Source organism: Psychrobacter sp. MES7-P7E (genome assembly GCF_002863645.1).
Classification (GTDB): domain Bacteria; phylum Pseudomonadota; class Gammaproteobacteria; order Pseudomonadales; family Moraxellaceae; genus Psychrobacter.
In genome coordinates, this window is record NZ_PJBU01000107.1 from 1 (window position 1) to 41,530 (window position 41,530).

The window sequence follows — 41,530 nt, forward strand, 5'->3', positions numbered from 1 at the left end:
AGATGAGTTTAAAGGGTTTCAGACTTATTTTATAGAGAGAAATCGTAGTAAAAAAGAAGGGAAATATTTATTTGCACTTGAGGGGATGTTGACTCCATTAGATCGAGGTAATGTGGATCGAGTATTTAAAAAGGTCATTGGCCCCCACTACCAACACTTGGTATTACATAGCTTTCGCCATAATGCTATTTCTAATATGGCAGTAATACTGAGATGTCGTCAAGAAATTTTAAATATCTTTACTGATTATACCGAAGATGAGGCCAAGCGTATCGGAGAGGATTTGTTAGGAAAAATGCGTATTAAATCTGGTCATCATTGGGATGCTTTAATGGAGTTTGCGGGACATGCTGACCTAGATACTACTTTTAGCTCATACGTACATACTGTAGATATCATCTCAGCACATTTACTTAACCAGGCGCTTACGAAACTGCCTGTTGATGTCGTTATGAAACTTACAAATAAAGCACGTCGAAGTTTTAATCAACATAATCCAAAAGCCTTAAATTTTGAACAGAATAGTATTGATCTGACAAAAATCCGCGAGTTTATCAATCGTGAGTTAAACATCAGAAAGCTTGATAACAATAAGCAATATTTTTCTACATCAAATATAGAAGAAGAGAGTATCGATATTTCACCTATTTTTGGTAGGTATGAGCGTTGGCAGATTGAAGAGTTTTTAAGTGAGATTGAGGCAGGTAAAACGGTGTCTGAAGCTGCCCAATATCATTTTGTATATGAAGATGCAGTTAGGCTATATGATCGAGCGCTATTTCTAGCAGCTGATGAGCATGGCAAGGCTCATTATAAATTAATATCTAAGTACAAACAGCCAAAGTCAGGGCATCTATTGATAGCACCAACGCTGCCAACCATTGCTAAAGAGCAGCAACTCGTGCAGGAAAGCTTTATTAAGTTAGAAAATCTATATCTCAAACAGCCGACGAAAGAGCATGTTCAACGTATGCTTTCAATTTTCTATAAAAAGGCTAACTCATCACATAGCGACCTTCGTTTTGCATTTAAGGAAAAGAAGGTTTTCTACGACTATTTGGATATCGCCATAAAAATACTACCTGCTAGATACTGGCGTATAAATATCAGTTCTTACCAGATGAAGCAAATAACAAAACCTAAAAAAGAGGAGTTAAGGTATCAGAAAATAATGAATGAAGAAAAAAAGCTAGAAATAACGACAGAGTTCAAAGCTGACTATCGTCAATTATCAAAAAATTTCACTAATGACGATTATTATAGTGGTTATTCATTGTCAGTAATCAATCCTAAAGAAGAAGAGATAATTCACGCTACGAACAATGAAGCTACCCGTGCATCGTCATCACTAATGAAGTATGTGATGCATTTACTGCTGATTGTGGATGTAAATTTTGAGCTAGTTAGATAACAAGAAACCAACTAAACAAGATAATTTTGATGAAAAGTGTCCAGATTGGAGTAATGGACCGTCTGGACTATATCGAAGGTTCAACTTTCTGAGAGAATACGAAAATATCGGGGCGGTTCAGTTTAGTAAGCGCACTATTAGAGAATACCTTGAGTATTAGAACTGACTTTTATCTATTGGCATAGTCTGTAAATTGCCATCAACTACCTGATATAGCGTAACCGTATATCCTGATATTTGATTGCCTGTATCGGTAAAGTTAAAAGTTTCATCAGCTTGAAAAAAGCTTTCTCTACCAAAGTACACATCGTTCTGTTCACCATACCATGTATCACCTGATGTGTATTTAATTAGGTAACCTCCCAAAGGTACTTCTACAGAGATTGTATCTCCGCCATGAATGTACATAGTCATTGTATGATCACGATTAGCTATACTTTCTAACTTAACATAATAATCTGACCCTGGCTAAGTTTTTATTTCTAGTGGAGCTATTGAATCCTGACCTCCAAGTCTTTCTTCATAAACACCGCTTGATGGTCTTGATGCAGGCTGAGCTTCTACGATCTTAGATTCTTGTTGGATGCTGTTTGAGCTGTTGTTACCTTCGCAACCAACAAGTAGTGAAACAACTAATAATGCAATTAAAATTTTCATCTTTTACCTATAAGAAAGGATAGTAATAAAACATATTAGAGATGCCTAACCGTCTCTTACCATCTAATTTTAAAGAAATGATCTAATATAGTTAAGTTCTTATAGAATCGATACAGCGCATATTATAGAGTAGCTTGATTAAGTTATTCTCCATCCATCCTTGGGGTAGAGACTTAGCTTGTGCCCACTTCTTTTCCTCCTAGGCTTCTAACCAACTTAGGATCTATACCTTTTTTTTGACTTTAAGATACAAGGGGCTCCTATTTAATACAATTGGTTATGTGTCATCTTTAAGTTTGAAGAGCAGAGTTATGATAGTCTAATCCCGTCATGCCTTGCTGCCTTTACCTGACTCAAATGAACGGCCTCCGATATAGTCGAGGTGGCTCAATTATATTCCACCATATTTTCTGTTAAATTCTGCGTCACTCATTAGTAGTAATATAACAAACTCAATGAATGCAATGATTGCAGGGATAAAAGTCCAACAGAATAGTAAATAAATAATACCCATTCCAATTTGACCCAGATAAAACTTGTGTATTCCAAGGCCACCAAGGAAAAAAGCTAATACAGCTGCTATTACTTTACTTTTACCATTCTGTGCTGATACAAATCCGTTTGACACTGCCATCTGCCTAACGCCACACTTAGGACAAATCTCAGCTTTCACGTTGATATTAGCTGCACAATCGCTACAAAACTTTTCGTTTTCATTTTTAAATCTTTGAGCAGCTACATTGTTCATAAATACATTCCCTAAATAAAAAGATAGTTCTTTATTGTCATAGATTATAAAAAAATTCAAAAACTATTTTTACGTCAATACACTCTAAAAACGAATGCGAAAAATTAAGTCATTGACCATTTTATACTGGTGTTTTTGTTAGTTATTCTTAAAAAATTCTTTCAAAAATATAAATATCCAATTAATGACTATCTCTTAGCTCAGCAATTTTAGGGCGCTGAAAATTACTGAGTCGAGTTTAAGTATCAGTTAAAGGATAAGAAATATTCTATTTTTATATAATGTTGACTTGTCAATACTTAACTTTAAGTTCCTGGAAAATTACATTTTGTTAATATTATGCACTTTTGTTGAAAAATAGCAACTAGTACTACTGAACTTATTAATTCAAATAATTATAAAACAAATATCGGGGAACTATAGTAAAAAATACTTTAATCAAGTAGAATTGCACGATATCTATGTACGGATCGAGTAATTTAAGGTCGCAAAATTGTTTCAAAAGTTACAGCTGCACAGGTCAACCGAAATAATAGGGTTTTTTTGCCCTTGAGATTGTAGTTCGATAATAGTTGTTATTACTCAACTTTTAATATGAATTTTTCGCACCAGATTGCAACATATAACTATTAGCAACTTTATCTACCAGCTGCCACGTAATCTCTACTCGTTTATTGCATAACTTACTATTTGACGATATTTATCGTCTCGAGGATTTCATGAATAAGTCAGTAATAAAAACCATTTTGATCACTGGTGTTATTGTCGCTATTGTAAGCGGCTTGATGATTTTAGAGATGAATGAGTTAGCGCCTGCATTTAAGCAGACTGGCCAATTAGCTTTTTATGTCGCTATTACTTTTATATCTATTTTTATCAGCGTAGTTTTTGCAGCGATACTGTTTCATCGCAATCGGCGTAATCCTCGCATTACAGTCAAGCGCGCCAAGCTGGTTTATGCCGGTTATGCCGCTGGTATTGCTGCGCTACTCTTTATATTGCCAAACTTTTTGCTTAAAAAGTCAGCTGCTTCATGTATCAAGCCAAATATCTATGCCGTGATATCAGATCCTTTGAATATAAAAGTCTGTATGAATATTAAGTCAGTGTTATTTACTAAGTTTTTACCTTTCACCACGCCGCTATTTTTGGGTAACCTGATAGTGAGTGCCTTAGTCGTTATGATGATGAGCATACTTATTTATCTACTGGTCACTGCTAAATTCTTATACGGCAATAATAGATAGCTATGATTGATAGGCTAGGCACATTATAAGTGAGCCACTGCTATCAATACGGCTTTTGCGCCAAAAAGCATCCGTATCATTCTTTTATCTGATAAAAATATTATATTGTCTAAATTTAGCAGGAGTTTGCCGTGTCAAATGTACTTATTGGGGTTGGTGGTTCAGGTCAGCATATTATTCACGCCTATTTGCGCGTGTTAGCATTAGGCAACGCCGGAGCGGTAGAGGTTCCTCACGTTTATATTATCGATGCTGATGCACAATCGCAACAGATTGCTAATCGCCGTAGCCAGCTAGTACCCGATATCCAAAGTCTGCATGAGTATCTACGCCATAGAGGCATCGATAATAAAACTCGAGAGGCTAATTTTGATATTATTCGCCCTTATAGCCAGAGTCTATCTTCTAGTAGTGAATTGACTGTCAAAAACGTACTATTGGCACAAAAGAGTAAGACGACGGAGGAGATTCAAGCCTTTTTTTATGAGAAGGACTTAAACATCAAAGTCTCAGAGGGTATGCATGCCAATCCAAAAGTAGGCTCAACTATTTTTGGTGAAAAGCTTGGACGAGTACTTGATGGTAGTGGCAAAGTAAATACGGCTAATAAGGCGCTTCTCCAGCAAGAGTTCTTATCGTTATTTGATGATGATGTGACAGGTATTAATACGGCAGGTTGTAATATTGTCATCGTCGGCTCAGTATTTGGCGGTACAGGTAGTGGTATTATTCCGACTTTGGCGCGAACCTTTAATGAGATTATTAATAGTTCAGGATCAGGCAGTACTGTCAATTTGGCTACGGTTGCCACGCTTCCTTGGTTCCAGCTAAAACCGGGTGAAGATGGCTCGACGGGAAGCGCGTTTGATACAGGTAAATTAAAACGTAATACTGCTTTTGCGCTGCGAAACTTCCAACATGAGTTGCAGTCTAATAGTAATAATGCCGTTAGCTCTATTTTTATTCAGTCAGGAAGTATGTGGCAAGGTATTCAGCGGCCAAGTGCCGGCGATTTTGACCAACCTGAACATACGCACGTGGTCAACTTATTAGCCGCAAATGCAGTACAGCATAGCTTTGCGCGTCACTTTGCGCCAAATGAGCTATATATGCCGATGACTCAGCTGTCTCATGAGATACGCCAAGGTCAGTTTCATCCGCATACTTCGGCAGCTCTACAATTTAAGGATTTCTCAAAAGACCAAGACGTTGCCAGTCTTTGGATGTTGTTGATTAAAAACGCTTTAAGCATCCTAGTGATGCAAGCCTTTATAGAAGTGCTTAATGGCTACTCTGAGGGTAGCATTAATCATACGGTATTAGGGGATTCAGCCGCGCAGTATGATACGGTTCATAAGCTGCTCGAAGAGATTAGCCAGCGCTTTGGTGTGAGCCATGAGAGCAAAAAAGCATGGTTCGGCCTGAAATCTGTGACTTTTGTACCCAAGGTCGTCGCAACAAATCTAAAAGATGCCTTAGCTTTTGAGCAAAAAGAATATCAGAGTAGCTTAACTTGGTTGTCTAAGCATGATTATGATAATAATAATGCCTCAGGTATTATTCCTGCATTTAGGGCATATAATAATATTAGTAGCGCTGACAATGCCAATTCATTATGGTCAAAACTGGTTGGCGCAAACGATCAGACAGGCTTTGAAAAAGATGAGCTGTGGCAATCGTGCGCGATGAAAGTCTTAGAAAAAACCATTCTTAATGACCAAGGTGGCATTGATACCACACTGCAAGCTAAGATTAATACTATTGTTGATCAAGGCGGCACGGATGCGAGTAAGTACGCTCAATTGGCTAGCAATATTGGCAGCTTAGTATTCAAAAACCTTAATAAATACGTTAGACCTTCAGAAGAGTTTGGTGAGACCTTTGCAGATTATCGTAATAATGATAATACCGCTCAATCCATCAGCCAAGTCCAATTACAGATGCAACAACAAAAAGGTAATATTGCTCATTACGGTGCGATGGATTGGGACTTGCAGTTAGCAGGGGATGTAGCTGCCTTGGATATTATGGATATAGAACATCCTAAGACACTGCGTTGGTTGGATGCCTTGTCGCCTACATCAACGACTGCCAATCTTATCAATACGATTCAGTTAGATGAGAGTATTGCGCAAGGTGTCCCTAATATCTTGGCGGCATTTTTATTACAGAAGTGGCGACTACAGATTCAAAGTGATATTACTGTCTCGCAGTTATTAGAGCAAAATCAAACCGACTATTACAAGATAGTGGCTAATAAATTCCAAAGTACCGATCAGGGTTTGTATTTATATGCTCAGCGTGTGATTGAAGCGGCGTTTTGGTTACTTATTAGCGGCTCGACAGAGGTGATTTATACTAGTATTGCACTAGACGATAATAATGCCTATCACCGTTGGCTCAAGCGTGAGCTTTTGACCCAAAATTGGTCAGACAGTGAGCTTGGTATGATAGTGACTAATGACTCAGAGCGCACACCATTATTTTTATGGAACGGCTATTACTGGTGCTTGGCGGCAAACAACACCGCTCAAGAGTACTTTGCTGGCTTGCTACAAAGCATGCAACTACCAAGTCTGCGTTACCGATATGCTGATCTGTTTTCACGCAAAACAAGCGGCGATAAAAATAAAATCAGCTCGTTAGATAAGTTCTTTGCCGGGCAGTTAAGTGTGCTAAAGACAAGACTAAAAAATAGCCCAAGCGCTAATAAAAATGCCCATGAAAACTTATTGTTAACGGCTTTGACAGGTATCTTGACTGACTTGCCGCCACCAGCGCCACCGAGTGTCGTTGAGCCTATGAATCCTGCGCTCAACTTAGGCTGTCGTAATGTTGTGACACTTAGCGAGATAGGTACTTCTAAGTCTGTAGTCAAAACCAGTAGCTATTTAATTAAAAATCCGCAAGTGGTCATGTTAGATAAACTGCCAGACAATAACGGTAACGTGGTCAATATTGAGCAATTTTTACCCGTCAAAAAAGAATATTGGTTGGACTCTGAAGTAATCGCTCATTTATCTGACAATAGTGAGGCTGTCCATACCCGAGTCAAATTCAATGGTGAAAGCAATAATGAGTGCTCAGTACAATATACTAAACTATATGTGCCAGATCTAGGCTGGATGGAATTTCCCTATGGAAATGATAGTAATCAAACCACTATTGCGATCACTCCTTATGATTTAGCATTTGGTGTTGGCGTTTGGCCGAATTTTAAAGTTGAAGGTTGGCGATACTACTTTATCACTGTGGATATCGAAAAGCGTAACGTCTATGAAGATTTAGCCAACAAGCTTCACACTACTTTAGGCTCAGATAAAATGACCGTCACGGTCTATTCTCAAGACTTAACAGAATCTAAAGTGTTTGGCTTTGATGCTATTCCCTTAAAAGTTGACTTTGTCCCTGCCATCATAGAGCTGTCTTGTGGCGATACTGTCATTGCGACCCAGCCAGTTATATTGAATGATAATCTAAAGTCAGGCAGTAGCCATATTAGATGTATTGGTTTGGATTTTGGTACGTCTAATACCTGTATGGCAAAAGCACATAAAGACCAAGGACAAGTGAAGCGCGAAAACCTGAATCTTGCCAATACTGCTGAGGAACCTAGAATGGAATGGTTGGTCTATTCAGAAGCCGATGATATCAAAGGTCAAGAAGAATGGCTAAAAAACCGCAGCGCATATTACTTACAGCGCCAAGCGAATGTAAGCAAGGGTGCCAGTTATACCATCCCTAGCGAGGTTTTATTAGGCTTAAGTAATCGTACCAACCCTGATGGTAGTAATCAGACTGACGTGCAGCTAAAGGCTATGAAGGAAGGTGCTGATAAAGGCAAAGTGCTTATCAACGGTCTTAACCTGAATGCACCTATTTTTACCCCTTTATGTAGTGACTTTTTAGGGGTTTCAAACTCAGATGATGAGCGTATTAGGTTCTTTAATAGCTTGCTTGAGACCAATGACATTCAGCGTATTTATGGCAATATTAAGTGGCCACAAGAGACGAGCGGCAGTGATTACCCTTTATCTAGTAGACTGCGCTCGATATATATCGAGCAGATGTTGATTGGGGTATTTGCCCGCTTAAGGTTCTCTGGGGTTACGGATATGGACTATGTATATGTCACGCGCCCTGATGCCTTTATGTTTGAAAATACTACCTTTGCCAATACTTACGCACGTGATATGAAAACCATATTGGCCAAGTTAGCAGATAGTACGGGAGTTGCTATTAAAGAGCCTGAGGTTATAGAAGTATCCGAGACCGAAGCAGCGCTACAGATGTCGATGATTAATCCCAATGAGTCTTATGTCATTATTGATATGGGCGGTGGCACGACAGACATTGATATTGAGCTGTCATATGAGGACTATGATAAGGCGATACAGCGCTTAAAATACTCAAGCAGTATTAAATGGGCAGGGAATGATTTATTAAATGCCATGCTTACGCCAACAAATAGCCCGATTCGCAAGTTCTTAGAGCATAAAATAGACATGAAGTCAGAAGGTGACAATGCAGCATATTATGAGACTTTGTTAGCGTCAGTTATGAAGCTCCAAATTCGTAATGGTATTCGTATCGTTGATGAGCTGCCAAGTGATCCAGGTGAGGTCGCAAAAGTCGCAGAGATGTTCTTTGAGAGTATTTATGAATACATATTTGTAAAAATAAAGCTATTGCTACAGCAGGCAGGCTTTAAATCTATCGATCAGTTAAAGAATCAAAGACTAAATATAGTGCTGCAAGGTAATGGCTTTAAGCTGAGTGACTACTTTAGCCATGACACTCACCCACATCCTACTATTAGCCAAGGTCATTATGCACCAAGAGTCTGGGAGACAGTCTTTGCTGACTTTATGGGTTGGGATGAGATAGAGCTTAATGTTAGCTATAGTGAAAACAGCAAAGAAAGTATGATTCGTGATGGTGCGGGTGGTATTGCAGATCAAATGTATGATAATGAAGACAGTAGTCCTTTAGAACATCCTAAAATGCTCTATCCGCCTAATATGTTTGATAAGAATACTACAGATAGCCCAATATTGGTTGATTACGATAAAGACGTGAGCGTTCCGCGTCTTAATGACAATCTACTCGATAAAGAAAACTTACTGCCAGTGTTAGAAACACTCTTTCCTTATACCGAAAGGTATTGGAATACTGATGTCGAAAAAGTAGCGTACCTGTTTATCAATAATAAATACGGCAATAAGAATTTTTATGATGTCAATGCCATGTATTTGAATGGGTCAGGTAGCGGTACGGATCGCTGGACTTTCAATTTAGCAATGATGCAGAAGTTACAGGGTAACTAGGAATAGTGTTATGAAAAACAATATTGGTAACTCTGAGGGTGTTATGCTAAAAAATTTGGTAAAAACTAAGGTTGTTATCTCGCTTAGCTTGGGCGCATTATTATTGCCTTTATCAGCTATAGCAGAAACAAATGAGCTGCCAACAGAAACTTATGCAGAAAATATTACTGATAGCTCTAAAAGTAAGGTTAATGAACTTACTAATGAAAATCTGAGCTTAAAAAAGGGAGAGTTATCGAATAGCGCTACCTCAGACCCTGTAATGACTGATTTGAATTCTAATAGTAATGAAAGCACACAAAACAATGATACAGCCACTACGAGCGTTCCAACGCAGGAGCCGAGTGAGGATGCTAAGCCTAACGATGGTAATAACGCTGCCAGTACTACGAAAGCTTTGGATAGCGTCAATGAGCTTGACTCTGCTAACACCGAAGAAAAAGCTATAGAACAACAACCAGAAATTGCTAAAGAAATGCCATTTTGGCAGAACACTGATTATCTGTTAATTGGTGGATTAGCTTTACTGCTTTTGGGAGGAGGGTTATTACTTTTTAGAAAAATCAGTAGTCTTAATGCTGAGAATCGAAATTTAAACCAAAAGCAAAAAATGTTGAGCAGTAATTTAGCTGGTACTAAGAAAGAATTAGCACAAGCTAAAATTAAGAATGCAGAGCTCGAAGCTAATCTTAACCAACAGCTTGCTATGCATACTGAGGTTGATGATAGTACTAGCGTTGCTCTTGGTGCTGTGTTACCCGTTATTGATGAGCTCATGGTGGAACCCGACATTGAAGACCTTAATGCAGCAGATCTTCAGCAGCTGTCTGATAGTATCACTACCTGGTTTAAAACAAATCGTGGCAACACCGAAGTTCGCGAACTCGTTCCTAATGATATTCAGCATAAGCTTGATCATCTCAGCTATAAGATTGAATTATGGGTAGGGAGTGATGGTGTTGATTCTGTTGAGCTGGCGTCAAATACCATGCGGGCCGCTGTAATTAGCTTGACTAAGCCTGATAGACAGGGCTTTGCTTATTGTTATAAAAAGCCAAACTCGTTATCTGCAGTTTGGGTTAATAAAGCTTGGTATCAAGCCCAGCGCACGGAGCGTTCACTTGAGGTAATCGGAAAGCCCTTGGAGAGTAATTAATGCGATTATATCAATTAACGTCTACTCGTGGTGTTAGTGCAGCGCTATTCATTGCAATGCTGGCAAGCTCCTTGGTGGGCTGTGGTGATGAGCCTGACGTAATTGTGCCTGCAGAGCCTAAAGCAAAAGTCAGTGCTAAGCCTAACGTAATGCCACCGTTGAACTTGGATATATTGCCCAAAAATAATAGCCCATCACCGATTGATTATATTATCGATGGCTCAGCAAGCATGTGTGGATATTTTAATGCTGAACTGAATACTACTGAGAATACGCTACCTATTACTAAGCTAGTGCAGTCAATTCAATCAGTACTTAGAACGGATGATCGGCTATTAATATTTATGCAGGAAGAGTCATCAGATAAGGCGGTTTATATACCTTTTAAGACTTTTGAAAACCAATTGATGCAAGGTAAGTGCGATCTTAATGGTCAATATACTGAGCTGGGTTTGATTCTGCAAGACTATAGAGAGCAGCCAGAGCTTCAGGAGAGATCTGTTGCCATAGTATCTGATATGCACTTTTTGCCAGCAGAAAGAACGAGCTTTGAAAATCAATATGATGCTTTTTTGAGTGCTTATGTCAATACTGAAAATTCAGGTTCTGCACTATCTAATGGAATAGTTTCGCTACGTGCCCCCTTTGTAGGAACTTATTACACGGTAAATAATGCAACTAAAACGCTTGCGCAGACGCAAAAGCATTTACACTTTTTTTGGTTAGCCAAGCAACATTCTAGTGCGCAGCAGATCGAAAAAATCCAACAAACCTTGATTAATGCCCAAAACCAACATTCTAATAGCGTCATCGCGCAAGCTGAGTTCTTACCGCAATTACGGCTTCTGACAGACGATGCCAAAAGCTATGATGCTTTTAGCTCGCCTGCACCCATCATCAGCCCGAAAAATGTGATTGATTTATCTATGGACGAGCTAAAGCCCTTTATCAGCGCCTTTGACCCTAACAGCGCACTCAGTGATGAGCAAAAAGAATGCTACGATGTTAGCTGGGGCGATAAAGACAGCATTATATTTTATCCTTATATCAACCCCAAAACTAATCGTGACAAGGTTTGTGCGGATGGTGCACTTTTCCGCTCCAAAACAGGCAGTACTTTAAGGCTGAATTTACCGCTACAGACAGGCTACAGTATCGTGCCAAAAGCACCCGCAACGGTTGAGGTGATAGATAACTATTTATCTATTCCCATTATAGAAGCAAAAAAAGCATGTATCGGCGTCAGCTCTGGGATGGCGGAGGCACAAAAAAGCGCTCAAGGAATAGACTTGCAATACGCTGCAAGCAGCAGCTCTATCAACACCAGCTACTATACACAATATTCCATCGAGCGAGACGGCTGTAACTCGGATGATGACTGTAGCAACTTAGTTGATAAAACCTTTCAATATAACCAGCTGATATCTAGTCTTGCCAATAAGTCTAAACAACATATTGAAGATCTATATCCGCGCACGATTAATATCAATTTAATTTGTGACCCAAGTATATGACCAGTAATGATGTGTGCGTGTTATGGCAATTATCAGCCAAAAAAAAGCTAGACAGTAATGACTTTGAATGTCGTCTTATTTTAGAGTATAAAGATCGAACGTCAATTGGTGTCATAGATATTAATACTTTAGGTAATAATGAAGAAAGTTGGTTACGTTTAATACGTGAAGAAGCGCCATTTAGTGGTTTTAGTGAGTCTGATATTCCGATTAAATATAATCTATCGTTATTCATTTCCTGTTTCATGGACTTCAATAAGCTACGACAACTACAACCCAAACTAAAGTACGTTTATTTATGGATAGCTGCTAGGCATGTCGAAGTTGGTCTTGAAACGGTATATCCACTCAGCGATCTAAAGGATGTAGAGTCTCGAGCGTCTAATAGAATTTTTGTACAAATGTATCCTAAAATTCCTTCACAAAAATATGTAGATTTAGAAGATGATTTGGGAGGGGTTGAAAACTTTCAGGGGTTATTAGAAAAGATTCAAGGGCAATCTGAACAGACTGTAGGCACTGAAGTACCTGTTTCCATTAAAAAGCCTAAAGCTACTAAAAAACTTACATCTACCCAAGATATTAAGGTGGTAAAGAAATCAGTAGTTACTCAAGAAGTGAAAGCTGCCAAAGAACCTATCATAGAGGCTAAAAGTAGACAAGATATATCCAGTGTCGCTAATAGTTCGGATGGTATTGGCCTAGAGATATTAGGCACAGAAAATGCTGATGTGATATGGGGCATCTTTTCCAAACAAGACCTAGATGACTTGGTAGAGGGTTTTAAAGATTGGGAGAGAGTGCACGGTAAAAACACCTTGCTTGCCAGATTACCCAAAAGCTTAGCAGATAAGATAGGCGGCGAGTTCAACATTGTGTTTTGGACCAGTGGACAAGGTATCAGTAATATGGTGGTGGATGATAGACCACCTAGACATACTATGGTCATGGGTCTTGTAAAGAGCGTTGCTGATAATATCAGCCATGGTATTGGATATTGCATACAGCGACCGACTAGCTTAGATAAAATGTGGACACATCAGAAGTGGCATGCTCTTGAATGCCAAGATAATGACATTTTAAAAGTGACAACAGTAATTTTTTAAACAATCATCACACAATGTAATATGGCTTAATTCTAATGAATAAAAATCTTCAATATACATTAATGAGTTTTACAGGTATTTTTCTCATGATCATTGCCTCAGGAGCTTTTGATTCTGATCCATACTATGATGAGGCATACTATGATGATACTGAGTCAAATGAGCTATATGATATTGGTGAGCCAGGAGAGTCACAGGCAGGGGCCGACGCTGAAGTGGCTGTAGCTGACGCTGAAGCAGATATGCAAGCGGCAGACACTAGTGTAATAGATGAACAGAACATTGAATGGGTAAATGAATTAGCTTTGATAGATGAACAATATCCTAACGATATGGAGCGTTTAGAGCGTTATCAGAGTCTGATAGATAACAATAACAATCCTTATGCGCCAATCTTGCTAGCAAATACAATTGTCAACGTTAAAAATCAATCTAGAAACGTCAGTATATTTGAAGAATGGCTCGATAATTTCAACTTTGATATAGAGTCACTCAATAGCCTTGATAGCTTAGCAAATAGCCAAAATATTAACGCAATGTTTTTATTAGGCACATATTATTATCAAGTGCAGCGTTATGAGCTTTCTAGGAATTGGCTTGAACGAGCAGCAAATCAAGGTCATGCAGGAGCAATGAATCAGCTAGCGTGGATATATAGAGAAGGGCTTGGTGTTAACGAGGATCTTGATTACGCGGTAGTGTGGCATCGTTACTCTGCTGAGGCTAATTATCCCCGTGCTATGACTAACTTAGCTTACCTTTATAGTATCGGTAAAGGCGTTGAAAAAGATTTAGAAACTTCGGCAAGATGGTATAAAAGAGCGGCTGAGTTAAATAGTGCTTCAGGAATTTATGCAGTAGCGGTCTACTACCTAAATGGCACAGGCGGTATGCCAAAAAATGAACAAGAAGGGGTTAGGTTGCTAATGGAGTCTGCAAAGCTTGGACACAAACGAGCCATGTATGCTATAGGCTTGCGCTATGAATATGGTAATGGGTTAGAACAAAATATTGACCAAGCTATGGATTGGTATAGTGAATCTGCAAAGCTTGGTGAGCCTGATGCCGTTGCCGCTATGAACCGCTTGAACTATTAAAATATCTAGGCGCTTAATAATGACGATGAATTACAGTTTATATTTATCGTCGTAACGATTTAGTGCACCTCTTAAGTATCCAGTATTGTAGATAGCTTAATGGCATTAGCCTACTTTGTAGTGAATATAGTTGATTAGGAATTAACCATTAATGAAATTTAATTTATTATTATATGTACCCGCACTGGTCGATAATCTCGATATAGAATACGGTGTCTTTATTCAGCATCATTTGATGGATGATGCTGACATTGAATTGAACTATTTTGATTTTAGTAGGATTAATTCAGAAAACTATGCGCTAGATATAGTCGATAAAAATGAAGTGACTAAAAAGGTAAGAAAAGATTGTCTAGTAGAAGGCTTCACGCTTAACAGTCATTATTCGATAAATTTGGATAAGGGTTTTAATAGAGGTATTAGCAAAGACGAAGTAAGACAGATTTTTATTTGCTTTAAAAGTAACTCAAAACAGCCGATAGATGCTTTTGTTCGTATGACCCATGATGGAGAAACTCATAATTATCATATCAAAGACAATTTAATATTTTTTAAACTTTGGGTCGCGCCAGAGATGGAAGATAGTTCTAATATCGCTTTAAATATCGGTAAAGTTAACTATTCAAGCTTTGAGTATTTTCGTGAAAATATAAAAGAAGAAGTAAATAAGCAGTGGCACTCGATGTTACTTAGGAAAAGAGATATCAGTAAAGAGGAGCTACTAAGGGCTAATAAAGATATTGATGTACAACCAGAGCCTGCTCTGGATCAATCTAACCCAGTTAAGCTTGAAAATATATTCGTACAGCCAGAGGACGTTCCTGATCATGTCAATATTACGTCAATACCAATGCAATCAACGATAACTTCGCAATACAATACAATATCAGCTAATACCAAGAAAGGAACAGATAGTTTTAAGATAATTGCTTATATTCTACTCATTTTGGGCGTGTTATCTATGTTAGGAAAAATATTTGGTGGTAATTAATTGACTTGATTAAGCTAAACACTATGACCTAAATTTGAAACAATGGGTTACAGGACGGAACCCATTGTTTGGAGATGATTTTTACCTACTGAAGTTAGTTTATTGGCGCTTTCTGTTAATAAAGATAGCAACGCTTAGGGCAATTAACAGGCTAATAAGAATAGAAAGTAAGGTTTTATTCTCTAATAAGTTAGACAAGCCGTAACTGGACTTTGTGTCAGATGGCTTTTGGGTTGTGCTTTGTGAGTTCGAATTGACGGCAGTTTTAGTTTCAGCATTAATTTTGGCCTGTACTTTGGCAGCCTCTCTTAGTTTAGAAGTACTGGCCATGAGTCGCTGATATATTTTTTTGCCCGCTTTACCATCGGCCTTAATACCGATATCTACTTGATATTTTTGAATCGTTTGGCGTGTTTTATCTCCAATAATGCCATCGACTTCACCTATATTATAGCCAAGTAAATTTAATGATTCTTGAACCTCGCGAGACTCTTTACGGCTCAAGCCCAGATCGTCAGTTGGCCACGCATTGGCAAAATTCACATCGGTATTTTTTTGTTCAATACGCTGTGATAAATGGGCAATCGCTAGCGCGTAATTTTCTGAGGCATTATAAGCATAAAATGCATCAAAATTACGGCCCACTAAAAATGCGGGCCCTTGTTTACCAGCGGGTAAAAATAAACCTACCGAAGATAAGGTATCAGGTAATGCGCTACCATCTGGCAGAGTAATGCCGATGTTTTTCCAATGTGATACTGATTTTTTATTTTTACGATTGTTTGAAAAGTTCGTATCTGAAGGTAAGCGGACCTCATAGCCCCAAGGTTGGTTACTTTGATAGCCACTACTTTTTAGGAAGTTAGCGGTTGAGGCTAGGGCATCGGCTTGGCTATTAACTAAGTCTCTACGATTGTCGCCATCAAAATCTTGTGCGAGCTGTAAAAAAGTAGAGGGCATAAACTGAGTTTGCCCAAACGCTCCTGCCCATGAACCTTTAAAGTCAGACTTAGTAATATCGCCTTGCTTTAATATTTTTAGAGCACTGACATATTCCCCGCGAAAATAACTTTGACGACGGCCAAAGCAAGATAAGGTCGCTAATGAGTTAATCACATCTTTTTTGCCTAAGGTCGTTCCAAAATCCGATTCTACTCCCCAAACGCCGAGCACATCATAGCGACTGACCCCATAGTGAGCTTCGATTTTTGCTAAGACAGCGGCATAATGCTCACTTGCAGCGATACCGTCAACAACGCGCTCTTTGTCCACTAAGCTGGCTAGGTAATCCCATGGCTCTTTAGAGAATTCTGGCTGATAATTTAGGGCTTCTAATACGCTAGAGTCTACTTCAGTAGGGCGATTCCGAGCAAAAATGTCTTTGACGCTTGCGAATACACCTTTTTGAGCCAAATTGTCTAAACAGGCTGTAAGTTGTTGATTATCAACAGCAGGTCTAATCGGGGTTATGCTGTTCGTGTTAGCTGCATAAGTGCTGCTGGTCACGGCTAGTAGGGATAGTGCTAGTGATAAGCGTGAGATGGTGGGTAAGGTATACAATGGCATTATTAATTACTCAGTAATAATAAACTAAAAAGCCATATATTAGCAGAAACCCAATTACTTTATTCAAAGAGCTTTTGATTTAAACATTATTTAGCTTTTGCAATTTTATGAGACTCTCAAAATATTGAATTTTAAGGATAACGATTGTGCCCATGGCAGAATTCCAGCTCAACTTTTTAAGACGTATTCAGTGGCTGCTTGCATCTAGCTCATATACCTCGACCTATAAATTTGCCTTATTGATGGCAATGGTTAATCTGTCTATAGAGTCTGGAATTAATGATGACAGTGAGCACAGTATTTCTTATGAGCAGTTAGCAGAGCAATTTATACAGCTTTACTGGATACAAGCATTACCATACTCAGATCAAAGTAGTAATTCTGTACTCAGACAAAGCAGTACAACAGGGCAGGCTAGTGTTATTAATAGCATTCTAGATTTGCAGCATAAAACTAAGACAACCAGTCTAGCTATAGCTCACACACAAAATATCAAACTATGGCAATCCACTATCAAAGATATTTCCTCGACTATCAAAAAGTACCCTGCAAGGTATCTGCAAAGTGCGGAGGACAAAGTTAGTCGTGAGTTCTTATATGTTTATGACTCAAAATCCAAGGTAATAACTTTAAAATCTGGTGTTGCATACTGTTTTACACGCTTTGGTAAAATAGTTAACAAGCTGTGTCAGCAATACTGGACAGAGTTCGTACGCAAGAACAGTCGTAATCAAATACATTTTAGTGATGATATTGATTTGCAGCAGTTCTTGTTTAATCAATCGCGCCAAAGTCTAAAAGTATTAATACCTATACTGATTGATACTCAGCAGGGACAGTGCTTCTATTGTCATAAACCCTTGAGAAACAATATCGAAGTTGATCACTTTATTCCTTGGTCGAAATATCCAATTGACACGATGAGCTATGCTGAATAAACCGTACAACTAAACTTGGTAAACTAAGCGTATTAACCGGAGTTTATCATGACCAAGAAAGTAAGAACCTACAGTGACGAATTTAAAGCCGAAGCTGTTAAAAAGATAGCAGACAACAACGGCAATATTTCAGCGACCGCAAAGCAGCTTGGCATCGCCATGCAGACCTTAACTAATTGGCACAGTAAAGCCAATCAAGGCAAACTTATCGGCACAGAACAATATGATCCTGAGCTTATGGCAGCTATTCAGGAAATAAAGCAGCTCAAGCGGCAACTTAAAGTGGCTGAAGAGGAGCGCGAGATATTAAAAAAGGCGACGGCGTACTTCGCGAAAAACAGCTAGTCAAGTACGCCTTTATCAAAGACAACCAGCAAGTCTTTAGCATTAGTAGCATGTGCCGCGTACTACAGGTTAAACCCTCAAGCTACTATGACTGGCTAGGTCGTCATATCAGCTGTCAGCAGGTACATCGTAATCAGTGCGAGTTATTGGTTAAAGCCGCGCACAGTGAAACCCTCGAACGCTACGGTTTTGAGCGTCTGCATGCGTATCTAAGCGGACAAGGACATAATATTAGTCTATACATGGTCAGAAGCATCAAAGAAGAATTTGGCATCAAATGCCGTCGTCATAAGCGCTTTAAAGTCACCACTGACTCTAATCATCACAAACTGGTCTATCCAAACGTGCTCGATCAGAAGTTTGACACCAGTCGCCCTAATGAGTCTTGGGTTAGCGATATTACTTATATCTGGACACATGAGGGCTGGCTGTACTTAGCAGGAGTGAAAGATTTATATACCAAAGAGTTGGTCGGTTACGCTATCAACAAACGCATGACTGCTGACTTAGTTTGCAAAGCACTAAATATGGCAATCAAAAACAAACGACCTAATAAAGGGTTAATTGTGCACTCAGACAGAGGTAGTCAATACTGTAGCCATGCGTATCATAAAATCATTAAACAGCACCAGTTTATAGGCTCAATGAGTGGCAAAGGTAATTGCTTTGATAACGCACCCATAGAAAGCTTCTGGGGTACATTAAAGAATGAGCTTGTATACCATCAGGACTATAAAACAAGGTTTACAGCGATCAGCGATAACACACAATATATCGAGCTCTACTACAATCAGACGAGAATTCAAAAGGGTTTAGGCTATAGATCGCCAAGGCAGATGTGGTTTGACTTTTATCATCAGGCTGCGTAATTAAAATCTCCCAAGTTTAACTGTACGGATTTGACGTCAGGGGCCATCAGCGCTGTTAGACAATAAGTTTAACCCGACTAAAACAACAGCTAAATCATCGCAACTACAGCAGTGTCAAGTCAAAACCAATTACCTGCATAGTAAACGTAATCGATTTATGTTTCCCAGTAATACCAGATTATTAACGGTATCTGATTATCAGTCGGTTTTTGGAAAAATATGGGAACTGATATTTGATCAAGAGCAGCGTACTAATCGGGTCGCTGCTATCTTGTTACTATCAATGATAACCGGTAGGTCAATTCAGACTGTGATCAAGGAGGTAGCCACTAACAAAAGTCAAAGACAGTTTTTGGTGGAAGAAGAGGGTGGTGTTACTGTGATTCGAAATAGTATTAATGTCACCGTCAATCGGCGCGATAAAGTAAAGCCGCTTACCAAAAGTCATAGTCATCATTTTAGTTTACCGCTGCCAGCACCCTTAGACGTTGTATTACAGTATAAATTTGAAGTGGAAACAACCGAGGTCAATCAACTCTTAAAAACGATTAAAGAATCTCTATCTTTATTATCAAATCAGCACATCGAATCAGCGCTAACATTCATTATTACTCATCATATCAGCGAACCATTGCACTCAGACATCGTTACAGGGGTCGAGGTGGAGCATTCATCACCGCTGTACTATACCAGTATAGAAACATCTTATTTGATTAGTACCTATCAAGCTGCAATTAAAATACTAAGCAATCAATTTTTTGAAAGCTTTAGGACTATTAACTACTGTAGAACCAATAAAACTAAAAAAGTCTCACATTTGCTAAACCCAGAAAACTATAAATTATGGCAAGCTAACAAATATCCTTATCTTGTGGACATGCCAATTGTCGCTAGCAATGTTAATAAAACCTTCATTGGTAGTGAAATGGCACTGACTGACAAGGTTTGTGGTCAGTTTTTCGCACTGCTTGCAGAACGTGTGCAAGGAGATAGGCAACAATTAGATCATGGTACAAACGACCTTAGAAGCGAATATATCAAGCAATTTAATGCTTATGGTTTATGGCTCTGGCACATCATTCAGATTCAAACAGGCATAAGACCTGTCAATGACGCACCTGGATTTTTAAATCAATTTAATTTTAGTCATGATATTTATTGGGTTTCAGATAAGTCCATACGGCAAGGCAAAGACCACGGCCGCCTTATTCCTATCAGTACTTTTTTGAAAACGGCGCTAAAAAACTACATCAGTTATATCAAACACTTTGCTAGTGTGCATAATCCTTTATATCCGGAATACAAGCTTGAAATCAACAAGATTTTGCAATCAAAAGTACCTTTTTTACAGATACTTAGCCTAAATCCAAAAAAGTTTATGCCTATCACGCCAAAACGCATCAGAAGAGCAGTGGATAAAGCTCTTCCTCATCAAGATAATTGGCTGCGACATCAGTTACGTTCGATGCTTACCAATGAAGTAGATGAAGTGTACGTTTGTGCCCTATTGGGTCATGAACATGCTGACCAAGAGATATTTCATCCGATGTCCTCATTATCAATCAATCAGTACAGAACAGAGCTCTTGCCTCAGTTAGATCGTGTGGCACAAAAACTCGATCTTAAGCAAGTGGAGATCAAGCGCTATGGCTAAATCATCAGAGTTATCGTCGCACGAGCAAAGAGCTGCTAATTTACAGCAGCAAAAAAAGGTATTAATCAGTAAAGCTGAAGAAATTGTCATTGAATATTTATATAAACATCACCCCTTTAATGAATCTGATATGGAAGAGCATTATTGTACTATCGATAATGAGCTATCAAACACTTTCAAGACATTCAATCAATACCGCTGTGCAAGAGTAGGGTTCTTACAAGCCGTCAGAACTTATAACAAAGGTAACAATTGCGCGCTAGATGAACCTGTTGTTCCTATTGTGGCCGAACGAGATAAACTCACCATTAGCTATGAGTGGTTTGTTGAAGGCTCAAAAATTTCAGAGACGTGGAAAGCCATGCAACTAACTTGGCAACGTAAGCTTAAGTTCAGTGCTAATGATTATGTCTCTTATTTTTTGTATAGTAGTATCATGTTCGGTGGTTTAAATGATATCGATGCATTAAGAGCGCTATATCAATGGCTGTTTAGCGAGCGAAAACTATATCTTGTGAATCTAAAAAAACAGTCTGAACCTCATCAGAAGTTAAATGCTAATAAAATCTTGCTCGTGATCCCTTTAGAGATCAGAGATGACAAATATGGTTGCAGAGTTGATGGCAACGATGATGCATTAACTCGCTATATATCTTATGTTCCTGATGACCTAAGTCTTATGTTTCTATACGCTTTAGGTGATACTGATATAAATAAGCGTAAAATACAGCAGTTTGAGACGATTATCAAAGGATTGAACAATACGTTTGAACTTACTTGCCGAGATCCAAAAAAAATCCATTTATCACATCTTATCAAATACGCTAATTTTCATTGGCGGCAGTGGCCTGGTAGTGCTATCGATGGCGCTGGCAGTCTAGTCATGCAAGGACAACTTAAAAGTACGTCACTACCTACTGAGCAATTACTTAATTATAACCAAGAAGTTATTCAAAGTACCCAACCAGCTATTACTTGGCAAAAGCTGTTTGTTCAAAGCACATCATCGAACGATACCTCTAGGCCCAGTAAAAGCTATCCCGCTTTTAGCAAGAATATAATTCAGCTCATTCAAGAGGGACTGAAAGGGACTCGAGCATCTGCTAAAGATACTATTAACAACGTGAAAAATGACTTTCCTCAGCCCAATGCCATACGTCTACTTGGTTGGGTGCTGTCTTTATTAGAAGGCAATCAAACCAATCTAAACTCCGTCAGTAAATATGTGGGTTGTATTGGGCGTGAATGGCTTATGTTGACCATGGATGAAGATTTAGAAGGATGGGGGACCAATGATTATGAAGAAATATATGAGCAAATCATTCTAAGTAAAGTTAAAGATGCACGTAAAAAAGATATTTTGCAGAAAGGCCCGATCGATGATCGAGATGATATTGAGCTTGATGATGACGATATAAAGAATGGTAAAGATAATGATTTAGTTGATCCAGTACCTAATCTAGTGCAGGTGCTAGACGAAAGTAACGACTCAAAAAATGAGGGTCAACAATCCACCAGCTTAGATGAGCTCAAAAACACCCAATCTTATACCTATGGGCGATTACGCACTTTTCATCAATATCAGATGGAGTATTTCGATGCTCCTGACGTGGTTTTTGCATGGGGAGAAAACAAGCAGGTCGTCAAAGCGAGTATGGTATCACCTCGAGTATATAATGCCATGCACAGCGCACTACAAGTATCTGAATTGAACAGTAGTCAAAAGCTGTTATGCCAGACGATATTGATTCTAGCGTATCGTACTGGCATGCGTATTAATGAGATTGCAGGTATAAAACTCAAGAACGTAAAAGGTATCTCGGATATTAGCGTTGTACTGACGCCAAACCCTTATCTACGTCTTAAAAGTAGTAGTGCTAAAAGAAGAGTATTATTAGCGGCGCTTTTAAAGAAAGATGAGTTAGAGGTAGTGACGTCGTTTATTGCTCAGCAACAAAGAATGGGGGTGTCCTATTTGTTTTCACAAGGCGTGAGTAAGCAGCCATTACCAACGTATTTTTTTAGCAATTTGATGAGAGTGCTATGGGATGGTGTGCTTGGGCAAGACAATCACAATTATACTTTTCATAGCTTCAGGCATACGGCAATCAGTCAGTTAGCGCTAGCTATCAATGATTCGGCATTAGCAGAGGTGATGACGGACTATACCCAACAGGAATGCCAGAACATCGCTGATAGTCTTGCAGGTTATCATCAAAATCAAGGTGCTTGGTTTGGGTTAGCGAGCTTCGTAGGTCATCTGACTTGTGACACAACTTTTGAACATTACATCCATACTGCACATCTATTAGCAGGGTCGCAGCTGAGCAACGCTAAAATTGAAATACCTTTTACCGTACTACATAATACAACTGGTATAGATTACCAGACAGTCAATTATCACGATAAAACTACCTATGATAAATCTACTAAGACAGTAGCGTTAAAAAAATTAAGGCCTTATTTTGCAAAAAAGCTAAAAGCACATCACAATCCTTTATTTACAGCACCCGATGTGAGCACCAAACTTATTCAGCGGAGTGCTGAAGGTGAGGGGATGCAGCACTCTGTTTTTATTGATGCAAGGTACGATGCTGTTATTAGTTTTCTAAGAGAGATAGATAGACTCAGACCTGAGCTGCGTGAAAAAGAGTTGGAAAATATAGCAATAAAACACGGTATTCATTTACTCAATGCACGAGAGTTATACAAAAACGCAAGTGGCTTAAATAATAACGACAAGCTCATCACTCAAGTTAAAGGTCAAACTGCTCAAGCCATTATTACCACGGCATTGGATAACGCTTATAACCTGTCCGTACAGAAACCTGATCAATTACGAGAGTTTGTCAGTATTTATAAGCAAAAGCACATTACCTCTAGATCTTACTTAAAATTTGGCATTAAAAAATCTCAACATGAGTTATTGGGTGACTTCTTGAAGATAGGGTGTCAAATTATTGCTCCTCACCATTGGCAACTGACTTCTAGTAGCGCAAAAGAGGTTAGAGATTTCAAGAAAAAGTATAAACTAGATAGCGCCATTAGGGTGGAAGCCAACCAAAATTGTGTAGGCTTTGAAGTTAGAATTGTCAGAAAAATGAAATCCAAATCTGAAAAACAAGCTACTTATGAGTCGTCCGGCGTCTTGAAATTTTTGGGTGAGATGTTAGTAATACTGCTTGAACAGGATAGTGAAGAATAAGTCTGATACAGCCAGCATTGTAAATTTAGATTGCCTAACTAAAATCTCCCAAGTTAATGTCTACGGATTTGACGGCATAGCTCATTGTTCTAACTGAACCGCCCCGACTATATCGGAGAGCGTTTTATTTGAGTCAGGCAACTTTGCCTGACTCATTAAGACTATCATAATATTGCTTTTCAAACTCAAAAGGTGATACATAACCAATCGTACTATGCATTATCATATGAATTACCCGCGTTCCAACAAAGGTAATAACGCCAGAATCAGCCATCTGATCAGTATAACGAATAGATAAATACTGAACGCCTCTATCACTACGATGAATAACGTCTTTTGGGTTGTTTCTGTCTGCAATGGCTTGATTTAACGCTGCCATCATCATATCGATGTTCATACGATTAGACACCTTCCAGCCAACAATACTACGGACAAACACATCTATAATAAACGCAGTATACTAATAAGGTGTTAAAAGGAGCTAAAAATGAAACTCGCAGAAGCCCTACTTATTCGTAGCGATATGCAAAAAAAACTTGCTCAAATTAAAGGACGTATTCGTAGTAATGCTAAAGTTCAAGAAGGCGATACGCCAAATGAAGATCCAAGTCATCTAATGATTGAGGCTAGTCAAGTCATTACTGAGCTATCTACTTTGATTGAACGTATTCACCGTACCAATGCAGTTGCTAAGACGGATAAAGATCAATCAATGCTGACGCTATTGGTTGAACGCGAGGCGTTGGAGATGCGCCACAAACTATTAATTGAAGCAATTGAAGCGACCGACACTGAGGCAGATCGTTATAGTCATCGTGAAATTAAATGGAATATTATGGTCTCAGTAGCTGGGTTACAAAAGCAAGCCGATGACCTGGCGATGAAACTACGCAAAATTAATATTGTCATTCAAGCCAATAACTGGCAAATTAACCTTGTTGAATAAGATTTGTAGACTACTAAATTTATAATTTTCTATTCTTATAGTCATAAATGAATAGAACCACCTATTGGAACCGATTGGGCGAGTGTCAGACCCCTTACCTACACAACAGGGGGTTGAAAACATACTGTAGTGTTTGTCATGCGTTGCGGGTAGACGCTTTTTTTACTACTTATGCCCCGAACACGTCACAGCTCACAAGGTACTACTTAGACCTTACTACCAGATACTGACAGTCGGTTTCAACTTTACGTTTAATGCCTCTTGATACGCCGATTATCAAGAGCGTCATCTACGAGTACTACGCATTTACCAAACTCAACACCCCGTGTTAAACCTCTCTAATCCACGACTCCATTCAAGTCCTCACTAGGGTACCGAACCAGTGAAATCGGTTTATCATAGGCATACTTACAATAGATTATAGGCGTAATAATAGTACGCTTGAAGTGGTTTTACTGCATTAGTCTATTTTAAACGGTCTATCAATGGGCTTAAAGGGTGATATAGCTGTTTCCACTCGGGTATACCCGAAATGAATCAGTAACTTAATGCCAGATTGAGAAGCTTTTCCTAAAAACTGTGTAACTACTTATAATCCAATAGCAGGAGAATAAGCAATGACTACTCAATCTGACATTAAAAAACTGGCTGAGCAAATGGCCAGCAGCATGAGCAGCTTAAAAGTTTGAGAAAAAGGTGTGTTATTTAAAGTCTTATCTACTACAGCTCCATAGCTATACTGGAAGTTATTTAACCTGCGCTGTTTCTAATAAACTGCCATCTTTATCGAATAAGCAGTCGACGATAATGAGCGGAGCCGCATACAAGAGCTTGAGCGAGAAGTCAGACAGCTTAAGATAGAGAAAGATATCCTAAATGAGGAGGGATTAAGCGAAGCACTGCTTCGCCCCGACGCAAGGGGAGAGCTATGTTCGAGTGGGCTTCAGCTCTGCTGGCATCGGACAACCTCAACGTCTATCGTTGATTAAAAAGCTGGCAGAGCAGGACAAAAGATTAAGTAAGAAGAAGCTGTGTGACTTGTTTGATGTGGTTAGAAGTAGTTACTACTATGGTATTAAGACTAAGCCTATTGATGTTGAGCGAGTCAAACTCCAGTCTTTAATACGCCAAATATTCAACGACTCAAAGCAATCAGCAGGGGCTCGGACTATAGTTGCCATTTTAGCTAACGAGTATGGCATTAAGCTAACGCGTTACTTAGCGACTAAGCTTATGGAGCGAATGGGTTTAGTCAGCTGCCAGCTCAAGACCCACAAATACAAACACGCTGACGAGGCGCATATAACCTATGACAACCTTTTAGACCGAAACTTTAACCCAGATGCGCCTAATCAAGTCTGGACAGGCGATGTGACCTACATCCGTATCAAAAGTGGCTGGTGCTACTTAGCGGTTGTTTTAGACTTGTTTGCTCGCCGTGTGGTTGGCTTTAGCGTATTCGATTCACCTAATAGCACCTTGACCGCATCAGCGCTAAAGATGGCGTATCAGACTCGCCTTAAACCAAGCGGTGTGCTGTTCCACTCTGACCAAGGCACGCATTACACCAGTAAAGAGTTCGTTGACGCGATAGCTGATTGCGACGGTATGGCACAAAGTATGAGCCGTCGTGGAAATTGTTGGGATAACGCGCCAACTGAACGCTTCTTTAGGAGCTTTAAAACCGAGTGGATGCCAAAGGGCGGTTACGAGGATATCGCTGAAGCATCGAGCGCCATTAGTGATTATATCTGGGGCTACTATCAAACCGTGAGACCGCATAGCTTCAACAATTATTTAACACCAGTAGAAACAGAAAAACGTTACTTTAATAAAAACCTCTTAGAAGGTGTCCTAAATTAGTTGACCACTATAGTTCAGGTTTTGCGAATGCAAGGTTTGAAACGGATATAGAGGAAGGGCTAGATGTGTTAGAGGAATATTATCCTGAACAAGAGCGAAGCTTTTTGGTAGAGCAACAAGCTTCGCATGAAGGGGTTGTGCAGGATATTCAGCAGGGATTGCAGCAGAGTATCAGAGCTGTGAATTGAGCACAGTTGAATTATCTAGTCAGCTTGGTAAGTCAATTAATGGATTCTGAACAAGTTGGCTAGTCACTAATTGAGGGGAGCTTGGGCTTCCTTATTTTAGAAGTTTTCTAGTACAATTTTGCCTTTCGACTTGCCTGATTCAAGTAACTTATGCGCCTTTTCCAAGTTTGCAGCGTTAATTTTGCCTAGATTTTGGTTGAGGGTACTTCTAATTTTTTGCTGGTCAACTAATTGGGCAACCTGTTGCAACAGATCACCTTGCTTTTCAATATCATCGGTTTCATACATTGAACGGGTGAACATCAACTCCCAATGGATAGAAATAGATTTAGTCTTAAACGGCATAATATCAAAGGTTTGTGGATCATCGATCAATCCAAGCTTGCCTTGTGGTGCAATCAGAGAAACTATTTGCTCGATATAGGTGTCTGTATGATTTGTAGAGAATACGTATTTTGGTTTTGCAATGCCTAGTGTCTCGATTTGTGCATTTAAATCTTTGCTATGATCAATGACATGGTCGGCACCAAGTGATTCCACCCAAGATTTCGTTTCTTCACGTGAAGCTGTTGCTATAACGGTCAGATTTGTTTTTGCTTTTAGGAGTTGGATAGCGATTGATCCTACACCACCTGCACCACCAATAATTAAAATACTGCCAACTTCTGTTTCTGAAATTTGAAACCGATCAAACAGCATTTCCCATGCCGTTATTGCAGTTAATGGCAATGCTGCTGCTTCTGCATTAGATACTGTAATTGGTTTAAGACTGATAATTCGTTCATCGACTGCTTGATACTCAGCATTACTACCATCTCGGGTTAAATCGCCAGCATACCAAACAGAATCTCCTACTTTAAACGAGGTAACTTTTGAGCCAACTTCAATAATTTCCCCAACGGCATCCCAACCTAAAATACGATTATTTGCTTCAGACGAATTTTTTCTCACTTTGGTATCAACTGGATTCACAGAGATTGCCTGAACTTTTACCAGTACATCACGCTCCTTAAGCGTAGGCTTCGCTTTTTCAATATCTACCAATGAATTTTTAAAATCATCATGGTTATTGATAACATACGATACGGCTTTCATAGATTTGTCCTTAACTTTAAAAAATATAGGGCGTGTTGAACATTCAAATATTAGGACTGCTGATAGATAAAATCGCACCAAACTAGGCGTAAACCGACGATAATGTCGAGGCCTTAGCTAGGTTTACAACACCGTTTGGGGTGATTTTAGCATCAGCCCTTCGGGGCGGGGCTCTTTTTTGCCAATACATGGCGAAATTGTCTATCCTAGAATAACTAGGCTTCGAAAATTTCACTGCGTATTGCCTGAAAAATAGCCGCCGCCAGTGCCACATTTGAATGTTCAACACGCCCTAGTAAAAATGGGAGCGAAGTGCTCCCATTTTATGTTATTCAATAATTAAAACTCTTGGCTCGTTGGGCGCAAAACAATTTCATTAATATCTACATCCGCAGGCTGTTCAATTGCATAAGCAATTGCTCGAGCGACTGAGTCAGCTGGTATGGCTTGTTTGTAGAAATCAGTAACAAACTCTGAACTTTCTTTATGAGAAGAACCGAATTTTAGTTCTGACTCAATTGCACCAGGCTCAATAGTAGTCGTTCTAATTGTTCCCCCAACTTCATGACGAAGGCCTTCTGAGATGGCTCTTACAGCAAACTTAGTACCGCTATAAACAGTACCTCCTGGACTAAATACTTTTACCCCTGCAACAGATGCGAGATTAATAAAGTGTCCAAAGTTTTGTTTTTGGAAAACAGGTAGGGTAGCTGCTATACCATAAAGAACACCTTTAATATTAATGTCGATCATACGATCCCATTCATCAACTTTTAGCTCACTTAATGGTGCAATAGACATTAATCCGGCATTGTTTACCAATACATCGATTTGACCAAATGCGCTTAATGCCTTTTCAATAAGTGCTTGTACTTCATGTGGTTTGGTTATATCCATACCAATAAATTCAGCTTGACCACCTTCAGCACGAATGTCGTGAACAATAGCCTCTAATTTTTCAGTACGTCTAGCACCAATTACGACCTTTGCACCTTTTTTAGCAAGTAAGCGAGCAGTAGCTTCACCTAAACCACTACTTGCACCAGTGATAACAATAACTTTATTTTCTATATTATTCATACAAGTAACCTTCAACCTATTTGTCAATCATATTTGAGGGTTAAGTATTACAGCCTTGTTAGGTATAATAAATGAATAATATTATCTTTCAGAATTCCTATTTGCGGAATAATTAGCATAACACAGGATTGGACATGCAGAACAAATTGGAAATGATGCGTATCTTTTGTGTCGCAGCAGAGTCTCGAAATTTTAAAGAGGCAGCAACTCAGCTGGGTATTTCCCCACAGGTAGTGACACGGGCAATAAAAGAGCTAGAAGAGCAGCGCGGGGAGATTTTGTTTTACAGGAGTACTCGACAAATTAAAATTACCGCTGATGGTGAGCGTCTGGCAAAGCAAGCACGTCTTGCGGTGGAATCGATCGATGCTTTGCTTGTAAAAGACACCAAGGAAAAACGAGATGAGATGCGTGGGACTGTCCGTCTTACTGTGTCGTCTGTGTTAGGGCGTAAAGTGGTAGTACCTGCACTAGCAGAATTTGCCACACGTTATCCAGATATTGTCGTGGATTGTGTGCTAACAGATTCACACTCGGATGTGATCGATGAGCGGATAGATATCGGGATCAGATTTGGATTTTTGCCGGACAATCGATATGTGGCAAGGGAATTGGCTAAAGTGAAATTTTATTCTGTGGGTACGCCAGAGTTAATTGATAAGGTTGGAATGCCCAAAAAAATTATTGACCTTGATAAATACCCTCTAACAGCACTATTCGATCATAAAACAGGGCGTTACTGGCCATGGACATTCACCGAAAGTCGAAGCTTTACGCCATCAAAGCCTCGTTTTATTACAGATGATTTAGAAGCTGAATTTCAAGCTATTCTCGCTGGAGTTGGATTCGGACACATGCCTGGATTTCTAGTTTTGCCGTGGCTTAGGAGTGGTAAGCTCATTCATATACTTCATGAGGAAGCCTCTCCCGTTTGGCGCCTGTATTTATATCGTCCACAGCGGGGCCCGACACCTTTGCGAATCCGAGCATTGTTTGATTACTTAGTGGAAGTGCTGGGCCGTATAGAAACCTGAATCAGATGGAACTAGGGCGTGTCCCCATTTAGTCATAAACGCTTGAATTAGGGACACGCCTAACCTTTTTTCTAGAAAGTAGAAATCAGATAAGACCATCATGTATTCAGAGTAACTACGATTTTTCCTATTTGCTGATTTGATTCAAGATAGCGCTGAGCGTCATGCATGTCCTCAAAGTTAAAGCAACGGTCGATCACTGGACGAAGATATCCTGCACCTATACTGCTCAGAATAAATCGTCTGGCTTGCTCCCTTAGAACAGGGTCATGGAGAACCTCAAGGAACAAAAAACCTCGCATGGTTAAGCTCTTGCGTAATGCAACTTTAAGGGGGAATGGTGTGATCTCCGGGCTAAGTGCACCATGCATAACCATCGTTCCTCCTACCGACATCGCTTTTGCAATTTGTTCAATATGTGGCCCTCCTACAGCATCGAAGGCGACATCAAGATGTTCTCCACCCAAACGTGAAACAAGCGCCTCATACAAATCGGGTTCATCTTCACTGGCTATAACATTTTTAACACCGAGATCCAGTAAACGTTGCTTTTTCTCTATCGTCTGTGTACTTGCAATGACCTTAGCACCCGCTGCTTCAGCGATCTGTATCGCAGCTAGTCCTACGCTACTTGAAGCTGCTGTGATCAAGATCGTTTTTCCTTTCGATAATCCACCAGCATGGATTACACCACCCCAAGCCGTCAAATACTGCATCCAGATTGAAGAAGCTTCTTCCCAGCTTAAACTATCGGGTTTGTGAACTAAAAAAGTTTCTGGAATCAGAAGCTTGTCCGCATATGTCCCATATTTGGCTAGATTGTCAGTCGGAAGAATCGATACTGCATCTCCTGGAGAAAATTGGCGTACACCTTCACCTATCGCAAGAACTATGCCTGCTCCCTCATATCCCAGACGAGAAGGGAATACTGCCTTTTGAATATAAGTACCACGCCGAAACATTACATCGGCCCGGTTGAGTCCGATCGTTTTCATCTGTATTAGAACTTCTCCTGCGGCTGGTAAAGCAACAGGAAGTGTTTCTAATGTCAGAACATCTGTATCTCCAATACAATTGAAGCGCCAAGTCTTGGCCTGAAGTGCGTTAAATGACATCGATAACTACCTTAATATTAGCAGAGCGATCTTGAACAGCATCATGAGCCTCAATCGCTTGGTCTAGAGTAAAATGACGAGGATCAACAATAGCACGCAGTTTACCTTCCTCAACGAGACGAGTCGCGGTCTTAAGGACATCACCATGATGAGAACGGCGATTGCCTGTTAACGTCGGCATTAGGACGAATACGCCAGACACTGTGGCACACCGTAGAGATGAATTCGCTAAATTATGATTGCCAAATGCAGCACAGCTGGTGATGTGGCCATAGTGAGTCGTCATGGAAAGTGAAGCTTCGAGTACTGGACCACCCACAGTATCATAAACAATGTTAAAACCTTGACCCTCAGGGCTTGCAGCAATAATGTCATCGGAAGATGCTGTTGTGTAATCGAGAGGTGTTGCACCGAGTTCTGAAATCAGTGATTGATCAGCTGTACGACCAGTCGCCCAAACATTTGCATCAAGTGCTTTTGCAAGCTGAACCACCATATAACCAACGCCACCAGCACCACCTTGAACCAGTACAGTTTGCCCTGGTTGGACCTTCGCATTATCCACTAAACCTTCCCAAGCGGTGAGGAACGTCAATGGTAGTACTGCTGCCTCGCGCATAGAGATATTCCGTGGCTTTAATGCGATCAGATCAGCATCTGCTACAACATATTCTGCTAAAGATCCTTGAAGACCACGAACGCCACCAATCAGACCGTAAACTTCATCTCCGACGTTGAAGTGGGTGACACCTTCACCCACAGCAGTTACAACTCCAGCCATATCCGTTCCCAACACGGCAGGAAGCTCTGGCATAGCATATGTTGCTTCACCAAGACGAATTTTATAATCAATAGGGTTTACACCACTGGCATGAATACGTACTAGAACTTGCCCAGCCTCTGGTTGAGGTATAGGGAGTTCTACACGTTTAAATTCATGATCACCAAAATTTTCTAGGATAAGCGCATTCATCATCTTATTCATAGTTGTTCCTTATTTTTAACTGGGGGATGACATGCACAATACCAAAGTAAATTAATCCAATAAATGATATTTATAGGATTTAATAATTCCTAAATAATGAATAATAAATATCATCCGCTCACTAAAAATAGGCTTTGTTGCACAAAACTATTTCTAAGGCTTATGCCACAATATAATTTTCAAATGAATAATCCTGCACCTAAAATTTATCGTACAACCAATTGGTCTTTATATAACCGAGCTTTCATCAATCGGGGGGAATATTGCCGGTGGAGTAGTCAAGGTTGAGTGCCATCTTCATTTAGAATTTGCCCTGTGTGCTTTGGTGTAATTAAAGGTGCAGTCGGACGCGGTCCTGTATATTGCAAGCCGATACCAGCATAGACATCATCTGCTGCAGTTTCAGTTCCAAAACGTTCTTTGTCTAGTTCTCGGATTTCTTGGCTAATTTCTTCAACATCACTCTGGTCAACACCCATTTCTTCTAAAATTGCACCGCCAAATAGCATTGCCGACTCGAAAGTTTCGCGTATCATGTAATCCACATTTTGTTTTGCTAAATGCAGCGCATGCTCACGGTCATAAGAGCGAACCAGTAACTTGGCCATAGGAAATTCATGTTGCACCAACTCTACGATCTTATTCGTCGTTTCTTTGTGGTCTACGCAAACAACAATGGCTTCAGCCGTATCTGCTCCAGAGGCATGTAAAATATCTAAACGAGAACCATCGCCATAATAAATTTTAAATCCAAATCTTTCAGCGTTTTGAATCATATCGATATCATTATCAATGATGGACACATCAATGCCTCGAGCAAGCAGCAATTGACTGGAGACTTGTCCAAAACGACCGAAACCAATCATCAGTACTTTTCCAGAAAGTCCTTCAGCAATACGGATATTTTCTAAAGAAGTTTGTTCTGTAGTTTGGATAAAACGTTTAAACAGAATGCCTATGATGGGGGTCAAAATCATCGACAAGATTACAATTGCAGTCAGGTTTGAGCTTTCCTCAGCACTAATGATTTGAGCACTCATGGCGGCAGTAAAGAGTACAAAAGCAAACTCCCCCCCTTGAGCCATTAGTAATGCGCGATCGAGTGCTTCAGAGTGTGAACTTTTGGCCAGGCGTGCAGTCAGATAAATGATGGATGCTTTGACAAACATCAGCAGAATTACAGCACTTAAAATTAACGCCCAGTTATTTTTTATGACGTTAAGGTCTAATGACATGCCTACGCCTAGAAAAAATAATCCGAGCAATATGCCACGAAACGGTTCAATATCTGCTTCAATCTCATGGCGAAAAGTGGATTCGGAGAGTAATACCCCTGCAAGGAATGCCCCCATTGCCATCGATAAGCCACTAACTTGCATCAGTAATGCTGCGCCGAGCACCACCAAGAGTGCTGCTGCAGTCATGACTTCACGGGCTTTGGCTGCGGCTAATAAGCGAAATAAAGGGTTAAGCAACCAATAGCCTGCAGCGATTAAACCTGCAATTGATATTAAACCAATTCCGATGCTCTGCAAACGCGCAGAAGTACTTTCAACAACATGATTCGGTGCGATAAAAGCGACAATTGCCAATAAAGGGACAATCAATAAATCTTCAAACAGCAGGATCGAGACAATTTTTTGTCCTCGTGGTTGAGCAATGTCTCCACGATCTCCCAAAAGTTGCATCACAATTGCAGTCGAGGTGAGTACAAAGCCTGCAGCACATACAAAACTCACTTGCCAAGAATAGCCATAGGCCAAGCCTACCGCCATTAACCCCAATGAACAGGCACTAATCTGTAATGTGCCTAATCCAAAAATTTCTTTTCTTAAACTCCATAAATACGATGGACGCATTTCTAGTCCAATCACAAACAGATACATCACAATACCAAGCTCAGCAACATGCAGAATAGACTCAGAATCGTAGAAAAACGCTAGTCCAAATGGACCAATAATTAATCCTGCAATTAAATATCCCAATACCGAGCTTAATCCTAGGCGCTTGATTAAAGGGACTGAGATCACTGCCGCTGTGAGCAGTATGACAGGGGATAGAAGGCTGATAGATGTGGCTTCTGCACTCATATATTTCTCAGATTTTGTATAGAGTCTGTTGACACTTCAAGTATAGAAAGTAGATTCAAAACACAAGTGCAACAGGTTTGTAGTTAGTTGAAACAGTTATTCACTATATCCGAATTTCAAGTAATCAATGGGATAATTTTATCACTGCATTTAAAGACTGTTAGCAAAGTATTGGTAAGTTTTTCACTATAGGTGTTGAGGGAAATAATTGCAAAATAAGGCATCGAATTAGATGTGTTAGTTCAGTATTGAGTGTGGCTTTAGCAAGAATAAGGATATTAGGGCGTGTTGAACATTCGCAAATAGGCACTGCTGATCGCTAAAATTGTTCCAGACAAGGCACAAAGCGACGATAATGCAGATGCCTTAGCGAGATTTGTAACGCAGTATGGGGCAATTTTAGCATCAGACCCAACGATAAAAGCAGGGGACAGAACTCTTTTTTGCCGCTTCACCGTTAAAAATAAGCGCTTAGAATGACTAAACTTATTATTTTTAACATCGAATCGCCTAAAAAATAGTCGCTGTCAGTGCCATGGTCGAATGTTCAACACGCCCTAATGCTTCTCGCAATATTCTAGCGGTAGGACATACCACTTTGTCTGTGGAGGAAAGATGCGGTAAAGGTCGCCTTGTGAAGCAGAAAGCATGCCTAAATCTGTGAGAAAGTCGCCTAAGAGCTTTTGCTTTTAAAATCTCTGAGAAACCTGTTTCGTAAAGAGTTAGTCGAAAGTGGGGGGGAGTATGTCAGAAGTTTAATTTTATGGGTATACGGATTTAATGGTTGATGAGGTAAATTTTTCCCACTAACCGGTTACCGCCCTCAGATGGTTGATAGATCGACCCCGTAGTTGAGTTCCTCGGCTAAGTCCGGCAGACCGTAACCGATGGTTTTCTTATAGAACGGAGAGACCTTCGCAGTTGGGGCCTTCTTCTTGTGCTTCGTGGTGTAGAGCATTCGTGCCCGCATCACCTCGAAGGAGTAGCCACGTCCCTCCCGGTTCTTGTCCTTGGCCAGTCGGTTGATGGACTCCGTGTAAGCGTTGGTGACGGGCATGCCCGTCTCAAAGTAGGTCATGATCTCTTCGCGCCACTTTCCCACCGCCCTGACCAAATCGCTCCAGACTTCCTTCTGTCCCTTCGGGATGCTGGCTATCCAATCGTCCAGAGCGACTTCTGCCTGGGGCCGTGTGATGGCGTCCCAGATGCCGTAGAAGCGTTCCTTGTGCGCGTAGGCGGCCAGCAGTTAAGGGAATGCGCCTGTCCAGGTCTCCATGATGAGCCGTTCCCGGTCTGAGACTTCGTGGGCGCGTTTCAGTAGAATTTTCCGGTCTCCCTTGAGGGTTCGGCTCTGGGAGGGTTTCAGCTCCTTTTTGATGCCCTTGCGCTCTTTCTCCAAGGCATAGTTGGCCATGCGCACCACATGGAACGTATCAACCACGATGCGGGCCTGTGGCAGCACCGTCTTGACCGCTGTCCGGTAGGGATTCCACATGTCCATGCTGACGATCTCGACCTTCTGGCGGTCTTTCATTTTCATCAGGTAATTGCTCACCACGTCCTGACGGCGGGCAGTCAACAGGTCGAGCAGAGTTTTCTCCTCGATGTTGGTCAGAATGCAGCGGTAGCACTTGTTCAGGTACAGCTCGTCGATGCCCAGAATGCGGGGCGTCTCGAAGCGGTGCCAGCGCCCCAGAAACGCGGCGCGGGTATTGAAGATGTCGCGTACCGCTTCTCGTCCAGACCGGTCTGGGCAGCCACGAAGGTGTAGGGGTGATTGAAGGATTCTTTCTCCACGTACTCATGCAGCCGAAGCGTCATGCGGAAACTGTCCACCATTTCCGGAAGCTTGGGCTTGAAGGTGGTCTTGCAGGCTCGGCAGGCGTACCGGCGGCGGACCACCCAGAGCGTGACTCGCTTGCCGTGGATGGGCAAATCACGATAGGGAACATCACGCTTGCCGAACCGCACGAACTCACCCTGTACGCCGCATTCCTCACAGGCGATGGGATCAGGCGCGTTCACCTGGAAATGCATATCGTCGTCGTTGGATTTGTAGCCCAGCACCAGATATTCAGGCAAGTGCAGGATGTTGTCGGGCATTTCGGTCATGCGGTAGGCACCGTATAGTATTTGCTTTATACCCCTCTTAGCTTCAACTGCATATCTTATTCACATGCTCTGTAGTTGGTCGCTTTTATGTTTGGTCAACTAGCTGCATTTGAGCTTCATTCATTCGGCCACCGTGCACTGTCAGCCTTGCAAACCCGGCATCCAGTTCACGAATATCGGTAGGTGTGAGCTCTACATTGAGAGCACCCAAGTTTTCATGCAGGTGATTAACATTCCGTGTCCCGGGAATGGGAACAATCCAGGGCTTCTGTGCCAACAGCCAAGCAAGTGCGATCTGCGAAGGACTAACGCGCTTCTGTTCTGCTAGCTTCCAAAGCACATCAATGACGGGTTGATTGGCAGCTAGGCTCTCTTCGGAGAATCGATCAAAGCCAGCGCGAAGATCCGTTTGGGGATCAAAGCTCGTATTGGCCCACATCTTGCCAGGCAGGAAGCCCATGCCTACTGGCCCCCAGGGGACGAAGCCGATGCCTAATTCTTCACAAATGGCAAGAACGTCGTTTGTTTCTGGACTGCGCTCCATAAACGAATATTCGGTCTGCACGGCAGCTAACGGATGAACGGCATGCGCTCGGCGGATAGTCGTTGCACTTGCCTCTGATAGCCCGAAGTGAAGCACCTTTCCCTGATTAATCAGGTCTTTAACAGCCCCTGCCACTTCTTCAATTGGGACCGATGGGTCAACGCGATGCTGGTAAAGCAAATCAATGCGATCCGTTCTCAGGCGCCCGAGTGACTCCTCCACCATTCGTTTGATGTTTTCGGGACGACTGTTAAGCCCTCCGTTCTTGATGTCAAAACCAAATTTAGTCGCAATGGCGACCTTGTTGCGGAACGGTGCTACAGCCTCACCAACTAGCTTTTCATTGGTATACGGCCCGTACACTTCAGCTGTATCAAAAAACGTAACCCCTTTTTCGTAAGCCGTACGGAGAGTTTCTATACCTTGGTTTTTATCTGCCGGTGGACCGTAGTTGGCACTAATACTCATACAACCCGCGCCCAGCGCAGACACGGCTAAATCTCCAAGATGCCGGGTAGGCATACCGGACTCTCCTGAGTGAGATGGAGCCCTCACTGCATCACCTGTTTTTCGGTTGTCCGATGCCGCCCATGATGTTGTCGCTACCGCGAGACCGGCCCCGAGCGAGGCGGCCTTGATTATTAAGTTACGGCGGTCAGGATTTGCGATGTTTGATTCAGTTTGCTTAGTAACGCTTTCACTGTTGTTCATAAATTTAACCTCACTAGAAGTGGTTTTACATATACTGGACCGTGGGACGTACGAGAATTTCGTTTAACGTCACGCGTTGCGGACGGCTGATAGCGAACGAAATGACTTCGGCAATATCTTGGGCAGGAATGGCCCAATCCAGAGAGTCTTTAGCTGCTTTTTTGCTGTCATCATGAGTAATATGATCCGCCAGCTCAGTAGCAATAGCGCCTGGTTCAATAACCATTACTCGAATGTCAGGCTGAAGCTCGACGCGCAGTGACTCTGACCAGCCGTTGATGCCCCATTTTGTAGCCGAATAGGCAGCAAAACCGGCAGGAGCTATACGACCAGCGACCGATGAAATATTGACCAAATCTCCGCCACCGTTAGCGCGTAGCTGTTCAAGGAACACGTCGGTGACGGTCATTGCACCAAGAAGATTCACCTCTACCATTTGGCGGTGCTCTGCATGCTGTTCCTTACTAAACGGCGCAGTGAGCATGACGCCCGCATTGTTAATAAGGATGTCAGCCCCACCCAGCTCACGCTGGACACGTTCGGCCGCCGCAACGATCGAGTCACGATCAGTGACATCTGCCTGAATCGCGATGGCGGCGTCGCCGAGCGAATCGACTAAGGCTTGAAGGCGGTCAACACGCCGAGCCAGTAACGCTACTTGATGGCCATCTGCCACTAGGGCACGGGCCGTTGCTTCACCGATTCCTGACGATGCGCCAGTGATCACCGCCACTCGAGCAGTCTTTGGTTGGGTATTCATCATCACCTCTTTATTTCCTAGTTAGTGTTAAAATTCTCTCGGGTCACCAAGCCAATCAGTACTGAATCTGCGTCGTTTAACATGTCCAGTTTTGTAGCCAAAAAGCGTAGGGCGTAGGTAAAACTACCTCAGACTGTTCAATTCCCATATCTCGGGCCGCTTGGAACGGCCAGTGCGGATTGGCCAACAGCGTACGGGCGAAGAACACCACATCCACCTGTTCGTCTCGGATAAACGCGTCGGCATCTTTGGCACGGGTGATCATCCAGCTTGTGCCTACCGCCAGCCCGGTTTCGGCGCGAACCCGTTCTGCATAGGGCACCATGAAGTTGGGCCCCCACGGCACCTGCTCGTCTGGTGTCGATAGCGCAAGTCCGACATCAACCAAATCCACACCCAGGCTTTTGAACCAGCGCAGCACTTGAAGGGCTTCGCTAAACGAGTGTTCTGTACCGTTATCGAATTCCGTAACTCCAAGTCGTATGGTCAAGGGCAAGTCATTCGGCCAGACATTGCGAACCGCTGTGACGGTCTCCACCAAAAAGCGGGCACGGTTTTCCAGCGACCCACCGTAGTGGTCGGTTCTGCGGTTAGAGTGCTGGGAAAGAAAGCTCTGCCCCAGGAAGCCGTGAGCAAAATGCAGCTCTAGCCATTCAAAACCCGCTTCGTAGGCCCGTCGGGCGGCGTCCGCAAAATTCTGCTGGGTTCGTTGAATGTCAGTGAGCGTCATCGCTATGGGTAGGTGTGGTGACTCAGGCATATAGGACAGTGCACTCGGGGCCACGGGTTGCCATGCTTGCGGGTCGGTTTTCGCTAACGGAGCGCCCCCCTCCCAAGGCGGCGTGCAACCGGCCTTACGACCGGCATGGCCGAGCTGAATACCAGGTACGGCACCGTTGGATTTGATCGATTGCGCAACAGACGCGAAGCCTTCAACCTGAGCGTCGCTCCACAGACCCGCATCGCCTGGGGTAATGCGGCCTTCCGGGGAGACGGCTGTGGCTTCGACGACCAATAAACCCACGCCACCACGGGCGAGCATGGTGTAGTGAGTCTTGTGCCATTCGTTCAAGAACCCGTCTTGGGCCTGGTATTGGCACATAGGCGAGGCTGCGATACGGTTTCTCAGCGTAATTCGCTTGAGATTGAATGGTGAGAAGAGAGAAGGCATTGGCTACCCCGAGACTGATTACTGATAGTGCCTCATCATAACCAGGTAACTGTCTCTGGAGTTGCCAAATTCAAGCGCATCATTGCCTAAAACGACGAATGCTAATCATAAACAAGAAAATGAGGTGTTGGTCAGTGTTATACTGTTGATACTTAGATGATATGGACGCTAGGCATGCAGCAACACTATGTGGCTTATAACAACGGATCCTCTCCGATTGGTACGTTGGCCAACACTATTGAAACTATTGCCCAAAGTGATGGTGACTACGCCACGGCTATACCAGGGCTTTCACTCCATCGGAGGCGTACCCCAACGGAGCCTGTGCACTGTATCTATACGCTGGGCTTGGGGGTAGTGGCACAAGGTGGCAAGCAAGTCATGCTGGGAGACGCACTGCTCGAATACGGTAGAGGAGATTGTATGCTCACGACGATCGACCTACCTGTGATCTCTCACATTACCCAGGCTCGAATCAAAGACCCTTTCCTGGGCCTTATGTTAACTATGGACGTACGAACTATCGTTCAGGCGGCTTCGGAAATGGATTTACCTCCTCTTCAGCGAAACTCCACCTCTCAGCCTATTACGGTGGCAGCGCTAGATGATCTCATGATAGATGCACTTACACGCTTGGTTAGGCTGACTAGCGAACCGCTGTTAGCTCCCAAGCTAGCACCTCTCATTAAAGAGGAAATTATAGTGCGATTGCTGGCAGGCCCACTCGGATCGCAGCTCAGAAATTTCCTGATCACGGAATCGCCAAGCCATCAGATCACAAAAGCCATTGCCTGGCTAAAGCAACACTTCGCACAAACACTACAAGTGGAGGAGTTGGCAGCCTACGTACACATGAGCCAATCCACTTTTCGCCAGCATTTTCGAGCCATTACCGGCACTAGCCCGCTTCAGTTTCAAAAACAACTGCGGCTGCAAGAGGCTCGGCAATTGATGCTCAACCAAAATGTCGATGCAGGAACCGCCAGCTCGTTTGTGGGTTATGAAAGCCCTTCTCAATTCAATCGGGAGTACCGCCGCTTATTCGGCGCACCGCCCCGAAAAGATGTAAAACAACTGAGGCAGGCGGGTGTCATGCGGTAGGTTGTAACGATAAAGTTTCGACCGAATTTCAACCAGATATTCCGTTGAGATAATAGCCTTTAATGCCGAGTGCAAATTAATAAATCAACCAGATATTCCGGTTACCCAATTTTATAAGTTATTGTAAAGATTCGGAAAGTTAATTATGGCATCCAGTTGCAGAGCCAATAGTGACTTCATTTAATCTCAGCATACTTTTTGAAACACTACCTAAATTTTTAAGGTTTATAAAAAATATTCCTTTTTTATACTATGGGGTACATTAGTATTAATGCTAGAAATAAGGAGGTCTGATGCCTAATCAGGTTGAAGACAAAAAAAAGATTCTTCTACGTGTCAGAAAGATCAAAGGTCAGACGCAAGCGATTGAAAAAGCATTAGAAGACAATGTGGAATGTGGTGCAATTCTGCAACAATAGCATTATGTCGAAATAAAAACCCAGATTTTGGCTCAGCTATGGGGAAATTTTTTTTAACTTTTATACAACAAAACTTTCTGACATGTATACATTAGCAATGTCAGAATCAGTTTTCATTCTAATCAATTGTGGAGTTTTAGTCATGCTTAAAACAGCTTTATATGTCCGTCTTGAAGCTAAACCGGGTAAAGAAGACGAAGTGGAAGCTTTCCTTAAAGCCGGTTTACCTATTGTAATGGAAGAACCTGCGACAGTTGCGTGGTTTGGCCTACGTCTTGGACCTACAACATTTGGTATTTTTGATGCATTTCCTGATGAGGCGGGTCGCCAAGCACATTTATCTGGCAAAGTTGCAGCTGCTTTGATGGCTCAGGCCGATGAGCTATTTTCAGAGCCACCGTCTATTGAAAAAGTAGATGTTTTGGCTAGTAAACTACCAGCTCATACCGACGCTTAAATGTATGAGGGTGCTGCCTGAAATTTTG

At 41.5% G+C, this 41,530-nt stretch carries 29 protein-coding genes and 5 pseudogenes; 20 read left to right on the top strand and 14 right to left on the bottom strand.

Translation table 11 applies throughout. The features are described from left to right. A partial coding sequence (locus CXF62_RS14745) for a hypothetical protein (protein WP_185156640.1) occupies window positions 1–1,411 on the top strand: 1,411 nt, incomplete at its 5' end. A 156-nt stretch (window positions 1,412–1,567) separates the two neighbouring features. On the opposite strand, the gene CXF62_RS10000 is transcribed toward CXF62_RS14745, so the two are convergent. The 3 genes from CXF62_RS10000 to CXF62_RS10015 form a co-directional block, all read right to left on the bottom strand. Beyond that, window positions 1,568–1,825, bottom strand: coding sequence for a hypothetical protein (locus tag CXF62_RS10000; RefSeq protein ID WP_145990552.1), 258 nt, complete (start codon window positions 1,823–1,825; stop codon window positions 1,568–1,570). 54 nt (window positions 1,826–1,879) lie between these two features. Then, the gene (locus CXF62_RS10005) at window positions 1,880–2,068 is read right to left on the bottom strand and encodes a hypothetical protein (RefSeq protein ID WP_102094214.1); all 189 of its coding nucleotides are present in this window, start codon (window positions 2,066–2,068) and stop codon (window positions 1,880–1,882) included. A 391-nt stretch (window positions 2,069–2,459) separates the two neighbouring features. Next, a complete protein-coding gene (locus CXF62_RS10015) occupies window positions 2,460–2,816 on the bottom strand; it encodes a TM2 domain-containing protein (protein ID WP_102094215.1) in 357 nt (118 codons plus the stop codon). Between the two features lie 719 nt (window positions 2,817–3,535). On the opposite strand from CXF62_RS10015, the gene CXF62_RS10020 reads away from it, so the two are divergent. The 7 genes from CXF62_RS10020 to CXF62_RS10050 all read left to right on the top strand — a co-directional run bounded on the left by CXF62_RS10020 (window position 3,536) and on the right by CXF62_RS10050 (window position 15,254). Next, entirely contained in the window at window positions 3,536–4,063 is a 528-nt protein-coding gene (locus CXF62_RS10020) for a hypothetical protein (protein WP_102094217.1), read from the top strand. 131 nt (window positions 4,064–4,194) lie between these two features. Next, complete coding sequence (locus CXF62_RS10025) at window positions 4,195–9,390, top strand: tubulin-like doman-containing protein (protein ID WP_102094218.1); 5,196 nt, start codon at window positions 4,195–4,197, stop codon at window positions 9,388–9,390. Window positions 9,391–9,400: 10 nt separating this feature from the next. After that, window positions 9,401–10,546 carry a hypothetical protein gene (locus CXF62_RS10030; RefSeq protein WP_102094220.1) on the top strand — a complete coding sequence of 382 codons (1,146 nt, stop codon included), beginning with the start codon at window positions 9,401–9,403 and terminating at the stop codon, window positions 10,544–10,546. Continuing rightward, window positions 10,546–12,060, top strand: coding sequence for a hypothetical protein (locus tag CXF62_RS10035; RefSeq protein ID WP_102094222.1), 1,515 nt, complete (start codon window positions 10,546–10,548; stop codon window positions 12,058–12,060). Before CXF62_RS10030 ends, CXF62_RS10035 begins: the two co-directional genes overlap by 1 nt. Further along, window positions 12,057–13,166: a hypothetical protein gene (locus CXF62_RS10040; protein ID WP_102094223.1), complete on the top strand. Its 1,110-nt coding sequence runs from the start codon at window positions 12,057–12,059 to the stop codon at window positions 13,164–13,166. The genes CXF62_RS10035 and CXF62_RS10040 overlap by 4 nt, the downstream gene beginning before the upstream one ends. An 86-nt stretch (window positions 13,167–13,252) precedes the next feature. Then, window positions 13,253–14,263 (top strand): tetratricopeptide repeat protein, encoded by a 1,011-nt coding sequence (locus tag CXF62_RS10045; RefSeq protein ID WP_185156641.1) that lies wholly within the window; start codon window positions 13,253–13,255, stop codon window positions 14,261–14,263. Window positions 14,264–14,414: 151 nt separating this feature from the next. Beyond that, window positions 14,415–15,254, top strand: a complete 840-nt coding sequence (locus CXF62_RS10050; protein WP_102094226.1) for a hypothetical protein — start codon at window positions 14,415–14,417, stop codon at window positions 15,252–15,254. A 99-nt stretch (window positions 15,255–15,353) separates the two neighbouring features. On the opposite strand, the gene CXF62_RS10055 is transcribed toward CXF62_RS10050, so the two are convergent. Further along, on the bottom strand, window positions 15,354–16,820 hold the full coding sequence (locus CXF62_RS10055; protein ID WP_102094228.1) for a lytic murein transglycosylase: 1,467 nt from the start codon (window positions 16,818–16,820) through the stop codon (window positions 15,354–15,356). Window positions 16,821–16,972: 152 nt separating this feature from the next. On the opposite strand from CXF62_RS10055, the gene CXF62_RS10060 reads away from it, so the two are divergent. The 4 genes from CXF62_RS10060 (at window position 16,973) to CXF62_RS10075 (ending at window position 23,831) form a co-directional block, all read left to right on the top strand. Next, the gene (locus CXF62_RS10060; protein ID WP_185156642.1) at window positions 16,973–17,758 is read left to right on the top strand and encodes an HNH endonuclease; all 786 of its coding nucleotides are present in this window, start codon (window positions 16,973–16,975) and stop codon (window positions 17,756–17,758) included. Between the two features lie 48 nt (window positions 17,759–17,806). Further along, window positions 17,807–18,972, top strand: a protein-coding gene (locus CXF62_RS10065; protein ID WP_102094229.1) for an IS3 family transposase whose coding sequence is annotated in 2 segments (ribosomal slippage) — window positions 17,807–18,065 and window positions 18,065–18,972 — 1,167 coding nt in all. Because the reading frame shifts where the segments join, the coding sequence is not laid out codon by codon here. A gap of 157 nt (window positions 18,973–19,129) precedes the next feature. Then, window positions 19,130–20,626, top strand: coding sequence for a site-specific integrase (locus tag CXF62_RS10070; protein WP_102094231.1), 1,497 nt, complete (start codon window positions 19,130–19,132; stop codon window positions 20,624–20,626). After that, a complete protein-coding gene (locus CXF62_RS10075) occupies window positions 20,619–23,831 on the top strand; it encodes a tyrosine-type recombinase/integrase (protein ID WP_102094232.1) in 3,213 nt (1,070 codons plus the stop codon). Before CXF62_RS10070 ends, CXF62_RS10075 begins: the two co-directional genes overlap by 8 nt. 276 nt (window positions 23,832–24,107) lie before the next feature. On the opposite strand, the pseudogene CXF62_RS15010 reads toward CXF62_RS10075, so the two are convergent. Continuing rightward, window positions 24,108–24,291, bottom strand: a pseudogene (locus tag CXF62_RS15010) (DDE-type integrase/transposase/recombinase); the annotation flags it as partial. Between the two features lie 27 nt (window positions 24,292–24,318). Here CXF62_RS15010 and CXF62_RS10085 point away from each other — a divergent pair. The 3 genes and pseudogenes from CXF62_RS10085 to CXF62_RS14930 form a co-directional block, all read left to right on the top strand. Beyond that, window positions 24,319–24,777 (top strand): DIP1984 family protein, encoded by a 459-nt coding sequence (locus CXF62_RS10085; protein ID WP_025651570.1) that lies wholly within the window; start codon window positions 24,319–24,321, stop codon window positions 24,775–24,777. 936 nt (window positions 24,778–25,713) lie between these two features. Further along, the gene (locus tag CXF62_RS10090) at window positions 25,714–26,640 is read left to right on the top strand and encodes an IS3 family transposase (RefSeq protein WP_102094235.1); all 927 of its coding nucleotides are present in this window, start codon (window positions 25,714–25,716) and stop codon (window positions 26,638–26,640) included. Further along, window positions 26,640–26,828, top strand: a pseudogene (locus CXF62_RS14930) (hydrolase or metal-binding protein); the annotation flags it as partial. The gene CXF62_RS10090 and the pseudogene CXF62_RS14930, both read left to right, overlap by 1 nt. A 96-nt stretch (window positions 26,829–26,924) precedes the next feature. On the opposite strand, the gene CXF62_RS10100 reads toward CXF62_RS14930, so the two are convergent. After that, a complete protein-coding gene (locus CXF62_RS10100) occupies window positions 26,925–27,923 on the bottom strand; it encodes a zinc-binding alcohol dehydrogenase family protein (RefSeq protein ID WP_102094237.1) in 999 nt (332 codons plus the stop codon). Window positions 27,924–28,262: 339 nt separating this feature from the next. Next, on the bottom strand, window positions 28,263–29,003 hold the full coding sequence (locus CXF62_RS10105) for an SDR family oxidoreductase (protein WP_102094239.1): 741 nt from the start codon (window positions 29,001–29,003) through the stop codon (window positions 28,263–28,265). A 134-nt stretch (window positions 29,004–29,137) separates the two neighbouring features. Between CXF62_RS10105 and CXF62_RS10110 the strand changes: the two genes are divergently transcribed. Beyond that, window positions 29,138–30,037 carry a LysR family transcriptional regulator gene (locus CXF62_RS10110; protein WP_102094240.1) on the top strand — a complete coding sequence of 300 codons (900 nt, stop codon included), beginning with the start codon at window positions 29,138–29,140 and terminating at the stop codon, window positions 30,035–30,037. A 98-nt stretch (window positions 30,038–30,135) separates the two neighbouring features. On the opposite strand, the gene CXF62_RS10115 is transcribed toward CXF62_RS10110, so the two are convergent. From CXF62_RS10115 to CXF62_RS10130, 3 genes are all read right to left on the bottom strand, one after another. Then, the gene (locus tag CXF62_RS10115) at window positions 30,136–31,152 is read right to left on the bottom strand and encodes a zinc-dependent alcohol dehydrogenase family protein (RefSeq protein ID WP_102094242.1); all 1,017 of its coding nucleotides are present in this window, start codon (window positions 31,150–31,152) and stop codon (window positions 30,136–30,138) included. Further along, window positions 31,142–32,137: a zinc-dependent alcohol dehydrogenase family protein gene (locus CXF62_RS10120; RefSeq protein ID WP_102094243.1), complete on the bottom strand. Its 996-nt coding sequence runs from the start codon at window positions 32,135–32,137 to the stop codon at window positions 31,142–31,144. Before CXF62_RS10120 ends, CXF62_RS10115 begins: the two co-directional genes overlap by 11 nt. A gap of 278 nt (window positions 32,138–32,415) precedes the next feature. Beyond that, the gene (locus tag CXF62_RS10130) at window positions 32,416–34,227 is read right to left on the bottom strand and encodes a monovalent cation:proton antiporter-2 (CPA2) family protein (protein ID WP_102094246.1); all 1,812 of its coding nucleotides are present in this window, start codon (window positions 34,225–34,227) and stop codon (window positions 32,416–32,418) included. Between the two features lie 98 nt (window positions 34,228–34,325). Here CXF62_RS10130 and CXF62_RS10135 point away from each other — a divergent pair. Then, window positions 34,326–34,460, top strand: a pseudogene (locus tag CXF62_RS10135) (IS1 family transposase); the annotation flags it as partial. 590 nt (window positions 34,461–35,050) lie between these two features. Here CXF62_RS10135 and CXF62_RS10140 read toward each other — a convergent pair. The 4 genes and pseudogenes from CXF62_RS10140 to CXF62_RS10155 form a co-directional block, all read right to left on the bottom strand. Continuing rightward, window positions 35,051–36,339: pseudogene (locus CXF62_RS10140) on the bottom strand (ISL3 family transposase). Window positions 36,340–36,424: 85 nt separating this feature from the next. Beyond that, window positions 36,425–37,594, bottom strand: a complete 1,170-nt coding sequence (locus CXF62_RS10145; protein ID WP_228153214.1) for an aldo/keto reductase — start codon at window positions 37,592–37,594, stop codon at window positions 36,425–36,427. Window positions 37,595–37,619: 25 nt separating this feature from the next. Next, the gene (locus tag CXF62_RS10150) at window positions 37,620–38,354 is read right to left on the bottom strand and encodes an SDR family oxidoreductase (RefSeq protein WP_102094247.1); all 735 of its coding nucleotides are present in this window, start codon (window positions 38,352–38,354) and stop codon (window positions 37,620–37,622) included. A 76-nt stretch (window positions 38,355–38,430) separates the two neighbouring features. Further along, window positions 38,431–39,525, bottom strand: a complete 1,095-nt coding sequence (locus CXF62_RS10155) for an NADH:flavin oxidoreductase/NADH oxidase (RefSeq protein ID WP_102094249.1) — start codon at window positions 39,523–39,525, stop codon at window positions 38,431–38,433. A 174-nt stretch (window positions 39,526–39,699) separates the two neighbouring features. On the opposite strand from CXF62_RS10155, the gene CXF62_RS10160 reads away from it, so the two are divergent. The 3 genes and pseudogenes from CXF62_RS10160 (at window position 39,700) to CXF62_RS10170 (ending at window position 41,502) form a co-directional block, all read left to right on the top strand. Then, window positions 39,700–40,626: an AraC family transcriptional regulator gene (locus CXF62_RS10160; RefSeq protein ID WP_102094250.1), complete on the top strand. Its 927-nt coding sequence runs from the start codon at window positions 39,700–39,702 to the stop codon at window positions 40,624–40,626. A 293-nt stretch (window positions 40,627–40,919) separates the two neighbouring features. Then, window positions 40,920–41,042: pseudogene (locus CXF62_RS10165) on the top strand (metal-sensing transcriptional repressor); the annotation flags it as partial. Between the two features lie 145 nt (window positions 41,043–41,187). Continuing rightward, window positions 41,188–41,502, top strand: coding sequence for a putative quinol monooxygenase (locus CXF62_RS10170; RefSeq protein WP_004812141.1), 315 nt, complete (start codon window positions 41,188–41,190; stop codon window positions 41,500–41,502). Window positions 41,503–41,530: the final 28 nt, after the last annotated feature.

Excerpts from the sequence above, each read along its gene's own strand:
- CXF62_RS10000 (WP_145990552.1), bottom strand. The coding sequence starts at position 1,825 with ATGACTATGTACATTCATGGCGGAGATACAATCTCTGTAGAAGTACCT.
- CXF62_RS10005 (WP_102094214.1), bottom strand. The coding sequence starts at position 2,068 with ATGAAAATTTTAATTGCATTATTAGTTGTTTCACTACTTGTTGGTTGC.
- CXF62_RS10015 (WP_102094215.1), bottom strand. The coding sequence starts at position 2,816 with ATGAACAATGTAGCTGCTCAAAGATTTAAAAATGAAAACGAAAAGTTT.
- CXF62_RS10020 (WP_102094217.1), top strand. The coding sequence starts at position 3,536 with ATGAATAAGTCAGTAATAAAAACCATTTTGATCACTGGTGTTATTGTC.
- CXF62_RS10030 (WP_102094220.1), top strand. The coding sequence starts at position 9,401 with ATGAAAAACAATATTGGTAACTCTGAGGGTGTTATGCTAAAAAATTTG.
- CXF62_RS10035 (WP_102094222.1), top strand. The coding sequence starts at position 10,546 with ATGCGATTATATCAATTAACGTCTACTCGTGGTGTTAGTGCAGCGCTA.
- CXF62_RS10040 (WP_102094223.1), top strand. The coding sequence starts at position 12,057 with ATGACCAGTAATGATGTGTGCGTGTTATGGCAATTATCAGCCAAAAAA.
- CXF62_RS10045 (WP_185156641.1), top strand. The coding sequence starts at position 13,253 with ATGATCATTGCCTCAGGAGCTTTTGATTCTGATCCATACTATGATGAG.
- CXF62_RS10050 (WP_102094226.1), top strand. The coding sequence starts at position 14,415 with ATGAAATTTAATTTATTATTATATGTACCCGCACTGGTCGATAATCTC.
- CXF62_RS10055 (WP_102094228.1), bottom strand. The coding sequence starts at position 16,820 with ATGCCATTGTATACCTTACCCACCATCTCACGCTTATCACTAGCACTA.
- CXF62_RS10060 (WP_185156642.1), top strand. The coding sequence starts at position 16,973 with ATGGCAGAATTCCAGCTCAACTTTTTAAGACGTATTCAGTGGCTGCTT.
- CXF62_RS10070 (WP_102094231.1), top strand. The coding sequence starts at position 19,130 with ATGTTTCCCAGTAATACCAGATTATTAACGGTATCTGATTATCAGTCG.
- CXF62_RS10075 (WP_102094232.1), top strand. The coding sequence starts at position 20,619 with ATGGCTAAATCATCAGAGTTATCGTCGCACGAGCAAAGAGCTGCTAAT.
- CXF62_RS10085 (WP_025651570.1), top strand. The coding sequence starts at position 24,319 with ATGAAACTCGCAGAAGCCCTACTTATTCGTAGCGATATGCAAAAAAAA.
- CXF62_RS10100 (WP_102094237.1), bottom strand. The coding sequence starts at position 27,923 with ATGAAAGCCGTATCGTATGTTATCAATAACCATGATGATTTTAAAAAT.
- CXF62_RS10105 (WP_102094239.1), bottom strand. The coding sequence starts at position 29,003 with ATGAATAATATAGAAAATAAAGTTATTGTTATCACTGGTGCAAGTAGT.
- CXF62_RS10110 (WP_102094240.1), top strand. The coding sequence starts at position 29,138 with ATGCAGAACAAATTGGAAATGATGCGTATCTTTTGTGTCGCAGCAGAG.
- CXF62_RS10115 (WP_102094242.1), bottom strand. The coding sequence starts at position 31,152 with ATGTCATTTAACGCACTTCAGGCCAAGACTTGGCGCTTCAATTGTATT.
- CXF62_RS10120 (WP_102094243.1), bottom strand. The coding sequence starts at position 32,137 with ATGAATAAGATGATGAATGCGCTTATCCTAGAAAATTTTGGTGATCAT.
- CXF62_RS10130 (WP_102094246.1), bottom strand. The coding sequence starts at position 34,227 with ATGAGTGCAGAAGCCACATCTATCAGCCTTCTATCCCCTGTCATACTG.
- CXF62_RS10145 (WP_228153214.1), bottom strand. The coding sequence starts at position 37,594 with ATGAACAACAGTGAAAGCGTTACTAAGCAAACTGAATCAAACATCGCA.
- CXF62_RS10150 (WP_102094247.1), bottom strand. The coding sequence starts at position 38,354 with ATGAATACCCAACCAAAGACTGCTCGAGTGGCGGTGATCACTGGCGCA.
- CXF62_RS10155 (WP_102094249.1), bottom strand. The coding sequence starts at position 39,525 with ATGCCTTCTCTCTTCTCACCATTCAATCTCAAGCGAATTACGCTGAGA.
- CXF62_RS10160 (WP_102094250.1), top strand. The coding sequence starts at position 39,700 with ATGCAGCAACACTATGTGGCTTATAACAACGGATCCTCTCCGATTGGT.
- CXF62_RS10170 (WP_004812141.1), top strand. The coding sequence starts at position 41,188 with ATGCTTAAAACAGCTTTATATGTCCGTCTTGAAGCTAAACCGGGTAAA.